Origin of the sequence: Pontibacter ramchanderi (assembly GCF_002846395.1) — a bacterium.
Lineage (GTDB): Bacteria > Bacteroidota > Bacteroidia > Cytophagales > Hymenobacteraceae > Pontibacter > Pontibacter ramchanderi.
Window position 1 is genome coordinate 922,745 of sequence record NZ_PJMU01000001.1, and the last position, 57,671, is coordinate 980,415.

Annotated in this window: 45 protein-coding genes and 1 tRNA gene (1 of these 46 cut by a window edge); 20 read left to right on the forward strand and 26 right to left on the reverse strand. The window is 47.9% G+C overall.

Features of this window, described 5'->3' with window-relative positions:
• A protein-coding gene (locus BD749_RS03940) for an endonuclease MutS2 (RefSeq protein ID WP_101443056.1) crosses the window boundary here: on the reverse strand, window positions 1-842 show its start. The gene continues 1,555 nt to the left of window position 1, outside the view; the window shows 842 of its 2,397 coding nt (coding positions 1-842); its start codon is at window positions 840-842; its stop codon lies beyond the left edge, outside the window.
• Between the two features lie 311 nt (window positions 843-1,153).
• Between BD749_RS03940 and BD749_RS03945 the strand changes: the two genes are divergently transcribed.
• Window positions 1,154-1,624: a YhcH/YjgK/YiaL family protein gene (locus tag BD749_RS03945; RefSeq protein WP_101443057.1), complete on the forward strand. Its 471-nt coding sequence runs from the start codon at window positions 1,154-1,156 to the stop codon at window positions 1,622-1,624.
• Window positions 1,621-2,334 (forward strand): hypothetical protein, encoded by a 714-nt coding sequence (locus BD749_RS03950; RefSeq protein WP_101443058.1) that lies wholly within the window; start codon window positions 1,621-1,623, stop codon window positions 2,332-2,334. Before BD749_RS03945 ends, BD749_RS03950 begins: the two co-directional genes overlap by 4 nt.
• Here BD749_RS03950 and BD749_RS03955 read toward each other — a convergent pair.
• The 4 genes from BD749_RS03955 to BD749_RS03970 all read right to left on the reverse strand — a co-directional run bounded on the left by BD749_RS03955 (window position 2,331) and on the right by BD749_RS03970 (window position 6,138).
• The gene (locus tag BD749_RS03955) at window positions 2,331-3,371 is read right to left on the reverse strand and encodes a serine hydrolase domain-containing protein (protein WP_245868687.1); all 1,041 of its coding nucleotides are present in this window, start codon (window positions 3,369-3,371) and stop codon (window positions 2,331-2,333) included. The genes BD749_RS03950 and BD749_RS03955 overlap by 4 nt on opposite strands.
• A 71-nt stretch (window positions 3,372-3,442) precedes the next feature.
• The gene (locus BD749_RS03960; RefSeq protein ID WP_101443060.1) at window positions 3,443-4,219 is read right to left on the reverse strand and encodes a TIGR02757 family protein; all 777 of its coding nucleotides are present in this window, start codon (window positions 4,217-4,219) and stop codon (window positions 3,443-3,445) included.
• Window positions 4,220-4,358: 139 nt separating this feature from the next.
• Entirely contained in the window at window positions 4,359-5,345 is a 987-nt protein-coding gene (locus tag BD749_RS03965; protein WP_245868690.1) for a LysM peptidoglycan-binding domain-containing protein, read from the reverse strand.
• A gap of 22 nt (window positions 5,346-5,367) precedes the next feature.
• Entirely contained in the window at window positions 5,368-6,138 is a 771-nt protein-coding gene (locus BD749_RS03970; RefSeq protein ID WP_101443061.1) for a DUF4905 domain-containing protein, read from the reverse strand.
• A gap of 84 nt (window positions 6,139-6,222) precedes the next feature.
• On the opposite strand from BD749_RS03970, the gene BD749_RS03975 reads away from it, so the two are divergent.
• From BD749_RS03975 to BD749_RS03995, 5 genes are all read left to right on the forward strand, one after another.
• Entirely contained in the window at window positions 6,223-7,569 is a 1,347-nt protein-coding gene (locus BD749_RS03975; protein ID WP_101443062.1) for an NfeD family protein, read from the forward strand.
• Window positions 7,570-7,702: 133 nt separating this feature from the next.
• Window positions 7,703-8,038: a hypothetical protein gene (locus BD749_RS03980; RefSeq protein WP_143741224.1), complete on the forward strand. Its 336-nt coding sequence runs from the start codon at window positions 7,703-7,705 to the stop codon at window positions 8,036-8,038.
• 31 nt (window positions 8,039-8,069) lie between these two features.
• The gene (locus BD749_RS03985) at window positions 8,070-8,414 is read left to right on the forward strand and encodes a hypothetical protein (protein WP_101443064.1); all 345 of its coding nucleotides are present in this window, start codon (window positions 8,070-8,072) and stop codon (window positions 8,412-8,414) included.
• Window positions 8,415-8,519: 105 nt separating this feature from the next.
• Window positions 8,520-9,254 carry a 3-deoxy-manno-octulosonate cytidylyltransferase gene (gene kdsB / locus BD749_RS03990; protein ID WP_101443065.1) on the forward strand — a complete coding sequence of 245 codons (735 nt, stop codon included), beginning with the start codon at window positions 8,520-8,522 and terminating at the stop codon, window positions 9,252-9,254.
• A 242-nt stretch (window positions 9,255-9,496) separates the two neighbouring features.
• Window positions 9,497-9,922, forward strand: a complete 426-nt coding sequence (locus BD749_RS03995; protein ID WP_101443066.1) for a hypothetical protein — start codon at window positions 9,497-9,499, stop codon at window positions 9,920-9,922.
• Between the two features lie 56 nt (window positions 9,923-9,978).
• Here the strand turns inward: BD749_RS03995 and BD749_RS04000 are convergent, their stop codons facing one another.
• The 4 genes from BD749_RS04000 to gap form a co-directional block, all read right to left on the reverse strand.
• A complete protein-coding gene (locus BD749_RS04000) occupies window positions 9,979-10,326 on the reverse strand; it encodes a translation initiation factor (RefSeq protein WP_101443067.1) in 348 nt (115 codons plus the stop codon).
• An 18-nt stretch (window positions 10,327-10,344) separates the two neighbouring features.
• A complete protein-coding gene (locus BD749_RS04005; protein ID WP_101443068.1) occupies window positions 10,345-11,226 on the reverse strand; it encodes a diacylglycerol/lipid kinase family protein in 882 nt (293 codons plus the stop codon).
• 125 nt (window positions 11,227-11,351) lie between these two features.
• Window positions 11,352-12,197: a universal stress protein gene (locus tag BD749_RS04010; RefSeq protein ID WP_101443069.1), complete on the reverse strand. Its 846-nt coding sequence runs from the start codon at window positions 12,195-12,197 to the stop codon at window positions 11,352-11,354.
• A gap of 186 nt (window positions 12,198-12,383) precedes the next feature.
• The gene (gene gap / locus BD749_RS04015) at window positions 12,384-13,376 is read right to left on the reverse strand and encodes a type I glyceraldehyde-3-phosphate dehydrogenase (protein ID WP_101443070.1); all 993 of its coding nucleotides are present in this window, start codon (window positions 13,374-13,376) and stop codon (window positions 12,384-12,386) included.
• Between the two features lie 182 nt (window positions 13,377-13,558).
• Here gap and BD749_RS04020 point away from each other — a divergent pair.
• Window positions 13,559-13,630: transfer RNA gene (locus BD749_RS04020), tRNA-Glu, on the forward strand.
• Here the strand turns inward: BD749_RS04020 and BD749_RS19735 are convergent.
• From BD749_RS19735 to BD749_RS04035, 3 genes are all read right to left on the reverse strand, one after another.
• Window positions 13,593-15,239 carry a recombinase family protein gene (locus BD749_RS19735; RefSeq protein ID WP_394341661.1) on the reverse strand — a complete coding sequence of 549 codons (1,647 nt, stop codon included), beginning with the start codon at window positions 15,237-15,239 and terminating at the stop codon, window positions 13,593-13,595. The two genes, BD749_RS04020 and BD749_RS19735, sit on opposite strands and share 38 nt — an antisense overlap.
• 4 nt (window positions 15,240-15,243) lie before the next feature.
• Window positions 15,244-15,600, reverse strand: coding sequence for a hypothetical protein (locus BD749_RS19215; RefSeq protein ID WP_143741225.1), 357 nt, complete (start codon window positions 15,598-15,600; stop codon window positions 15,244-15,246).
• 298 nt (window positions 15,601-15,898) lie between these two features.
• Window positions 15,899-16,855 (reverse strand): hypothetical protein, encoded by a 957-nt coding sequence (locus BD749_RS04035; RefSeq protein WP_143741226.1) that lies wholly within the window; start codon window positions 16,853-16,855, stop codon window positions 15,899-15,901.
• A 185-nt stretch (window positions 16,856-17,040) separates the two neighbouring features.
• Between BD749_RS04035 and BD749_RS04040 the strand changes: the two genes are divergently transcribed.
• The 3 genes from BD749_RS04040 (at window position 17,041) to BD749_RS04050 (ending at window position 20,584) form a co-directional block, all read left to right on the forward strand.
• Window positions 17,041-17,874 carry a hypothetical protein gene (locus tag BD749_RS04040; RefSeq protein ID WP_101443073.1) on the forward strand — a complete coding sequence of 278 codons (834 nt, stop codon included), beginning with the start codon at window positions 17,041-17,043 and terminating at the stop codon, window positions 17,872-17,874.
• 241 nt (window positions 17,875-18,115) lie between these two features.
• Window positions 18,116-19,531, forward strand: coding sequence for a DUF3987 domain-containing protein (locus BD749_RS04045; RefSeq protein WP_101443074.1), 1,416 nt, complete (start codon window positions 18,116-18,118; stop codon window positions 19,529-19,531).
• A gap of 93 nt (window positions 19,532-19,624) precedes the next feature.
• The gene (locus tag BD749_RS04050) at window positions 19,625-20,584 is read left to right on the forward strand and encodes a DUF6371 domain-containing protein (RefSeq protein ID WP_101443075.1); all 960 of its coding nucleotides are present in this window, start codon (window positions 19,625-19,627) and stop codon (window positions 20,582-20,584) included.
• Window positions 20,585-21,431: 847 nt separating this feature from the next.
• Here the strand turns inward: BD749_RS04050 and BD749_RS04055 are convergent.
• The 7 genes from BD749_RS04055 to BD749_RS04090 all read right to left on the reverse strand — a co-directional run bounded on the left by BD749_RS04055 (window position 21,432) and on the right by BD749_RS04090 (window position 33,559).
• Entirely contained in the window at window positions 21,432-21,881 is a 450-nt protein-coding gene (locus tag BD749_RS04055) for a TerB family tellurite resistance protein (RefSeq protein ID WP_101443076.1), read from the reverse strand.
• 528 nt (window positions 21,882-22,409) lie between these two features.
• Complete coding sequence (locus tag BD749_RS04065) at window positions 22,410-22,832, reverse strand: hypothetical protein (RefSeq protein WP_101443078.1); 423 nt, start codon at window positions 22,830-22,832, stop codon at window positions 22,410-22,412.
• Window positions 22,833-23,183: 351 nt separating this feature from the next.
• Window positions 23,184-24,587: a GmrSD restriction endonuclease domain-containing protein gene (locus BD749_RS04070; protein ID WP_101443079.1), complete on the reverse strand. Its 1,404-nt coding sequence runs from the start codon at window positions 24,585-24,587 to the stop codon at window positions 23,184-23,186.
• A gap of 51 nt (window positions 24,588-24,638) precedes the next feature.
• Window positions 24,639-27,611: a type III restriction-modification system endonuclease gene (locus tag BD749_RS04075; RefSeq protein WP_101443080.1), complete on the reverse strand. Its 2,973-nt coding sequence runs from the start codon at window positions 27,609-27,611 to the stop codon at window positions 24,639-24,641.
• Between the two features lie 32 nt (window positions 27,612-27,643).
• Complete coding sequence (locus tag BD749_RS04080) at window positions 27,644-29,506, reverse strand: site-specific DNA-methyltransferase (RefSeq protein WP_101443081.1); 1,863 nt, start codon at window positions 29,504-29,506, stop codon at window positions 27,644-27,646.
• A 58-nt stretch (window positions 29,507-29,564) separates the two neighbouring features.
• Window positions 29,565-30,305 (reverse strand): DUF4391 domain-containing protein, encoded by a 741-nt coding sequence (locus tag BD749_RS04085; protein ID WP_180336306.1) that lies wholly within the window; start codon window positions 30,303-30,305, stop codon window positions 29,565-29,567.
• A gap of 17 nt (window positions 30,306-30,322) precedes the next feature.
• The gene (locus BD749_RS04090) at window positions 30,323-33,559 is read right to left on the reverse strand and encodes a helicase-related protein (RefSeq protein WP_101443083.1); all 3,237 of its coding nucleotides are present in this window, start codon (window positions 33,557-33,559) and stop codon (window positions 30,323-30,325) included.
• A gap of 206 nt (window positions 33,560-33,765) precedes the next feature.
• On the opposite strand from BD749_RS04090, the gene BD749_RS04095 reads away from it, so the two are divergent.
• The 7 genes from BD749_RS04095 to BD749_RS04125 all read left to right on the forward strand — a co-directional run bounded on the left by BD749_RS04095 (window position 33,766) and on the right by BD749_RS04125 (window position 46,697).
• The gene (locus BD749_RS04095) at window positions 33,766-35,973 is read left to right on the forward strand and encodes a DUF262 domain-containing protein (protein WP_101443084.1); all 2,208 of its coding nucleotides are present in this window, start codon (window positions 33,766-33,768) and stop codon (window positions 35,971-35,973) included.
• 110 nt (window positions 35,974-36,083) lie between these two features.
• Complete coding sequence (locus BD749_RS04100; RefSeq protein WP_101443085.1) at window positions 36,084-37,316, forward strand: hypothetical protein; 1,233 nt, start codon at window positions 36,084-36,086, stop codon at window positions 37,314-37,316.
• A 73-nt stretch (window positions 37,317-37,389) separates the two neighbouring features.
• Window positions 37,390-38,505 carry a hypothetical protein gene (locus tag BD749_RS04105; RefSeq protein ID WP_101443086.1) on the forward strand — a complete coding sequence of 372 codons (1,116 nt, stop codon included), beginning with the start codon at window positions 37,390-37,392 and terminating at the stop codon, window positions 38,503-38,505.
• Between the two features lie 56 nt (window positions 38,506-38,561).
• Window positions 38,562-39,785 (forward strand): IS256 family transposase, encoded by a 1,224-nt coding sequence (locus BD749_RS04110; protein ID WP_101443087.1) that lies wholly within the window; start codon window positions 38,562-38,564, stop codon window positions 39,783-39,785.
• A 540-nt stretch (window positions 39,786-40,325) separates the two neighbouring features.
• Complete coding sequence (locus tag BD749_RS04115) at window positions 40,326-44,402, forward strand: NACHT domain-containing protein (RefSeq protein WP_101443088.1); 4,077 nt, start codon at window positions 40,326-40,328, stop codon at window positions 44,400-44,402.
• A gap of 535 nt (window positions 44,403-44,937) precedes the next feature.
• On the forward strand, window positions 44,938-46,041 hold the full coding sequence (locus BD749_RS04120; protein WP_101443089.1) for an AAA family ATPase: 1,104 nt from the start codon (window positions 44,938-44,940) through the stop codon (window positions 46,039-46,041).
• Entirely contained in the window at window positions 46,041-46,697 is a 657-nt protein-coding gene (locus BD749_RS04125; protein ID WP_101443090.1) for a DUF4276 family protein, read from the forward strand. Before BD749_RS04120 ends, BD749_RS04125 begins: the two co-directional genes overlap by 1 nt.
• A 207-nt stretch (window positions 46,698-46,904) precedes the next feature.
• On the opposite strand, the gene BD749_RS04130 is transcribed toward BD749_RS04125, so the two are convergent.
• The 5 genes from BD749_RS04130 to BD749_RS04150 all read right to left on the reverse strand — a co-directional run bounded on the left by BD749_RS04130 (window position 46,905) and on the right by BD749_RS04150 (window position 52,864).
• Window positions 46,905-47,306: a response regulator gene (locus BD749_RS04130; RefSeq protein ID WP_101443091.1), complete on the reverse strand. Its 402-nt coding sequence runs from the start codon at window positions 47,304-47,306 to the stop codon at window positions 46,905-46,907.
• 14 nt (window positions 47,307-47,320) lie between these two features.
• Complete coding sequence (locus BD749_RS04135; protein WP_101443092.1) at window positions 47,321-49,621, reverse strand: PAS domain-containing sensor histidine kinase; 2,301 nt, start codon at window positions 49,619-49,621, stop codon at window positions 47,321-47,323.
• Between the two features lie 292 nt (window positions 49,622-49,913).
• Window positions 49,914-50,516: an ankyrin repeat domain-containing protein gene (locus tag BD749_RS04140; RefSeq protein ID WP_245868693.1), complete on the reverse strand. Its 603-nt coding sequence runs from the start codon at window positions 50,514-50,516 to the stop codon at window positions 49,914-49,916.
• 59 nt (window positions 50,517-50,575) lie between these two features.
• On the reverse strand, window positions 50,576-51,934 hold the full coding sequence (locus BD749_RS04145) for an amidohydrolase (RefSeq protein ID WP_101443094.1): 1,359 nt from the start codon (window positions 51,932-51,934) through the stop codon (window positions 50,576-50,578).
• 81 nt (window positions 51,935-52,015) lie between these two features.
• Window positions 52,016-52,864 (reverse strand): AraC family transcriptional regulator, encoded by an 849-nt coding sequence (locus tag BD749_RS04150; RefSeq protein WP_101443095.1) that lies wholly within the window; start codon window positions 52,862-52,864, stop codon window positions 52,016-52,018.
• A 463-nt stretch (window positions 52,865-53,327) separates the two neighbouring features.
• On the opposite strand from BD749_RS04150, the gene BD749_RS04155 reads away from it, so the two are divergent.
• Window positions 53,328-54,188, forward strand: a complete 861-nt coding sequence (locus BD749_RS04155) for an EamA family transporter (protein WP_101443096.1) — start codon at window positions 53,328-53,330, stop codon at window positions 54,186-54,188.
• 239 nt (window positions 54,189-54,427) lie between these two features.
• Window positions 54,428-54,997 (forward strand): NADPH-dependent FMN reductase, encoded by a 570-nt coding sequence (locus tag BD749_RS04160; RefSeq protein WP_101443097.1) that lies wholly within the window; start codon window positions 54,428-54,430, stop codon window positions 54,995-54,997.
• Window positions 54,998-55,045: 48 nt separating this feature from the next.
• Here BD749_RS04160 and BD749_RS04165 read toward each other — a convergent pair whose 3' ends face one another.
• A complete protein-coding gene (locus BD749_RS04165; protein WP_143741227.1) occupies window positions 55,046-56,353 on the reverse strand; it encodes a BamA/TamA family outer membrane protein in 1,308 nt (435 codons plus the stop codon).
• 12 nt (window positions 56,354-56,365) lie between these two features.
• Entirely contained in the window at window positions 56,366-57,628 is a 1,263-nt protein-coding gene (locus BD749_RS04170) for a hypothetical protein (protein WP_101443099.1), read from the reverse strand.
• Between the last annotated feature and the right edge of the window lie 43 nt (window positions 57,629-57,671).

The window sequence follows — 57,671 nt, forward strand, 5'->3', positions numbered from 1 at the left end:
ATAAAGTCCAGCAGGCCCAGGTATTGGTATGCCTTGCGCAGCTCAGGTATAAAGTTTCGCAGGGTGTTGGTCAGCCCTATCAGAATGCGGATCAACTCACGGTGGTAAGCATTCTCCAGGTCCTTGATGTCGTTGTTAAGTTCGAAGATAGACTCCGGCTCTATGTAAACCGTCTGCCCGGTGTTGGACTCGTCGTGGATCAAACCCTTGATACGGCGCTTGTGCTCGGCTATGACAGGTATAACGAGGCGCCCACCACGGATGGTCGGTTCGGCATCGCCAGGGGTCCAACCCTCATTTTTGGCATGGCGGATGATCGAGCTGATTGTTTTGCGTAGTTGTCCCTGCTGTGCAATAAGGTCACGCTTGTAGCGCTGCAGTTCCGGAGAGGCATCGTCGCGCACGGCACCGGCATCGTCCACCACCTTATCGAGGGCAGCGATGAGCGAGCGCTCCACCATTACATTGGCGCCGAGCGCTTTCAAAGCCTCAAACTTACCCTCATCGGTACTAGAAATGAAGCGCAGCGAATCGCGGATGGTGCGCAGCGACATCTTGATCTCGAAAAAAGCCTGCACTTCCAGGAAAGTACCAGGTATAGCAGCACGATCGAGGTAAGCAGTTACGTCGAAGTAGTGTTGCAGCGGAATTTCGGCATCTGACTCAAGCAGTTGTTTAAACTCGTTTGTCTGCTCCAACAGGCGTTGCACCAGGTCGTGGCGGTTCAGGAAGGTCATGCGGCTGACGAACTGCCGGCCGAGTGGGCTCAGGCAAAGCTCCGAGAGCATCTCGCGGACCTGCGCAAAGCCAATTTTTATTTCAAAGTTATCTGGATAGATCAATTGTTATCTCTTAGATTTAGGGCAAATTTAGCATATTATAACAAGTAAAGCCGCTGCTTTCGTTCGCTGCGAATTTATAAATTGTGTGGTGGTTGAATTGTTGATTGTTAGTTGTCAATTGTTGTTCGTGCACCATTTGGATAGGATTTTGTAAACGATCACCAGTGCACGATTCGGACAGGTCGCGACCTGTCCCTACAGGGAAACGGTAATGCTACGTAGCACCACGACGTTACAGTGTAAGGTCGGTACATTCAAAATTCTACCTACTCAACTTCTTAACTTTCTAACTTCTTAACTTTCTAACTTATATGGTTCTCGACAAACTCACCAACGCCGACCGCTATACCTGCATGCACCCGCTTTTTGCGCAGGCTTTTCAGTTTTTGAAGGAAACTGATCTGACAACTATCCCCTTGGGGCAAAAAGCGATTGTGGGCAAAGACCTCTTTGCGATCATCTCCGAAGGCAGCGGTATACCTGAGAAGGATGCCAAACTAGAAGTACACCGCAGGTATATCGACATTCAGTACGTGATCTCGGGCACGGACCACATGGGCTGGCGCGATCTGGCGCTGTGCAGCGAACCCAGCGACCCGTACCAGGACGAGCGAGAGGCAGCCTTCTTCCCGGACCGCCCTGCTTTCTGGTTCGATGTGCCGGCCGGATCGTTCACCATCTTTTACCCCGACGACGCCCACGCCGCCATGATTACGGAAGAAACCGTGCGCAAAGTGGTACTGAAAATTGCAGTGCAGCCTGAAGGCAGTGTGGAAGTATGAAAAAGACAGTCGCTGCACTAGTGTGCTTTTGCAGTGCTTATGCTGCTCAAGGTCAAGTCCCGCCCGACTCGCTGAAAAACAGGGCGTATGGCAGCTACGTGTTTTTGCCTGTTGAATTTCCGATCATCGATAACAGGGGCTTTGAAAATGCAGTGACCGAAGCAGACCTGCCGGGAGGTAAGCATCCGACAGCCACGCTGGGGCTTGGCCTGCAGTTTTATGCCAACCGCTACATCAGCACTATTGCCTTTGCCATCGGGAGCCGCAAGAAAGAGGAAGAGACCTATCTGACCGAGATGGACTACAACTCGTTCTCCTTCAATTTCGGTTACGACCTGACCAAAAACCATCGCTATGCGCTCTACCCATACCTGGGTTACAAAGGCAACGGACTCAATTACCTGTACCGCGAAAAAATAGCTAAGTCAACCGACATGGAGGAATACCTGGAAACGGACCTCAGGTATAAGGAGCTTCATCATTCAAGAGCCCACCTGGACCTGGGGTTTAGCTTTGCCAGGCAAGCTTTTTACCTCATAAATGCACGGGTAGGCTACCTGGTACCTCTCGAGAAATCACGCTGGACCATCAATGAAGACCTGCACCTGAGTGCTGCGCCTGGCACTAGGTATAAATTCTACTTTTCACTCAATATCGGCCTGGGTACTATTTTCAGTGAAGACGAAATGCGGAGAAGGCATGCCCGTTAGCGGGTCAACTTAAGCAAATCTCTGATCAGCTGGGATTCTGTATGCAGAACAGGAAATTGGCCCAATACATCCAGAAAACCTGTCAGCAGGTGTGCGTTATCCGCCAGATTCGAGAAACAGGCGATCAGCACATCGTTTTCAGGTATACGGATAACCAGGTTGCTGAAGCCGCTGGTGTTGCCGGTGTGGTACAGTTCTAATCCACCTGAGTTGCGCCTGCTGAAGAACCAGCCCATTCCGTAGAAGCCATTTGGATAACCCTCCAGCGGGGTATATACCTGTTGCAGTGCTGGGGCCATACCCGCTTGCAGTGCCAGATGCCAGCGGTGATAGTCGCGCACAGAGGTATAGATACAGCCATCGCCTTTGGTGGCGGTACAGGTGCCCTGATCGGCTAATATTATTTCGCCTGCTTCGTTTCGGGCATAGCCCATCGCCCGCTTCGGTATAGCCTTGCCCGTTTGGTAGAGCATAGTATCCTCCATACCCGAAGGCTCAAAGATCCGTTGCTGCAGGAAATCTGCATAAGCTATACCTGATAACCGCTCCACAACCAGAGCCAGCAGTACGTAGCCGGTGTTGCTATACCTGTAAGCGCTGCCCGGCTTAAAATAAGTAGTTTCTTGCGTGGCCGCAATCGCCAGTACTTCTTCATCGCTGATCTGCCAGTCAGGGCGCTCCTCCACAAACTCCTCGTAATCCAATATTCCTGAGGTGTGACAGAGCAAGTGCCGTAGCGTAACCTCCGCCCCTATACCTGTAGTAAACTCCGGGAAGAACTGCTGCAGCGTATCATCATAAGCCAGGAGTCCCTCCTGCTCCAGCAACTGCACGGCCATGGCCGTGAACTGCTTGCTCACCGAGGCCAGCCGGAAGGTAGTGGCAGGTGTAATGGGTTCACCTGTGGTCAGGTTGGCTATACCTATACCTTGTTCATATTGCACCTCCCCCAATACTGCCAGCAGCAGCGCAGCTCCAGGCGCATCTGTTTGGTAAGTAACCCCGAAATGCGCATCCAGGACGTCTGCAAATGGCAATTTTAGACTAGTCTTATCGCTGTTTAACATAAATAAAGCACCAGATAAGTGATGATTCTAGCATATATCCCTCAGAACTTCTCCTCCACGCCCAGCCCGAACAAGGCATAGTCGTATTTCACCGGATCTTTCGGGTCGAAAGTGCGCAGGTGGTCGGTCAGTTCCTCAGCAGTTTGCCAATCCATGCCCTTGCGGGTGATCAGGCCGAGGCGGCGGGCCACCCGCTCCACGTGCACATCGCAGGGACAGACCAGATCGGCAGGCTGCATCGTGTGCCAGATGCCGAAGTCCACGCCGCCGTCTGCAGGGCGCACCATCCAGCGCAGGTACATGTTCAGGCGTTTGCAGGCCGATTTGCGGGCCGGTGTAGAGATGTGCTTGCGGGTGCGGTGCGGCGCCTCGTCCAGGCTGAAAACCAGGTCATGAAAATGCTCCAGCCGTGCCTTCTGCGACTTTATTTCGTTTCGCTCTCCCGTAAAAGCCGTTTCCAGGCTCTCGTGCTGCTGGTAGTACCACCTAAACCAATGGATGAGGTAGAGCAGGTCGGTATCGTTGAAGGTGCGGTGCTTGAAGCCCAGAAAACGCGGCAGGTCCTGCTCTTCGTGCTGTAGAATGAACTCATGCGGGGCATTGTCCATCAGGTCCATCAGCTTCAGGCAGTTATTGATGATGGTCTTGCGCTGTCCCCAGGCCAGAATAGCCGCAAAAAAACCGCTGATCTCGATGTCCTGCTTTTTGGTAAAGCGGTGCGGGATGGATACTGGGTCGTTCGGAATAAAATTGGGCTGGTTGTAGCGAGCTACCCGGTCGTCGAGCAGGGCTTTGATCTGGGCGATGTCCTGTTTCATGTGCAATGGTACGCGAAATGGCGCCCTGCAAGTTAAGCAATATACGGCAAGCAGCCCATGCCTATACCTGCGCGGAAGGTATAACAACAAAAAAGCCCGGACATCGCTGCCCGGGCTTTTCATTTAACGCTATACCTGCTTAGGGCATGTAAGACAATTCCACTCTGAACTTCTGGTCGATGGCACCCAGTTTCTGGCAAGCCTTTTTCGACAAACGCACTACCACGTTGTTGTTCTCGCTCGTGTTTGGCAGTTTACCGATCACGCGCACGTACACCACCTGGTCGTTCATGGAGTTTTTCACCTGCATGATCGTACCTACCGGGGCTGATTTGTGCAGGGCCAGGTATTTGTTCGTGTCAGCTTTCGGGTCGATCATTTCGGCCATACCTGTTTCGATGATCTTTTTGGCTCCGGAAACCGAGTCTACCGTTTCTTCATCATCGTCTTTTGCCACGCTGGCAGCAGGTGCCGGAGTGGCTGGCTGCGGTGTTAGCACGATGTGCGTGTTGGCAGGGTTGGTGGTAGCGGCTACTTGCTCTGTTGAGGCCACCGCAGTTTCTGTTACTTTGTCTTTCGCTATTTCATCATCTGCCTCGCTCACGTAGATCGGGTTCTTGGACGGAACTGGCTGCCCTTTGCCCACGATCAGGTTCGCACCTACGCTGATGGTATTGTCTGGCAGGTTATTCCAGCGCTTGATATCGTCCACTTTTACGCCGTGCATGCGCGAAATGGAGTAAAGCGTTTGCTGAGGCTCCACCTGGTGCAGCTTCTCGCCGCGGCTGTTCACCGTAAACGTACGGTTGCTGGCTGTGGCTGCTGCCGGCGTTTGCTTCACGACGGCTGGCGCTGCGGCATACTTACGCGGTATCAGCACAACCTGGCCAACGTTGATGGTCGTTTCCACAGAAGGGTTGGAGTCTACGATCTGGGCCACAGACACACCATACTTTCTGGATAGGGCGTAAAGCGTTTCTTTCGGCTCCACACGGTGCTGAACGTATACCTTCCCGTTCTTACGCTCCACTCCTACAGAGTCGCGCAAGGCAACCAGGTCAAAGGCTGAGGCCGAAACAGGAAGCAACGGCACTGCTAAAAGGGCGATAAGTAAAATTCGGATCATAGCTAAAAGTCGAACTATAAAATTAAAGAGAATATGCCTTTAAGGTTGTCTTGTTTTGCACGAAATACAAATTGCGCATAAAGATAAAAAAAGTATCTGAACCTACGCCATCAATTGCACCTGCAAGTAACTCATTTAAGTGCAAAAAACCATTTAAATCAAAAACAGCCAGAAAATTATCTAACTTATTTTCGCCCGCTCTCTTGTAGTAGCTCACAACCAGGCAGGTATCCGTCTCCGCATACTCCAGCGCCATGACCGGCTCACACTCAAGCGCTTGTACCAAAAAGGCGTGCACCTGCCGGTAGTAATCTTCCCCCTCGCGGTACAGGTGCGGGTATAGCACCCCCTCAAAACGCAACTTGTGGTAGTGTTGCACCTGTTCTGCGGCCTCTTTTTGACTGATATCGTTTTGTATGACTTTCCCGTATCGGCTCTCCAGCAAAAGCAGGTTGGCGGGTTCCTGCCTGCTGTTGTAGGCTAGCAGCCCCCCTTGTTCTGCACCGTAAAAGGTCAGCTCGGGTTGCTGCCATAAGGCTATACCTGAGTCAGCTGCAAAAGCGCGTATACCTTTGTGCTGGCCCAACTGGCGGTCGCCGTAGCCGTGCAGGTATACGGCCTGCTCATGCACGTCTTCCAGGCCCAGCCACCAGGTGTTATGATCGGGCAGTTTGAGCTCCAGTAACCGGCCGCCGGGCAGTTGTAAGGTATAGAACCGCGTCTGCAACAGGTCAGCATCGCGCACTTCCAGCGCGAGCCAGCCTCCGGGCGCATCCAGGCGGATACGCCACACAGGCGCCTCAAAATCGTATTTAAAAAGTAGGGAAAGAATAAGCGGTATTTTTTTAGTATCTTATTTCCGATTAAGCTCAAATGTATGAAATCTAATGCAAAAACCTGGCACTGGTCGCCTCTTCTGCTGCTAGCTTTTCTCTTTTCGTTCACGGCAGCCTTGGCACAGGAGCGCCAGAAAGTGTTCATCATGGAGATCAGCTCGGAGATCGACCCGCGCACTAACCGCTATACCCAACTGGCCCTGGAGGAGGCAACCCGTGTAGAGGCCGACCACGTGCTGCTGAAGCTCAACACCTACGGCGGTGCCGTGAACGACGCCGACGCCATCCGCCTGCGCCTGCTCGAATACCCAAAGCCAGTCTATGTGTTCATCGACAAAAACGCCGCCTCTGCCGGCGCCCTCATCTCCATCGCCTGCGACAGCATTTACATGGCGCCCGGTGCCAATATTGGGGCGGCCACGGTGGTGGGTGCCGACGGACAGGCTGCTCCCGGTAAGTATCAGAGCTACATGCGTTCCATCATGCGCTCCACCGCTGAGGCCAACGGACGCAACCCCCGACTGGCCGAAGCCATGGTTGACGCTGCCGTGGACAGCACCCTGTCCGCAGACCAGGTGCTGACCCTTACCACCTCCGAGGCCATCCAGCACGGCTTCTGCGAAGGCCAGGCCAACAACATCGACGAAGTGCTGCAGAAGCTCAACTTGCAGGATGCCGAGATCGTGCGCTACGAGCTAAGCACGACAAACAAGGTTATTTCCTTTTTCCTGAATCCCGTTATCAGCGGCATTCTCATCCTGATCATCATCGGGGGCCTTTGGTTTGAGCTTCAGACCCCGGGCGTGGGTTTTCCGCTCATCGCAGCCATTGTGGCTGGTGTGCTATACCTCACGCCCTTTTACCTAAACGGACTGGCCGAGCACTGGGAGGTACTGCTGTTTATAGTCGGGCTAGTGCTGATTGGGCTGGAGGTGTTCGTGGTGCCGGGCTTTGGCATAACAGGTATAAGCGGTATTACGCTCGTGTTCCTGTCACTGCTACTGATCATGGTCAACAACCAGGCCTTTGACTTTACGTTTGTGTCGTCTGAGCGCCTGATGGAAAGCCTCGTCTCAGTTTTGCTCGGCATGATCAGCGCCGTGATTATTGTAGCCCTGACCTGGAACCGGGTACTGGGTAGCCGCGCCCTGCAGCGGGTGACACTTGCCAACACCTTCAACAGCAAAGAAGGCTACCGCTCCAGCAACTCGGCCGAGCACCTGATCGGCAAAACAGGTATAGCCTTTACCCGCATGGCTCCCAGCGGCCGCGTGATGATCGACGACAACATGTACGACGCACAGGCCCGCGACGGCTTTATCGAGAAAGGCGATATGGTGCAGGTAATCGACCAAAGCACCTTTGCGCTGCGTGTAAAGAAAGTTTAGGAGTTAGTGAGTTGAGGAGTTTAAGAGGCTTGAGAAATGGGCAGATCAGAATGCTGGATTATCCCTCTCCCGCCATGCAACCCTTTGCGCGCTACAGGGGTCTTGCAGCTATAGACTCTTACCAATTTACTACATGAGAAAACTCTCCCTATACCTTATGGCTCCTCTGGTGCTGATGTTAACCTCCTTCTCCTGTGACAAGGACGATGACCTGGAAGTACTGGAAGCAACCGCCACCCTGATGTGGACAGGCGATTACGCCGTGGATGGCTGTGGCTTTAGCATCTATTTAAACGACCAATATTATAAGCCTGATAATGAAAGGGTAATAGGAGAAGAATTCAAGCAAAATGAATCGTATACTGTTCGCATCAAGTATACCCTGCCCCCCAAACCCATGGAGTGTACCTGCGGCTGGGGAGTGCATAAAAGAAGCGCCATACGCCTGCTTTCCGTTAAAGAAGCCTAGCCAGATACCAATTCAAGACAAACTTATACCTATGAAAAACCTGCTTTACACAACTATCCTGATCCTGATGAGCACACTGGCCTTTTCAGGCTGCCAGAACAATGCGGACAGTAATGAAGAAACCGCTGAGGCGACCCTGATTTGGTCAGGTGAGTACATGGTGGACGGCTGCGGCTTTGAAGTGGAGATAGACGGCAAGCGCTTCAAACCGGAAAACGAAAACGAGATCGACGCCGCATTCAAGGTAGAAGGCGAACTGCCCGTCATCATCACCTACGAAAAACTGGGCCGCCAACTCGACATCCGCTGCGGGCTGTCCACGCAAAGCAGAGCCATGGATGCCATCCGGATCATAACCGTTAAGAAGCGAACCTAGGCGACTACCTGGCTTTTTGCAACTGGCTGCTGCAATACTCGCCTCTCTTGCGTAACTTGCGAGGGCCTGCCACTGCACGGCCGGCCACCGTAAACCGTCTGCCCTATGCAAATTCTCGGCATTATACCTGCCCGCTACGCCTCCACCCGTTTCCCCGGAAAACCGCTTGTCGACATCAACGGCAAAAGCATGATTCAGCGGGTATACGAACAGGCCTCTTCTTCTGGTTTAACCGATGTTATTGTAGCCACTGATGATCAGCGCATTCTGGAGCATGTACACGGCTTCGGCGGCAGGGCAGTGATGACCGCTGCGCACCACCAGAGCGGCACCGACCGCTGCTTCGAGGCTTATCAGTTGCACGACCAGCCCTTCGATTATGTGATCAATATTCAGGGCGATGAGCCCTTCATCAAACCGGAGCAGATCGACCTGGTTGCCACCTGCTTCAACAACCCACAGACGCAACTGGCAACCTTGATCAAGAAGATCAGCACACCGGAGGAGCTCTTCAATGTCAATGCGCCCAAAGTAGTGGTAAATAACCACGGGGAAGCCCTGTACTTCAGCCGCCAGCCAATCCCCTACTGCCGCAACGTCCCCAACGACATCTGGCACAAGCAGCACACCTACTACAAGCACATCGGCATATACGGCTATCGCACCGACATCCTGGAACAGATCACGCAGTTGCCGCCGTCCAGCCTCGAACTGGCCGAGTCGCTGGAGCAGTTGCGTTGGCTCGAAAACGGCTACCGCATCACCACTGCCATCACCGAATACGAAACCATCGGCATCGACACACCGGAAGACCTGGAGAGAATTGGTTTTAATGTATAATGGGAAATGAGGAATGACGGATGGGCAATGATTAATGATTAATGATTAATGAATAAGCGAGACGGGCTCTACGGATTAGTTGCTAAACCGGAGCTTCTCCAGTTAATGTATTAATTCTAATATTGCATTGTAAATAACTGATTAAAATGCAGTTAAAATAGATTAAACCAGCAAACCTGATTCCACTTAGACACTAAATCCAAAAAATCACCCATTCGTCATTTCATTCTCCATTCGTCATTATGAAAAACTATACCCTGCTGCGGTTTGTGAAATTGAGCCTGTATTTCTTTGGTATGTACAGTGTGCTGACCGCAGTTTGGTTTGGTGTGAGTGGCCGTTTCAGTGAGGAGGCTGGCGGAGCGGTTAACGAGATTTTGGTGAATGCAGCCATCTTCTCCCTCCTGTTCACCATTGCGCTGTTGCTCTGGTACAGGCGAGCGGAGGTCAGGATACCGGTCAAGGACATTAGTCAGAATGGGCTGGATCAAAAACTGGCTGAGATCGGCTACGAACGTGTACCGGACAAAGCGAAAGGCGCGGTGCAGGTATACAAGCCGCGGCCTCCCAAAGCACCTGCCCTCGCCGGCCGGTTGTTCGTTCAAAAGTCCGCGAACTTTTACCACCTGCAGGGGCCAGCTAGTAAGCTGAAAAGTCTCAAAGTTTAGGCTATCCGGCAGGTATACCTCATCAACTCCTAAACTCGCAAACTTCTAAACTCGAATCAACCTCCAGCTTTTTTGGCTTTGTAACCTGCGGCCTGCAGCACCTGCAGCACCTTATCCCTGAAATCACCCTGGATCAGGATCTCGCCTTCTTTGGCTGAACCGCCCACGCCGCATTTGTTTTTCAGCATTTTGCCGAGCTCTTTCAGGTCATCTTCCGTACCAACAAAGCCTGCCACCAGCGTTACCTGCTTGCCGCCACGGGCTTTCTTATCCAGCATCACTTTAAGGTTCTGCTGCTGCGGCGGGAGCGTTTCGGCTTCGTGCTGCTGCTCGTATTCGTAGTTGTAATCGGAGTTGGTGGAGTATACCACCCCCTGCCGGCCTTTCTTATTCTTGTCGCTCATAATCTTTTGTCTATACCTTTAGGGTGCCACCACGTGCAATGACTGCGGCACCATACGCACCTCAAATGTTTTTGCCTTGCCCAAATACTCTCCGTCGGCGTGGTGCATCATCTCGTGGTCGGTCTGCACGGTTACACCTTCAGTTGTAAAATACTCGGCACTGTCGGCGCTGGCCGGCTTTTTGGCTAACATAGCATAACTCAGCTGCAGGGCTTTGAACATGTCCAGTTTGCGCACCAGGCACACATCCAGCTTACCGTCCCGGATGTCGGCCATGGGCGCAATGTAGGCGTTGTTGCCGTACTGCGCTGCGTTGGCAAAGGCCATTACGAACAGCTCCGTATCGATGGCCTTTCCGTTGATAACGGCCTTTACCGAAAGATGGCGGTAGTTGCGCACTTCTTTCAGGATCAGCTCCACATAGGTCTGCAAACCGCGCTTCTTGCTCCCCGCAAATACCGAACTGATGTAGGCGTCGAACCCTATACCTGCCGTCGTGAAGAAGGGATGCCCGTTGATGGTGCCGCTGTCGATCATAGAGCGGTGCCCGTGGTTGAGAAAACGGATGGCGGCGTCGACGGTCAGAGGCACCTGCAGGTGACGGGCCAGTCCGTTTCCAGAACCCCTTGGGATGATGCCCAGGGCCGTTTTGGTATGCAGCAGCCCTTGGGCCACCTCGTTCACTGTGCCATCGCCTCCTACAGCCACCACCACATCGCATCCCTCAGCAGCTGCCTGTCTGGCCAGTTCCGGCGCATGGCCGGCGTAGTCGGTGTACACAATATCGTGGTCGAATTTCCGATGGTCCAGGTGAAGCTTTACACGGGCGGCCACATCGACCTTGCTACGCGGACCGGAGGTAGGGTTGATGATGAACCGGAAATGGGGACTTTTACTCATACATGCTCAGCAGAGGTGTTATCCCCTGCATTCTGGGTTATTTCTACGCAAAGTAACCTATTCCACCGGACAATAAAAAAAGCCCGGCTATTCGCCGGGCTTTCTCTTGTGCAAGTATGCATTACTTATTTAAGGTGAAACGTCAGCACAGGTATATCGGAGTGGTTTACCAGGTCTTCCGCAATACTGCCGCTGAGCAGGTGCGCCAAACCCGTACGTCCGTGCGTGGCCATCATCACCATGTCTGCACCGATTTCCTCGGCAAAGTGCAGGATGCCGTCTTCTTCGATCGTGTCGTTGTAAACATTGATGGTGTAGTTCTGCAGACCATAGCGTTCGGCTGCTTTCTGCATGCGCGCGCGCAGGTTGCTGCTCGACTCAAAAGCACCCGGAGTGTTTACATATACCAGGTGCAGCTGTGCCCCAAACATGTGCTGGAAGTACTTGAACTTCTCCACAGCGGTGCCGATCTCACGCTTGAAATCAGACGGCAGCACTATATTGCGTATCTGGAAATTGGTGATCGGGCCTTTCACGGTCAGTACAGGGCACTCCGCTGTGCGTACCACTTTCTCCGTGTTGGAGCCCAGCAGGAACTCGTCCATACCGCTAGCACCCTTGGAACCCATTACCACCAGGTCCACCTGGTCATCGCTGATTACGCGGCGGATTTTGCGGATCACATTATCAGAATCTACTTCCTGCACCACTTCCACACCTGCGTGCTCCACGGAGCGCTCCAGTTCGGCCATGCGGTACTTCGTATTCTCCAGCAGCTTCATCATGTATACCTGCTCCATACCGTCTCCACCAACCAGGTCGCCGGTTGCGCTGAAAGAGGGGGAATAAGGCAGTTCGACCACGTGCAGCAGCTTAATGGCGGCGCCTGTCTGCCGGGCGATCTCAACGGCTACCTTAAAGGCGTGGCGGGCCTGGTCTGAAAAGTCGGTTGGTACAAGTATTCTTCTCATAATTTTGTGCGGTTTAAGCTTTCGGTTTGATTTCAGGTGTAAAAATACAGGTTTGTATACGCCCGTACGATGACATATGTCATTCTCACTTGAAATATAGTGATTTTCTTTTATATACACCTACAAAACACAAAAGCCCACCTATAAGGCGGGCTTTTGCAGAAAATAAGGTATAAAACCGGCTAATTAGCCAAGCTTGGCAATCAGGTCGGCAGCTCTGTTAGAGTAGCCCGCCTCGTTGTCGTACCAGCCTACCACTTTTACCAGTGTTTCGTTGGCTGAGGTCATCTCCGCATCGAAGATGCAAGAGTGCGTGTTGCCTACGATATCGATCGAAACGATCGGATCCTCGGTGTACTCCAGGATGCCTTTCATCTCGCCTTCAGCGGCTTTCTTCATGGCAGCGTTGATCTCCTCTTTTGTAGCGGGGCGCTTCAGGATACAAGTAAGGTCTGTCAAAGAACCATCTGGAATTGGAACGCGCATCGCTACGCCATCCAGCTTGCCTTTCAGGTGCGGCAATACCAGACCAACGGCCTTGGCAGCGCCAGTAGACGTAGGCACGATAGAGTAAGCAGCGGCACGGGCACGGCGCAGGTCGCTGTGCGGTGCATCCTGCAGGTTCTGGTCAGCTGTGTAAGCGTGTACCGTGGTGATATAGCCTTTCTCGATGCCGAATGTGTCGTCCAGTACCTTTGCCATTGGCGCAAGGCAGTTGGTCGTGCAAGAAGCGTTCGAAACGATCGTCTCGTCACCTGTCAGGATGTCTTCGTTCACACCCAGTACCACCGTTGGGATGTTGCCTTTGGCAGGTGCAGAGATAACTACTTTGCGGGCACCTGCTTCCAGGTGACCACCAGCACCCTGCTCGTCAACGAAGCGGCCGGTAGACTCCAGCACAACGTCTACACCAAGTTTACCCCATGGCAGGTTCTTAGGTTCGCGCTCAGCAGTGATCTGTATCTCCTTGCCATTCACGATAATACCGTTGTCAGAGGCTTCTACTGTACCATTGAAACGGCCGTGCACTGAATCATACTTCAGCAGGTGAGCCAGCGTTTTCGTGTTGGTCAGGTCGTTGATAGCCACTACCTCTACGTTGTCCTTCTCCAGAAGGGCCTTAAAAGTAAGTCTGCCGATACGGCCAAAACCGTTAATTGCAACTTTAATTTTAGACATGGTATTTGGGATTGATTTGTTTTAAAATTTGATGGTGCGAAGTTACGATTACAGATAAGGAAAACCAATATATTTTTTCCTTCCTGATCCTTAATGTTTTACGAGCATTAGGGTTAAAAAATCAAAAAAAAATTTGCCTTGTAAGCCCTTTGCCGTATATTTGCACCACAATACGACAGAATGGTCCGTTCGTCTAGGGGTTAGGACTCCAGATTTTCATTCTGGCAACAGGGGTTCGATTCCCCTACGGACTACTGAAGGGGAAAAGTGATTTTGAAAATCGCTTTTCCCTTTTTCTTTTTGCCCCATTTCCTGCGAAATCTCCGCCGCAAGGCCGAAAAAGGAGTTGACGCGCATGGTTCGATAAGCATCATTTTCCCGCTCATACGCCACCCCCTCCGGGAACACCAACGCCTGCAGCCTCCTTTTCTTCGAAGCGTCCGCCTTTCCCCATGAGGATGAGAGACTTAGCGTCAGCTTGAGCCCCTTTTCCACCAGCATCTGGTGGTTCGATAAGACTCCGGTCGTTTTCTCGATACTTCCCTCTATTTCCCGTATCTCTAATTTGAGCTCTGCGCTGAACTTGGCGTACATCTCCCGCTCGATCTCCCCGTAGGCGTAGCGGCGCTCCAGCGTTTCCAGCTTCTTTCCCAGCTCCGATAACTGCTGCTTGAGCCGTTTCCCCTCCTGCTCCGAGTCGTAGTTCAGCTTTTTGAACACCTGTGACATCATCTCCTGCACCTGCGGCAGGAGCAGCGGATCTAACTGGTAGCCTTTGAGTAGCTCCTGGTAGCGCTCGTGCATCTTGCCCGCGTTGCGGTTGAGGCAGCAGCCCCTGGTGTTGCACTTGTAGTAGTGGATGCCCTTCTTTTTCATCTCGTAGCCCGTGAGCGGCTTATGGCAGGAGCCGCACTGGATGTGGTGGCGTAGCGGCAGGTGCTCGTCCTCCTTCACCTGCACATACCCTTGAGGGTTCTGCGCCTGCAGCCCATTGACCAGCTTGAAAATGTCGCGGGAGACGAGCGGCTCGTGCCTTCCTACTACCACCTCAGCCTCTTCCAGGAGGCCATGCGTGATCAGGCCGCAGTAGAAGGGGTTGCGGAAGATTTTAGAGAGCGTCTGGTCATAGAGCGTGAGCCCCTGCTCCTTGAGGCGCTGGAGGATGGCCGTGTTCGGAAGGCCCTGCTCGGCCTTCAGGTGGAAGGCCAGGCGGATGAGCTTGCCTGTCTTGTTGGGCTTGATCACCTGCTCGCCGTTCACACGCAGCTGGTCGTAGCCCATCGGCGCCTTGCCCCCTACCCAGTAGCCTTTGCGGGCCTTGGCCACCATGCCGGCCGTGCAGCGCTCCTTGCGCTGGTGGTTCTCCATGTGGCCCATCGAGAAGTAGAGCTGCTGCATGAGCATGCCCATGGGGTTGGAAGTGTCCACGGGCTGGGTGACGGCCAAAAGGGAGACGCCCTCCTGCCGCAGCCCGTCCGCGATAAAGGCGGCACTGGGGCCGGAACGGGAGAAGCGGTCGTGGGAGTAGACGATGATGTAGCCGATCTTGAGCTTGCTATTCTTAACAAAGTCGAGCATCCGCTTGAACTCCTTCCGCTCGTCAGACTTGGCGCTCTCATAGGTGCCGCCGAAGTAGCCCACTACCTCGTAGCCGTGGCGCTCGGCGTAGTCCTTACAACTGGCCAGCTGCGTCTCGAGACTCTGGTTCGTCTCGGCCTGCTCCTTGGTCGAGACGCGGGTGTAGATGACGGCCACCTTGCCCCTGGCAGCGGGTTTGCGCTTCTTATTGGCTGTCTGCTGCGGGCGGGCGAAGATGCTCAGGTCCTGGTTGGCTTTCGCTGCGTTGTTTGCTGTCTTTTTCATCGTCTTACTTTGTTTGGGCCAAGGCCCCGGTTGAAACTGGTTTGGTACTGGTTTGCTCTTGTTGATCGTCTTCTGCCAGCACCAGCTCGTAGAGGAGCGTGGAGAGGCGCAGCATTTGATCGACCATGTCGCTGGCCACTTCATCAGACAGGTGGCTGTAGCCTGGCGTGGCAAGAAGTTTTGCAACATGCTGCAGCCTGAGCTGCTCGTCCTGCCTTACTTGCTCGTAAAGCCCTTCCCCCTGCTCTATGTCCTCTACCTCAGGCAGAGGACTAGCGGGTTGAAATGCTGTTGATTTGCCTTTACTTGACTTTCTTTTCTGTTTTTCTTGGGTTGTTTTTGGTTTGGTTATGGTTTGCACGGAACGGTTCCGTTAGCGCCGCCGTCCGGGGCTTCCGGTAGGGCGGCTCTTTTTTGGTTCGGCCTGAGGTATTCAGTGCCCCTTGGCAGGTCCTCTCCAGAGCAGGGTTTACCTTACCCGGTGGGGCCCTAGGTTAAAGTTTGTCTTGGTGTGGTATTGCCGTTGAATCTTCTGAAAGCCGGTTGAAAAGCGTTTGAAAAGCGGTTTAAAACGGGCTATCTCCTGTTTGATTCTGGTTTGACCACTGTTTGTCTTTGGTTTGATCCCGGTTTGGTACTGGTCAGCAACAACAAAAGCCTTAAAACCGCCTGCGCTTTTTTCGCTCCACATGCAGGCTCTTGCCATCGTTGGTCTTGATGCGGATGTCCTCGTACTTGCCCAGCTTGAGCAGGTCAATGGCCATCTCGCTGCTCTTCACATGCTCTACCGTCGTAGTGGTGATGTCGAGCTGCCGTCGCTCCCCCTTCTCCACGAAGGTCACAGTCACCTCCCTGGCCCGCCTGTTGCGGATGGCCCAGATCACCTGCCACTCTTCATCTGATAGCTCGTCGAGCTTTTCTGTTTTCTCTTCCCAGAGCCCACTGGAGCGGAAGATCTGCACCTGCTCGGTGATGGAGAGGTAGACGTGGGTGGTGTTGGCGCGCGGCTCGCCCGCCGAGGCCATCCACAGCTGGAAATAGCCCGAGGGCAGCAGCGTCACCCCCGCCTCGTCGCGGCTGGCCAGCAGGTGGAAGAGCACGGTGTCGAGCACCGTCGCTGGCCGGATGCCCGGCTGCGGGGCCAGGGGCACCTCCGCCTCCAGCTCGGTATGCAGCGCCTGGCGGTGTTCCTCGGTAAGGCCGGCACGGTCGTACATCTGCCCCAGCCGCGTTTTGTCCGCGGTCGAGGCCGTGGCCATCTGCTGGCCCAGCGCCTGCAGGTCCACCTCGGTGAAAAGATAGGCCTTGAGCTGCTGGATGTGCTCGAGCGGCACGCCCACCTGGCGCAGCCTGTCGATGAGCCTGACCCAGATGAACTCGGGCAGGTTCATCAGCGTCTTCTTCCCCTCCGGCATGTCGAGCGGCAGCAGACCGGCATGGAGCCAGCCGTGGAAGCGCTTGGGCGTGATGAAAGCGTCTTTGACGGAGAAGACGCGGCTGTAGTAGCGCTCGTAGGACTTGAGCTGCTCCTCGGCCGTGCCTACTAGAAAGGGCGTGGTGGAAAAACTATTCACCTGGTACTCTATTACCTCCATGGCTGCTGGACCCATACTCATACTTTTATTACCCAAAGGTAATATTATTTAATACATGTATACAAGAAGCCTAATAAATAATTTTGCCCTGCCGTGTCTCTTGCGGAAGAAGCGTATTTTCTTGGCACTCAAGCGGGGGCGTGCTTCATTATCCGACCGGCAGGCTGTACTTTTGCAGCCCCTACACCACTATACCCTTTTGCAAGATGGAGGCAGACGACAAGGTAGTGCTGAACTACTTTCACAGGAAAATCAAAGAGCGAATCCGACAGCTGGTCAAAGCAGAAACCCAATCCGCTGAACACAATGCCAAGCACCTGGTCGGCGGCCTGGGCCTGGAGGCGGAGCTGAGGTTTTTCGAGGATCTGCTCGACCGCAAAATGGAGAGGGCCAGACTGGATTCCGGTGGCTTCCATGTGCCCGTTCCCTTCACCCGAAAGGAGCTGCAGCAAAAGGAGTTCGACACCCCCGCCATTATCGCCAACAGAAGGGAGGTATACGAAAGCCTCTACCAAGAGCGGAAAGACGAGTTCATCGACCAGGTTGCCAAAGGATACTGTGACCTGGACGTCTACCAGTACCTGAAAAACAGGATTATCGGCATCAGAGCCGCTATTACCCTAGCTGGCAGCGGGCCGGGAAAAGCCAAGGAAAAAACCTCGTTGGTCTGGCTCGCCAAGCACAGGCACAGGCTGGAGCGGCTGCACGCCTCTCTGATCGAGGAGAACATCATAGAGGAAATTGACTTAGACATCTTCTGCGAGCATTTCGCCGGCATCCCCCAGAGTGTGTACATCAACTTCCTACCGCCAAAGGCTCTGGTGTTCTACCTGCTCGACAGGCTCAAGCCCTACCTCTCAGCTGAGTTATACACGGCCGCCAACAGCACCTCCTCCCCGACTGTCGTGGCCAGGCATTTTGTCTTCAAAGGAAAGCTTTTGAAGGACCCTTATTCGGTGAAAAGCAAGGGGGTCAGTGACAAATACTGGCTTCACAAAAAACGAATCAACCAGATTGCCAGCAGCTTAGCTGTTCTATAAGCAAGGGTCATGCAAGGGGTTCCGCCCCCTTGCATGCTGCCGTTTTATCATTGTGGCCACAACCAACCAATATACCACGATGACCAACGCCATTACCCCATCCCGCCGAGAAAGCGGGGCAATTTTCCGCTCGGCTTCAGCCGCCCCTGCCCGTCGCGGGCAGTCCCACTTGCCTTCCCGCCGTGCGCATGAGCAGAAGGCCCCAGTTGAAGTAAGTTCTCTACCTAATAAGTAAGCCATCATGGAGAACGAAACACTTACTCCCGACTTTTCGCAGGCAGACCGGCTACTCAGCGAGCTGCTGCAAGAGCCTTCCCCTGCCCAACCCAAGGCTCCAGCGCCTGCAGTAGAAGAGGCCAACCCCTTCCCCGTTGAGGCCTTCCCTGCCGCCGTGCAGGACATCATCCGGGCCACGCACCAGAGCCTGCGCTTCCCGGAGGACTTCACGGCCACGGCCATGCTCTCAGCCGCCGCCACGGCCATCGGCAACAGCCACACGGCCCAGGTGATGCCGGGCTGGCAGGAGGGCGCCGTGCTCTACGCGGCACTGGTGGCCCCGCCGGGCTCCAACAAAAGCCATCCGCTGGACTTCGCCTTCGCCCCCCTCTCCAAGCGCGACGACGAGGCCTACCACCGCTATGCCCAGGAGCGCCGGGAGTACGACCAATTGCAGGGCCTGGCCAAAAAGCACCGGGACCCGGCGGCAGAGGAAGTGGAGAAGCCGGTGCTCAAAAAGCTGCTCCTTTCCGACTTCACCCAGGAGGCCCTCACCGAGGCCCACAGCCACAACGGCCGGGGGGTTTGCGTGGTGGCAGACGAGCTGGCCGGCTTCATCAAGAACCTCAACCGCTACTCGAGCGGCGGGGAGGTGGAGTTCTGGCTCAGCGCCTGGAGCGGCAAGAGCGTGAGCGTGGACCGCCTCTCGCGCATGTCGCTGCGCATCCGGCGCCCCTTCATCCCCATCATCGGCACCATCCAGAACGGGGTGCTCCTGCAGCTCTCCAAGGACGGCAAGGCCGACAACGGCTTTCTCGACCGCTTTCTCTTTGCCATGCCCCAGCATATCCAAAAAGAGCGCTGGAGCCAGGTGACGCTCGACCCGGTGCACGCCTACAACTGGGGCAAGTGCCTGTCCTTCCTGCTCGAGCTCAAGCTGGAGGTGGACGAGTGGGAAACGCCCCTGCCACGTGCCCTCCCCTTCTCCCCCAGCGCTTGGGTGAGGCTGCAGGAGTGGCAGGGGGAGAACACGGACCTGTGCAACGCGGCCGAGAGCGAGGCGCTCAAGGGCGTCTACACCAAGCTGGAGGCCTACGCCATCCGCCTGGCCCTGGTGCTGCAGCTGCTGGCCTGGTCCTGCAACGAGGCCAGAAAGGAAGCGATTGAGCTAAAGGCGGTGGAGGGGGCCATTCAGCTGGCCCAGTACTTCCGCCGGACGGCGCGGGTGGTGCAGCGCATCGTGCAGCGGGAGGACCCGCTCGACCGCTACACCCAGTGGCAGCGGAGCATCTACGGGCAGCTGCCGCAGCACTTCACCACATCCAATGGCCTGCTTCTGGCACACCAGCAGGGTATTGCTGAACGCACCTTCAAAAAATTCCTGACGGAAAAACAGCTCTTCACCAGAATAGCGCACGGCCAGTATGAAAAACTATTGTAAACCTGCTGCACTTTCGGCACTTTTGGCACAAGCTGTGGCCAAAATGCTGAAAGTGCCGAAAGTGCAGCCTCCTTTTCCTATCTTACATCCAGCATGAGCACCTACCGCTATACACTCCAGCCCTACGGCAACGGCCAGAACACGCGCTTTACCTGCCCTGCCTGCGGGAAGACGAGGCAGCTGACACGCTACATCGACACCGAGACGGGGGAGCACCTGCACGAGGCGGTGGGCAGCTGCAACCGGGTGAGTAAGTGCGGCTATCACTACACGCCCAAGCTGTATTTTGCCGATCATCCCGACACATTTCAATCCTTTTTCAACCATAAATCAACCAAGTATCAACCGGGGAAACAACCCGTTTCCAACACCTTCTTAGGAAACAAACCGCAGCCCATCTCCTACATGCCCCTGGAGCGTCTCCAGGAAAGCCGTAGGCACTACAACGCCAACAATTTTGCTGTGTTTCTGAGAGAAAGGTTTGGAAAGGAAACGGCTGAAAAGCTCATTGCCCGCTACCACATCGGCACTTCTAGGAAATGGCTCGGAGCCACTGTTTTCTGGCTCGTAGACCAGCAGGGCAGGATACGCTCCGGCAAGATCATGCTCTATGACAAAGCGACCGGGAAAAGGATAAAGCACCCCTTCCCCCATTTCACCTGGGTGCACACGGTGCTCAAACTGGAAGGTTATCACCTCAAGCAGTGCCTGTTCGGCGAGCACCTGCTGGGGCTCTTCCCCGGCAAGCCGGTGGCCGTGGTGGAGAGTGAGAAAACAGCCGTCATTTGCTCGGTGTCCCTGCCTCGCTACATCTGGTTGGCAGTTGGCGGGATTTCCCAGCTGACAGCGGAAAAGTGTGCCGTGCTCACAGGCAGGCAGGTGACCCTCTTTCCAGACTTGGGGGGCTATGGGGCGTGGAAGCAAAAAGCACAGGAGCTGCAGGGCATTGCTTCCTTTATTGTATCGGATATTTTAGAGCGCATTGCCTCCAAAGAGCAGCAAGAAGAAGGGCTCGATATTGCTGATTTTCTTCTAAAAAGGAAAGTAGTTTAGTCTAACCTTAATTTATCTACTTATTGAAGAATGTATTGATTACATACGAATCAATCATATAGTGAATTCTAGTATAGTTTCATTGAAAGGTGCTAGAAGTCAAAAATACACCTACCTTCGGTAAGTTTCAATTCTAGTAGAGTAAGATAATAAGACGATTGTATCTGAGCACAAAAGCAGTGATGCATTCAATAATTCATTCCATGATACTCACCTACATTCTTTATATCTATGTAGATAGAATTTGATAATTTTATCGTTTAAATTTCTTTGAAAAAAGCCGCTCATTTCGAATTTGTTTAACTTTTGTTCAAGACTGCCTCTTCAAATTTTAATTAAGCAGGTTTTTAAGGCTAGTGGTGCATAATTTTTACTTTCTATTCACACTGACTTATTACTTGTTCGCACTACATAATAGAGTTTACTAGATAGGCATTTTGCTTAAAAGGAAGGGATGCATTTTGAAGTGGCTTGGGTGGGGTGAGGATTCGCGTTCGCGAATTGCGAATTAATTGAGAAAGGGCAGATATTTCCTGCCCTTTCTCAATTAGGTGAGCGTGTGTTTTAAAGTAGCTTAGGTATCTGCTTTAAAGGATAGAGCTTACAATAAACTTAGGCTTGCACTTGTTCATAGACTTTTCGTAGAACCATCGCAGTTCGCCATCGTGGAGTTCAACAGCATAGTACCAGCCGCGCTTCATAGAGAAACGCATGTCACATACAGTGCCCAGAGCGCCAAAAATAAATTTAATTCTGCTCTCTGTGTAAGTACCTTTTCAGTGACTTCTTCGCCGTTCGAGTAATTGGGTGGTATAGGAGTTGACATTAGCAAATATTAATCTCTTGTTTATCTACCCATAAACTTCTCCATCAAAAGATGTGCTTTCTCTACGATCTCAATATACTTATCCTCTGAGATTCCGATATCTTCACATATACCGAGAGCAAAACTCAACTCAACTTCTTCTACTTTACCATCAGCACCTACCATACCTTGTAGCGTAATTACATACCATTCCTTTTGACTTTGAGTTAAAGTATTCAATGTTTTGATCATCAATTCTTTTCCTCCTTGAGCTGATCTAGCAAAAATGGGGTCGTCAAAATCTATCCTTAAAAGCTTAGCCACTTGCTCGATTTGCTGCATTTCTTTGGGGTGAACTTGACCATCAGATTTAGCTATTATGACCAAACTACCAATAATTGCTGCTTTCTGCTCCTTAGTGAACTCCGATTGAAAACCAGCAAGCGGATTAGATGTGGAGCTACTCTCCTTTTTTTTGAATATACCAAACATTCTATTGGGGTTAAACGGGTGAAATTCTACGGGTATTTGTTGATAAAACTTATCGAAATGATAATGCTACCTGGTGTAATGTGAGGACTTCCAACTCAATACACCTGATGTTACAAGCAGTACCTGAAGTATGTAAATTAGTCGAAATATCTAACAGCTTATTGGAAAGCTAGACCGATTATTAAAGCTACTATACCTGCTACGAAAGCGTAAACCATATCTTTTCCCAAACTATGCCCGCTTGAAAATCTTACAAGAAAGGCCCTGGTTATAATTGGTCCCAATACATATGCCACAGCGATATTAATGATAAAGATTGCGAACCAATTAAGTTTGAATGCTATTGAAAAAGCAATCACAGGAAATATAAATCCGCTTATCCAAGGGATTGAATTAAGTAATGGGCTATAGGTATACATGGGCCTATCAAACTTGTCTCCACTGATAACCATCATGTGTATACCAAATGTTGAAATAAAAAGTAGGCCAGATACTACAAGTAAAAACGCAGACATAAAACTTCAAGAATTAGTAAATACCAGACATTGTATTCATTTGGTGGCTTTCTACCACCCTCGCCATCTCGGCTATCATTTGGTTAGCAATTTTCTGTTGTTCAAAAATGCTTAGGTTTCTGACATCATTAAATTGCTTTTCGTGTACTACTTCTTTTTGAAAAAATTTATACTTCCATGTTATGGTCAAGTGGCCAGTTCCATAATTAAAGTGTATGATCTGGTTTTTACCTACTTCATACAGATTGAAAGCTCTTTTATCGAGATTAGTAACTGTGCCTCGACCATTAAAAGCTGCTTCGTTGATTGCATCTACAATAACACTGAACTTGTCATCCAGAGTACGGTTTTGTAGATCATAATTGTCCTTATTTAGAGCTGAGAAGAATCGGTACATAATGTAGCCGAGGATTGCGATAACGAAAAACCAAATCATAGCTAGGAATTGTTTTTTGGAAGAATTAATTGTTAGAGATTAATGAAAAGTGATGTACTGCTTTATACTCAAAGGCCAGGCCATGTAAGAATAAAGGACGTTTATTATATATTACATAGCTAATATATACACAAATTAGATTAAGTCAATAAAATATTAATCTTTTATTAATGTGATCTCATATGGCGTGCCAAGCACTATACTTTAGAACTAAGGTAGGTAGTTAACTCTAATTTGTGATCCTAGAATAGACGCACGCTCAAAGAAATGCTAATCACTCAATAATTAGAAAAGCCCCATTGGTAACAGTATCAGTTAACAATGGGGCTTCCTCACCTAATGCTTTCCTACTCAGTTATCCATCACCTTATTATTCTTTGCTCGGTTAAAGTACCTTAACACCAATTGAGCATTATCGATAGTAGTGGCACCACCCTTCGAATAAGGCAATTTATGATCCACTTCAGCGTCTTCAATTGCTAAAATCTGCTGCCCAGAAATAGCGCATACAGGATTCTGTTTGAATAAAGCTTGCTTCACACTAAAAGGAAAAGTGCGTTGCTGGTAACTGTTGCTGCCAATCACTTCATCAAGTTTATCCATCCAGATTCTGAAACGCTTCTTCACATTATCTGTATCAGAAGTTTTGTAGCCAATAAAATACTGAAATTCTGAATTGTTGATCATCAGGTCCAGCATAGCTTCTCTAATATAATCTGCTTTAGATAGAACTTCGTTTTTAGAGTAGTTTACAAAGCCCACCATTTGCAAATCGAATAAGGCCATGTTGATTTGGCTATCAGACCAGCGCCCTTGAGAAGACTGGCTATCAGCTGGTATGTAACGTCTAAAAGCATGTTCGCCAAACACTACTTTCACTAAGTCCAGACTGTGTAGGAAGCGGTTGCGGTATTCATTTGCTTTCTCGGAGGAGAAGTTTCTGTTTTCACGCAGTTCCTTATTGCAAAACTGCACCATCGATGACTTATAGTTTACATAAGACTTTTCTGAAAGAGCAAAAAAGCGCAGAATCATCCCTCTGTAAATCATCCTGTTTTTAAAGTTGTCTTTCTGCACAATTTGGTGGAAGGTATCATTCTCACTCAACTCTGCTAACAGCTTTATATAAGGACCTCTATAAACGGTGTTTCGAATTTCATCTTCATTCAGCTTGGTAGAGCCTGTGTTCAGCCTTTCGAAGATCTCAAACTTTATATCTTCGTTTGACTCCTTCTTAATGATGATAGAATGGATGGTAGTAGTCTTAATCTTGGTCTGTAGCTCTTTGTCTAATTGCTGAAAGCTTTTGCGGTTCCATTCCTTTAGCACTTTCAGCCCCGTGAGATTAAAATTGGTCCCATTAGGAAATTTGCCCTCGACAAAACTGATGAAAGATGTTAGTCGCTGCTGCCCATCAATAACACTCAAGGTGCCGTCCTTATCTTCAGCCAAGTATACAACAGGTATAGGAACGTCCATCAAAATTGATTCAATTAAGCGACTTGCAATGATAGGAGAAGCCACAAAGTTACGCTGATACTCTGGCTGCAGCTCCAGTTCACCATCCTGCTTCATGCTTAGGAATTCTCTGATAGAGAAGTCTTTGGCCTGCCAAATAATCTTCCTTTGATTGACTGCAACGTCTAAACCATCATCGCCATCGTCTCCTGAGGAATCATAAGAATCATCATCAAGAGAGGCGGCGACAGGCTCTTTGATAGTTTCACTTTCTTGAATTTCTAGGGCTGTTTCCATAGGTTAAAGGTTATCTTAGTTTAAGATTTATCAATTAATTAAAAGCACTAGCTATGACATCGCCACATCACTAAACGACTCAAAGCTTTCGGCTACAGTAAAGCCAATATCATCACTAAGAGCTTTATAGTGCTTGCGGCCGCACTCAATCTTAGCTTTTTCAGTTGGTCTTAAAAATTCCCACGACAGAGCGCCTTTTGTTTCTACCACAAAGTATAGCTTCTCTTCGCCATCATTGTCCCATAGCACGGCCCAGTCGGGGTTATAGGTGCCTAGTGGTGTATCGATCTTGAACCAGGCTGGGAGCTTGGCATATACCTTCACGTTGGCACTGTTCTCAAAATGCTGGGCCATGTTGGCTTCTATCGCTGAGTCGTATACCACGTAGTCGTAAGGTGACTTGGTGCTCTCCAGCATGTCGTGCTTCAGGTGACCGAACAATTCTTGGTTTTGAAACAGCTCTTGGGTATAGACTTCCTGCTCTCCTAGTTTTTCGTATTTGATACCGTCCACAATGAAGTGACGCATTTGCGTGCGGATGATGTCGATTACCTCGTCGATAAAGCGTTGCGGGTTGTTCTTAAAGGCGTCTAGCTTGCCACTGTTCACCAGAATCTCCACAATAGACTTTCGGGTCAGGTTTGTTTCGTTTTGCAAGTAGCTCACAATATCAGGTAGCGTCTGCACCTGCTGGTCAATCAGCGAAGTAGACTCGTGCGTTTCTGACGCATGTGCGCCGCCTTTAGAAATCTCTGTGAGTGCTTTCTTGTAAATGAATTTGCCCTTCCCTACAATCAGCTGATTCTGCATGGCTTCGATACATTTCTGCACGAGCTTTTCAGGGTCAAACTCTACCGAAAAGGTTGTTTTATACTTTATGCGATCCCACAGTTGCTCAAAATCTGGGCTAAGTAACACACCTTTGTTGACGCTGATTTTCTTCTTGTCGTTCGCGTTCTTGATGTTCAGGTTACCAGCTATCTTTTTGAGCTGCTTGATTATCTGTGGCTTTACATGCTCATAGGCTTCTGGCACTTCTACTTTGTTCTCGCGCAAATCGTGGCGCAGATCGTCCAGCACTTTACCCTTAATGTCGATGTAGGCTTGTTGCTGTAGATAGCCATAAAGTTTTTCAGACGCCTCCAGTCCAAGGTATACAGGCTGATCCAGTTCGTCCAATCCAGTAATGATATTGGCAAAGGTATGGTCTTCTACTACGCCAAAGTTTATACCTTCTTCTTCGGCCATTTCTCTCTGCAAAGCCTTTACAAAGTCTTCGTACGACTCGTTGGCCATTACCGTAAGCGTGTTTACATCAAAGCCTTGCACCCGTTCGCCATTCTGGTTAACAGCCAAACGCAGACCACGACCAATTTCCTGCCGCTTCTTTACTACCGAGCCAGTTTCGTTCAAGGTACAGATCTGGAACACGTTGGGGTTATCCCAGCCTTCGCGCAAAGTAGAGTGCGAGAAGATAAAACGCAGCTTGGAGCTGAAGCTCAACAGGCGCTCTTTGTCGCGCATGATCAGGCCATAGGTATCTTCGTCGGCCTGTGTGTCGCCTTTGGTATCTTTGGCTATGTTCTTCTTGTCTACCGAGAAGTAACCATCGTGCACGTAGGCGGCAGCTTCGTCTTTGTCTTTTATTTCGCCGAACAGCGAGTGGTACTTTGGCTTAGAAATAAGCTTCTTGTACTCCTCCTCAAACATGATGGCATACTTCCCTTTCTGTGGGTTGCCCTGCTCGTCGTAAATGCGGTAGTTGGCTACCTTATCGATAAAGAAAAGGCTAAGCACTTTCAGGCCGAGCGGGTTTAGACGTAGCTCTTTGTCCAGATGTTCCTCAATAGTCTTCCGAATCTGCTCGCGCTTGTAGGTGTCTTCGTCTATCGTACCGATGGCTTTGTTCAGCCTCACAATGTCTGGTTGGCTGGTGAAGTCGATGTACTCGTTGCCAGGGGCACAGTAGATGTCGCGGATAATGTAGCCTTCATACACCGAGCGTCTGGTTAATTCCATCAGGTCGGTGTTCTGCTTCACGGCTTTGGTGACACGCTTGGTTTTACCGCCTTGGTTGATGTCTATTTCTACAGTGGCTGTGATGGGCGACTTCTTGTTATCTACTTTAAGCAACTTGATGTAAGGCAGGTTGTGGTAATCTTTCACCTCCAAACTAGCTACTTCAATCTGCTTTACCAGCTTGCGCTCGTAGGCGTCCACGGAGTCCAGACGGTACATCAGGTGGTGCTTGTCTTTGTGGGTAGCCGAATAGCGGAGCGTGCACAAAGGATGAAGCGAACGTATAGCTTCTTTCGACTTTGGTGTGGCATCAACACTTTGCGGCTCATCTATAATCACGACAGGGCAGGTCTGCTTAATAAAGTCGATGGGCTTATACCCGTTCAGCTTGTCGTTGGTGCGGTGAATGATGTTGGCTTTGGTTTCCTTTTCGGGGTCGGTAAAGCTTTTGCGGAACGCGTCGATGTTGATGACCATGATCTGTACATAGTCGTTCGTGGCGAAGCTGCGTACCTGCTCCAGCTTTTGCGAGTCGTAAGTAAAGAAGTCGTAGTTGATGTTGTCGTAGAGTCCTTTGAAGTGCTCTTTGGTTATCTGCAACGACTTGTTCGTACCTTCTTTAATGGCAATAGACGGCACCACGATGATGAACTTCGTGAAGCCATAGGTTTTGTTCAGCTCAAAAATAGTGCGCAGGTATACGTAAGTCTTACCCGTACCCGTCTCCATCTCTACAGAGAAGTGCAGGTCCTTTTTGTCCAGCTTTTTGCTTTGCTTCAGGCCGTTGCGGATCTGTATTTTCTGCACGTTGGCCAGTAGCTCATCTTCGAGCAACGAAAGCTTGTTGCCTATACCTAGTTCGCTCTGGTATAGGTTGGCCTGCCCTGTAGTTTGCGGCGTTATACTGAAGTTGGTACGGCAGATTTCCTGCCCTTCAAAAATATGGGTGATGGCGGCTATCGCCTCCTGTTGGTAGTCGAGTTTATCTTCGAATTTAATCTTCATAAGACACGTAGGCTAAGATGGTGAAACGTTACTTATATGCTTTTCACATCTTCAATGCCATAGCGCTTGAGCACCTGCATAGCATTGGTTTTAGCCACATCGTCTTTAAAGCCATTGTCGCGCAGTACCACACGGCATACCTCTGGCGCCAGATCTTCTTTCAGTTCACCTATGCCACCAATGGTATCCATCGTGATGTTTTCAGAAAGGCAAACCAACAGCGCACCATGCCCAATGCTATACACATTGTTACCAGCAATATGGTATTCTTTGATTGGTAAGGTAAGGTCAAGGCCGTACTTTAAAAGAATTTCACTGACTATGTCGGCTTCAGTACGGCCTGCTTTTATGTTGTTAATGCTATCGTAAAGTGTCTTTTGGATATCATTACTAGATGGATCCCACTCTTTGATGTTAGAACTATCTAACTTATATACCTTAAAGCCAAGATCTATTTGCTCACTTTTTGTGGGCTCCTTTAAAGTAATCTCTTTGATTACACGACGTATACGCTCTTTTCCAATTTCTGCAATCGTCTTGAAACCAGCTTTAAAAGCTTCAGAGCCCTTATCAGTTACTTCTGGCAGCTGAACTAAAATGAATTTTAGATTATTACTTTCACTAATGTTGAGATCAAAAACTGCGTGGGCGGTAGTAGCTGAACCAGAGAAAAAATCTAAAATTAAACCGTCCTTTGTTGAGCCTAATTTAAGAAGTTCTTTCACTAGACCAGATGGTTTTGGATTATCGAAAATAGACATATTACCCAGTATTCTAGCCATTTCGCTTGAACCTTCGGTATTTAAAGGCACAAAATCCCAGAGTGTTGTATATGTTATTCCATCCTTAACATCACAAAGGAAACGCTTAAGTTTCGGTCTACCTTTTCCATCTTCTCCAAAGTAAATTTCATCTTTCTCTAAAAGCTGATCAATCTTTTCCTTATTGAACCTCCAATTACCGTTTGATGATGGATAATGTTCCTCGCCTGTTTTAGGATTAACAATGGGATAATACAAAGAGGCTACATATCTACCACCTTTCACATTTGCCATTAAATCTCCAGACGTCCAAGGGCCTTTGGAATGATTATCTGGGTTTTTATACCTTCCTATTTGCTCTACCGATCTTTGTCTTAGATTCAATTTTAAAAGCGCGACATTCTTAGCAAAAATTAAGATATACTCGTGGGCAGCGCCAATTATTTTATCATTTGGGGGCGTACTTCTTTTCTTCCAAATGATTTGCTCGATATAATTATCCTCTCCAAATATTTCATTACAGAGCTTTTTCAAATTTTCAATTTCATTCCCGTCTATAGAAATGAAAATCGCACCCTCATCACTTAGTAGATTTCTAGCTAGCTTAAGACGTGGGTACATCATATTTAGCCAATTTGAATGGTAGCGGCCACTTGATTCTGAATTCGTACCAAATCCTTTTCCTTGCTCTGTTATCTCTAGATAGTTTTTAAGATTATCCTTATAATTATCCTTGTAAACAAAGTCTTTACCTGTGTTGTAAGGAGGGTCGATATATATCATTTTCACGCACCCGTGATAGCTCTTTTGCAGCAACTTCAGCACCTCCAGGTTATCTCCCTCAATGTATAAATTCTGGGTGCTGTCCCAGTTCACACTTTCTTCTGGGCAAGGCCGCAAGGTGCCAGTAGATGTTTTGTGCGCTTCACGCAGGGCTTGGGCTTTCCCTTTCCAAGTAAATTGGTAGCGTTCGTTTTCATTTTCCACATAGTCACCAAGCACCGAGCGCAGCACATCAAAATCAACTTTCCCTTCGGTAAACACAGTCGGGAACAGTTGCTTCAGCTTCTCAATGTTGTCAGTTACTATATTCTGGCTCTGGGCTAGTTCGTGTTCTTTGGTAATGGTATCCATAAAAATATATGGTATAATGTTAGAAAATATCTTTCAGTGTCAGTATTTCAGGCTCTTCTTACTGCATGGCCTGTTGCAGTTGCTCTTGTTGTTCTTGCAGCTTCTTTAGTTGTATATGTAGTGTTACCTGCTCCCCAAAAGCGGTGCTGCTTTTAATTTCTTTCTTTAGGCGGCTTATCTCGTCGGCCAGTCTACGCAGTTCTGCCAACACCTCCACGTCTTGTCGGGTGCTATCCGCATTTTTGATTGTATAAGTACCTGATAGCTGTGCCGCTTGCAGGTTGAAAATACGGGTGGTTATACCTTGGTAAAATGCCTTCAGGCTGTATTGCGGCAGCATTTCAGTAGCCAGACTTTCTACAAATGGCAGGTTAATATCACCACTTAGCGGCAGCTGTAACCAGGGTGCAAAGGTAAGGCTTTCTATGGTCCGTTTGGCAGTATCGTTCTGGTTTATCCGCTTGTCGGCTGTACAAACACACAGCTTGTCTTGCGCCACGATCCACAGCACCAAAGGGTACGGCATTACCTTTTGCAAGAGCTCGGCCACTTTCTTATACTTCGCTTCTCCCTTTAGCTCAAGCAAGATGTAATGCACCTCATTGTACAGGTATAGCGCATCGGCAAAGGCAGGTATGGCTGCGTTGTTCGGCTTAAAAGCGGCCAGCCATCTCACTTCCTGCACTTCGTCCTGCAACAGCTTTTTATCAGCCGTACCCAACTCCGCTCCCGCCACAATGCTGCTTTTAGGTATGCGCTGGTCTATCAGGCAAGCTTCAGGTATGTTTAGTTTACTCAAAAACTCCATCGCCATACCTAAGCTTGTGGGTTCATGACCACCAGGAACGACACCACTTCAAAGTCCGCTACCGACTGCACCTGCTCTTTAAAAGTAGCTGTCCCCTCGGGGCTAAACAGGCTCATAACACCCTTCTCCAGACTCTTGCCTTTGATGTGTTGCACCGCATCTTCCAGTAGCTTTTGGTACAGGCTCATGTCGTGGCCTTGCTTTGTTTCTTTCTTGAACTGTTGTATCAGTTCAGGCAGCACCTCATTTTGGCCGCTGCACAGTTTCTGGTAAATGTCGAGTATCTTTTTGCTTTGCATAAAGCCATTCACCATTTCACCAGCTTCATTTACATAGGCCAGATAGTAAGGTGCCAGCGCATTTTGTGTATGCTTGGAAGTAGCGGCTTCCTTTAGGTGTTTTAAGCAAAAGATAACACCTGGCTTTATATCTGACTCACTGGCTGTTACGACAGCATGCACACCCGTAGGCGTGCGCTCCAAATCTCCTCTGTGTGTTTTCAGGTACTCCATCAGTTCCATCTTGAAGTCGTTAAGCGTCAGGTCGGTGATGGAAATACCGCCGTGCATTTCTTCCAGGTCCACTACGCTATCCTGCAACTGTTCCAGCTGCTTGCGGCGGTAATCCAGATCGTTCATCTGGTCTTTCTCGGTCTGCTCAATCACGTTCTCCTCCCCTGTAGCTGAAATGTCCAGTAACACCATACGCCCACTTACCCGCGCCTCCAGATTAATGTATTCATCCAGATCCATGTTAGGCCAGAAGTTCACCAACTGTATCACGCTGTTCTTAGAGCCAAGGCGGTCAATACGGCCAAAGCGCTGGATAATTCGTACTGGGTTCCAGTGTATGTCATAGTTCACCAGATAGTCACAATCCTGTAGGTTCTGCCCTTCAGAGATACAGTCCGTGGCTATCAGCAAGTCAATTTCCCCTTTGGCATGTGGGTACTGGTGAGTACGCTCTTTCGAAACAGGAGAGAAATTGGTCAGTATCTCGTTCAGGTCGCTTCGCACCCCAGGATGGTTGGTCTTGTTTTGTCCAGCACCTGTTACAAGCGCACTCGATATACCAAGCTCTGTCTTTGCCCAAGTTGCTATCTCGTCATACAGATAATTAGCCGTATCAGCAAAAGCCGTGAAAACGATTAGCTTTTTGTTATCAGGATTAAGCGGATTCTCCACTTTCTTCTTGATCAGCGCCTTGAGGTCCAGTAGCTTTTTATCCCGTCCCGCATCGATCTGCAATGTAGCTTCCAACAGTTGCTGCAAGCGGTTTCGGTCTTCCAGCAAATCATCTTTCCAGCGCACATCGTCAATGTCCTGCAAAAGCACCTTGGTTTTGTTGCCGATTAAGAAATCCTCCAGCTGTGGGTCATCTATCTCAATTTCTTCAATAGAAAGGCTCTCGTCGTAGTAGTCTGACTTATTCTGTATCTTTTCTAGTAGCTTGTCAATTTTGTACAGTAAGTTACCCAGCGTAATACCAAAAGAGTGAATAGAGCTTTCCATACGTTTCAGCATGTTCACACGCATCAAGTGGATAAGGCTTTCCTCACGGTCTTTCTGCCTGAACTGCCTGCCCGATGAAACAAACATATCGTAGCGGGCGCTATACTCTTCTTCTTTGTCAGGACGTATATACTTGAGCGGCGCATAAGCACTCAAGCTCAGTCGCCTGATCTCCATGTTCACATGGTGCAGCGATGGATATAAGTTATCTCGGTCAATATCAGATTTGATATTTTCTGGTTTATTCCTTTTTGGAAATTCGCCAATGTCGCTGATGTTATAATACTTCTCTATGTGCTTTCTGGAACGGGCAATGGTCACCAGGTCCAGCAACTTGAAGTAGCGCGAATCCAGCGTTTCCAGCAAACTTTCAACTGTCTTATCAGCCTCCTCGTCTGTAAGCCACTTGTTAAATTGCAGCTGCGCCCGCTTCATTACTTCGTGTATGCTGTCTATACCTTGGTTCTCAAAAGCCATATCATCACCCTCCGTAATGAATGCCACTTGGTTCTTCAGGTCATTCATTCGGTTATTCACTGGCGTAGCCGACAGCATAAGCACCTTGGTCCGCACCCCTGCTTTGATGATCTGATTCATCAAGCGGGTATACCTGGTCTGATGATCACGGTGGGCATTGTTATTTCGGAAGTTGTGCGACTCGTCAATCACCACCAGATCGTAATTTCCCCAGTTGATGGTCTTAAGGTTAATTTCCCCTGACAAGCCCTCTTCTCTGGATAGATCTGTATGGTTGAGCACGTCATAGTTAAAGCGGTCATCGGCCAGACTGTTTCGTCGGTCATTCAAGGTATAGACCGTCCAGTTATCGCGCAGCTTCTTAGGGCAAAGCACCAGCACACGGTCATTCCGAAGCTCATAGTATTTAATTACAGCTAGCGCCTCAAAGGTCTTTCCAAGACCAACACTATCCGCTATGATACAGCCGTTATACCGCTCAATTTTGTCGATAGCACCTAATACACCGTCTTTCTGAAACTTATATAACTTATTCCAAACCAACGTGTCTTTAAAGCCAGTCTTCGACTTCACTATTTTCTCCTCGTCCAGCTCCTCCAGGTAATCTTTGAAAAGGTTGTACAGCGTGAAGAAATATAAAAACTGTGGTGTATGGTCTTTGTATGCGTATTCCAGCTGTTTCAGAACATCCTGCTTTATATCGTCCACAAAGGCTGGGTTATCCCATTGCTCATCAAAGAACTGCAGCATGTCTATGGTTTCGCTTACGCCAGTTACCACATTGTAGAAGTAGCGCGTGTTACTTGGCGCAAAGCCTAGTCCAGTGGCAGTGAAGTCAGCTCTGGAAGTGTTAATGGCAATAGGTCCGGGAACTACATTATGCACATGCAAGAACTTGGTACCTATATGGTTAGCATGCTTGGTGCTCCTGATCTTCGCTTTCTTGCCAACCCACTCCGCACATTCCTTTGCTACTTTCTGCAGGTTAAGTTTACTCTTGAGAAGACTCTCGGTATGGTCACCAAGTATATGGACCGGGCGGATAGATAGTGGATTACTGGTGGCAGCGCCAAAAACTGGGTTATCAAAAAGAAACCGAACCTCTTCGATACCCTCCAGCTCTTTCTGAAGTTGCTGGAATGCATATATGGTGAAGTAAGAAGAAATTACAGAAAGCTTAGATCCTTCTGTAATGCTTTCCTTTAAGGTGACTCCTATTCTGTTATGCTGCTTGTTTTCTGTAGAGGTACTTTCCATGCGTAGATTAGGGTGTTACAACTCTAGTCATGAAAGTACAGAAAAAAATCTGAAATATTATAATAGAATTTGAAAGATATTAATCCTTAAAAAGCTAAAGATTATATCTATATTGTCAAATTGCTATACAAAAATCACTAATATCCTCTTTGTATATCAGTCAGCCTATCTTTTTCAATTAAACTTTCACTTAGCCAAACAAATTCATGAGACAACTTTTTGCTGATAGAGATTCAGACCATTGTACCCTGATAGAATACGTGAGTTCTTTTATAAACAAGCATGATGAAAGTTATGATTTGATACAACTTCCACCAATTCAGAGAAACTCGGTTTGGAGAGTAGATCAAATAGAGTTTCTATGGGACTCGATATTGAGAGGTTTCCCAATAGGCAGCTTCTTACTAGCTCCAAGGGAAAAAGGCCAGGCCGCTAGAAAAATGTATGACTTGGATCAGAAAGAATCTAGTGAAAATGGGTACTTTTTATTGGATGGCCAACAGCGCACACGAGCTATACTACTAGGTTTTAGACCAAACGAAAACTCCAGGCTATGGATTGACCTAAATCCTAATATGCCTTTCGGTAACCCAGCACACAATAATAGAAAGTTCCTGCTTCGACTAGTAACTTCTTACCAGCCTTGGGGCATGCGGGATAATAATCCATCTGACAAATTGAACGAGTGGCAGAAACTGGAAGCTCGCTCTGAACTCAATATGGGTACAGTTCGATATGATTATCAAGTAAAAATCGACACAGGTAATGCAACAGTAGATAGTGAAAATTACTCATGGCCAATATTGTCTAGACTACCTGTGCCCTTAGATGAATTAATTAAGTTATGCGGTTTTACAAGTGGACACTTTAGCATACCTGCTTGGGAAGAAGTAAAAAACTTGATTCCAAAGCGTTACAATATACCTGATGAACCTACAGAACACTTTTATACTATCATAAATGCGCTACAAAGATTGCTAGATACTACCTCAAAAGATATAAAAACAAGGTCTGTAGTACTTCTGTATCAAAATGAAGATAATCTTGAGCGTTCAGAAGTTGAATTAGACCCTATGGAGGTTTTGTTTACCCGCATCAATGCAGGTGGAACAGTACTCAATGGGGAAGAAATGGCCTACTCGCTGTTAAAATCCAGCTGGGATGGTGCCTATACGATGGTTTCTAAAATAGTCAATAGCGCAGAGATTGGGTACTTGTTACCGCCTACTGGTATTGTTATGGCTGCGTCCAGACTAGCCCGTTTTGAGATGGGCAAAGGTGATGACGCAAAACCTGGTATATCAACTTTTAGGCGCTGGATAAGCGAGCAAAACGACGAGGTAAGTTTTTTACAAACAATGCAAAACTTACTCAACGAAATAGATGGCAAATCAATATTCTATAGAGTTGTAGAGAAGTTTTGCAAGTTAGTTTTATACAGAGAGAACCAAGATTCTGATTTCGGCCTTCCAAGAAAGCTTTTGCTATTTATCAAACCAACATTCTACCATCCGGTTTTAATCTGGATAAATAAAAACCTAGATAACGTTGAGCTCCTTGAGCAAAACAGGAAGCGTATTATTCGTTACTTACTTCTATCCTATATTACAGTTGACAAAGATGATAAGGCCAGCAAACTTGCAATAACCATTTTAAAGGAATCGAAGACACTAAATTTTCCGGATGAGGAAATATTTTCTGAATTAATCAAACAGGAACTCTCCTCTCCTATACCTACTCCAAGCGAATTTGCATATCCATTTAAGTCTGACTGTGATGGCTTCTTCAGGCATTGGGGTGATATATTTAAAATTGAAGGAGATGACTTCGGCAGTTTTAGACATAGCTTTTGGAACAAGAAAGAATTAATGCTATGGTATCAGAGAGAGTTTGCTACCAAGTGGTTTGTTGGCTATAATCCAATGAGTAATGATGCTTACGATACCCCTTATGATTATGATCACATCGTACCACGTTCTCATATAATCAACTCTGGTCAAACAAATAATCTGTTTTCCGATGACAAACCACTGATAAATAAGTTCGACTGGAATAGAAACTTGTATGTAAACTCTATTGGCAACTTTAGGATATGGCCTGGTTGGGCGAACAGATCAGATGGCAACAATTGCCAGAGAATAAAACTAAGGTTAGAGCAGGACGACTTCAGCGTAGACAATGTCGCAAAGGAGCTGGATCTACCATCAAACATTGACTTTTTAAAAGCGTCTGCCATTAACCCAGAAGATAAAGAGCTATGGATGCAGGCAGGAGGAAGCCCTCGTAACTGGCCTCAAGATAGAAGGGAAGCTTTCCAGAAGGCAGTTGAAAGTCGAATAGTGAATCTATACGATGTTCTTTACAGACAAGTATTAGAAGAAGAGATTGCTGTACTTGAACTTGACATTGTTTAAAATGGAATTGATTGATATCGATAGTTCTATAAATCAATTAAATTAGAGGTATAGAATTATATATACTTCTATAGTTCAAGTTCTTCCATAATTACATACAGAAGGTTATTTTGAAAGGTAAAGAATTAAACGTAAGGTTTATCGCGGAAAAAGTATACGTCACTGACAGAAAACCTTTGGCACTGAAGCATACCAATTTGCAGGTCTCAGGTAAATCATTTAAGTCCCCAGCATATTGGGCTGTTAGGGTCCTAGCTCATATCCCTGAAGAGAAAAGGCTACACGTGGAGGTATTATCATACAATGTTGGCCCCTGTGACTTTAGCAGTCAACAGTTAAGCTACTCGAGTGTATTAGAAGAAATTGAGAGGCTCACCTTCAGGTCAATAGACACTAACGGGTTGCTCAACACGCTAAATGGCACACGATCCGTGAGCATAAGTTCAAAATCTATGTTAGGAAGCAGTTACCGCCGTGGAGACCTTGACTATAGAACTGAGTCAAATACTACTTTTAAGCGAATTATCAAAGAGAACTTTTTCGTGCCGATCAAGAATCTCCGGTTCAAGCAAGGAGGTGTGCTGTTCGAAGGGAAGCTAAAGGGAATCAAGAAAAAGCATGAGTTCGAAATCCGAAACAATGAAATAATAGAGGAGTTTGACGCCATCAAGAACTACTTTGCGAACGTCCTGAAGACTAAAAAAGTGGAGGTATTTGTGACAGCCGAAGTCCTCTATGATGCAGTTACTCCAATTGAGGTAACATCACCTGAAATAGGCAAGATTGACAGAAATGTAATCGAGGACGTCAAATTGGAAACAGTAAAGGCGACAATTAAATGGAATCCTTCAGCCAGCGATAATAGTACCCTTTTCACTATGGACGAGTTTTTTGAAGCTTTTGGTGAAGAGAACTTTCAACCATCCGTCTTTTACAAGAAAGATAAAGATTTATTAGAAGACCTGGTTAAAGTCACGGAATCAAAACACTATAAGCACCTATCCTACCTCTCCAGGAAGCACGACTCTGGATCAATGAGGCTTAGATTCTCTCATAAACCCTTGTCTTTCATATTCCTTATCAGAGGAATGAAGCACGACCATTTTGTTTGGGAAACGCTAGATACCGAAGAGGCGACATATATTTGGCACTTCCCCAAAAGCAAATTGCTTAGGTCTGCTTTCGATGAAGTTGAAGGTGCTATAAAAATTATCAAAGCAAGTGGAAAAACGTCTTTTCTCGGTCTTAACAACGAGCTTTTCACACGTATTAATCACAACTACAAAGAAGGGGTAGATGGTTTTGTTGAGTGGAAAAACAAGTTAGAAGATATATTAATTTAGCAAATTACATCGATTAAGCTGTAGAAGTCTGTCTATCCTAACCAAAGTAAATCATCATTTTATTTCTGCTAGAATGGAAAAGACAACAATCACGCGTCAAGAGCTTTATGACATGGTGTGGAAAGAGCCCATGACTACGCTCGCCAAGCGATATGGTATCTCCGACAATGGCCTGAGGAAGATCTGCATAAAGTTAGAGATACCGCTTCCTAAGGCCGGCCATTGGATGATGCTAAAGGCTGGTAAGAAAGTCAAGGTGGCTCCCCTGCCTTCTTCATTCAAAGGGGAGCAGGAGGTGAAACTGACCGTTAGACAAGACGGTGAGGCCTACGACCCCACAGGCCTGTCGGCTTTGGCAAGGCTAATAAGGGATCTGGAGGACAATCATTTGGATCTAATCACCATCCCCGAAAAGTTGAAAAGCCCAGATCCACTTATTCTAGCCGCCAAGGAGGCCTTTGAACGAAATAGAAAGGATATATCCTACAACGGCCTCTACTCCTGCGATAATAAGCTGAGTATTAATGTTTCCCCGGCAACCGCCGCTAGAGCGTTCCGGTTCATGGACACGCTTTTTAAAGCACTAAAGGCTTTGGGTCACGATGTGATTGCAGAATATCAAAGTACCTACGCTGTTGTCCATGGAGAGCGATTTGAAATCGGACTTCGAGAGAAGCTTTCTGAATACACTGTTAAGCATGGCTCATGGGACAGTAAGAAATACAAACCCTCTGGCCTGCTCGCGTTTTGGTACAAGAACTTTGGGTCAAGAGAATGGGCGGATGACAAAAAGCCACTCGAAGAAAGGCTATCAAGAATCCTAGCAACTCTATTGGTAAAAGGTCAAACCAAGCATACTGAGAGATTAGAGCGGGAAAGAAAGCAAGCAGAGCGCGATGAAAGAGAAAGAGTGTATCGCGAAATGGAGGCTAGGCAGGAAAAAGAGTTGGAGAGCCTTAAGCATATACTTGTAGAAGCCGAGCGTTGGCGTCAGGCAAAGGTTATGCGCGACTACGCCGCTGAGGTGGAGAGAACTGCTCGCGGCAACGGCACATATAATAATCAGTTGGGCGAGTGGGCTGCGTGGGTACGTAAAAAGGCAGATTGGCACGACCCGCAGGTGAAGCGCCACGATGATCTGCTAACTGAGGTAGACTGGGACACCCTTACCCTGAATAGGAAGTCTTGAGGCTGTAAAATAAACTGTGTCAAAGGATTAGCAGTATTACCTTTAACACAGTCACCATGGAAGAGAAAAACGAGCTGGATCTGGAAAAGATCAAGCGCCAGTTCCTGGAAGAGTTCCGGAGCGGCAAACCCACCTTTGGCAAAGACGGCGCGCTTGGCCCCCTGCTGAAACACTTCTTGGAAGCGGCCCTAGACGCCGAAATGGATCTCCATCTGGATGCTGAACAGCGGGCCAAAGGCAACCGGCGCAACGGCAAAGTCTCCAAGCAGGTGCGCACCTCGGACGGCGTGATCGAAGTGGAATCATCCCGCGACCGCTCGGCAAGCTTTGAGCCGCAGATCATCCGAAAGCGGGAGACGGTGCTGGCCGAGAACCTGGAGCCCCGCATCCTGAGCATGTACGGCCTGGGCATGAGCCTGCGGGACATCTCCTCGCACCTGAAGGAGCTCTACGACATGGACATCTCCCACGACACCCTGGCGGCTCTCACAGAGAAGATCGTCCCTCAGGTGAAGGAATGGCAGGCCCGGCCGCTGGACCCGCTCTACTGCATCGTCCGGCTGGATGCCATGCACTACAAGGTCAGGCAGGAAGGGCGCACGGTCTCTAAAGCTGTCTACAACATTTTAGGCATTGACCGCCACGGCCACAAAGAACTGCTGGGCGTGTATGTCTCCGAAAGCGAGGGAGCCACTTTCTGGCTCTCCGTGCTCACCGACCTGCAGCAGCGGGGCCTTGCCGACATGCTCATCGCCTGTATCGATAACCTCAGGGGCTTTGCCGAGGCCATCGCCAGCGTCTTTCCACAAACTGAGGTGCAGAGCTGCATCGTGCATCAGATACGAAACAGCATCAAATACGTGGCCTCCAAGGACCAGAAGGAGTTCATGCGGGACCTCAAACCCGTGTACCGAGCAGAGTCAAAAGAGCTGGCTGAGCTCAGGCTGCTGGAGCTGGAGGAGAGGTGGGGCAAAAAGTACCCCAAGGTGCTCGAGAGCTGGCAGCGGAACTGGGAGAAGCTGAGCACGTACTTTAAGTACACCGAGCCGATTCGCCACCTGATCTACACCACCAACACGATTGAGGGCTTTCACCGCCAGGTGCGGAAAGTGACCAAGACCAAGGGGGCTTTCCCCTCGGATATGGCCCTGTTGAAGCTGATCTACTTATCGCACCAGAACATCAGCAAAAAATGGGTGATGCCGCTCTCGAATTGGAGCCAGACGGCCCAGCAGCTATCGATCTGGTTTGGCGATAGGATGCAGCTGGACTTGAGGTGAGGCGCACTTCAAAAGTTTGGCCCTTTTGCCGTAAGGACTCAGCCAGAACAGCAAAAGGGCCAGTAAATGGAAACGAGGAAATGACACAGTTTAAATTACACTCCCGAAGTCTTCCTACTTTTTTTGGTAGATTAGCAGACACCTTGTAAATAGATTCCACTACTCCAATACCTCAGGCGAATCGTCTGTAAGCGAACTCACATATAAAAGTAGCTGCAAGCCCATTGGGTGTCTCTACATTAGTTAATATCGTTACCGATTTACATATAACAAAGTCTTATGCCCGCTTCATATTCCATAAGTAATTAAAGCCGGCGCAGGGAAAAGTAGAAAAACAGAGCAGCTGTTTATTTATACCTAAACAGTATTGCTGCACTTCCCACATAAGGTCTTAAGTACTTTTGATTCAATTAATATCTTACCTTCATCACTTCAATCTCTAGACCACGTTCTACCTTTGCTGTCAAGTATGTTGCACTACATTCATAAACTATTTAAAAACGCAAACTCACAAAGCTAACTCACAAGGTAACATATCGCATGAGCTCAAACTTTATACAACCTTCTCTTGTACATAACCTGACAATTGACGAAGCTCTTAAGCCAAAAGAAGATAAACTAGACATTGATTGGTATTTATCAAAAAAAGAAGCGCAGAAACCTAATTTCACGTGGGATGACTTATTTGGCAACGACTCCTCTTCTATAAGAGCTATGGTATTGGGAGAACCGGGAAGCGGGAAATCAACACTTTTAAAGCAAATATTCAAGCAGGCAGGCATCAGACAAAAAGAAGCAGCGTTTATTCCATTGACTTCAGTGGAGAAGGACATGCGTGCTGCAATCGAAGATGCCCTACAAGTTGACGCAACACACTCAGAAGAAACTGATGAAGGTACCCGCTATAGAACAAAGAACTTCAAATTGGAAAATGAGAGCTCCTGCATTGTTTGTTTCGATGCATTGGATGAGGTAAGTGAGCATGCTTTCAATAGGGTGATAGATCAGATTAAATCATTTTGCAATGACTACCCAGACATCACCATACTGGTCAGCTGTAGGAAACACTACCTAAGCCACTCCCATGCTAAGCTCAGGCAATTAGAAAACTTCTCTTTTATAAGCGTACTCCCCTTCAACACCACTCAAATTAGAGAATTCCTAAAAGGGGAGCTCGGTGCGAAAGCTACCCCTGATACAATAGAGGCTATCCTGCAAAAGTCAACAACCAATGCAGGCAACTCTATTTTAACTACTCCCAGGTACCTGAAAGTATTCTCTGATTTACTTTCATCAACTTCTTTAGAAAAGGTACTAGATTTAAAGCGAGCAGATCTATTCGAGAAAGCGATCTACCACAAGTTGGAGACAGAAATTCTAAAAGAGAACCAGAAAGGTGACAAGTCCATCAAACCCAATGAAGGGATCATTACAAAGCGCGTTTTAGAAAAGCTCGCGCTGGTTATGGAAATCTATCAAAGGAACAAGATTACGAAAGAGGAGTTGGTTACTTTTATGGATGAAACTTCCTCAAACACGAACCTGATTTTCTTAAACCACCTCGATATTGACATATTCATCACCCGGGTACTTAAAAATATAGAAGATAACTTGGAATTTGACAACACAGAGTTTCAGGAGTATCTGGCTGCAAAAGAACTACTACGACTCGGTCGGAAAAGCCAGATACTCTATGACCTGATCATTGAGCCAAACTTCCAGCACATCCACCGAAATTGGTACGACGTGTTACGCTATGTAGTAGAGATCGAGCCGGCACAGGTTGTTCCTTTAATTGAGCACCTCAACCTGAAAGGAAAAAACCCTATAGCAGATGATTTCTTCAGACTTTTTTCCACAATAGAAGCTAGCCAGTTGAATGAAGAACAAAAGCGAATTGTCTTTAATGGCATCTTCTCTTACTTTCAAAAGAGCACCTTCTACCTTGGCTATGAACAAGCTGCAAAGTTGAGCCAGTTTTTCATCCCCGCTAATCATGAAATGCTCCACTCTGAACATGCCCAAGCCAAGTCCGATCAGAATAACAGGAGGTTGCTAAACATCACGATAGCTGTTTACTATCTTTTGGAAGGAGGCTGCTTAACTAGAGAAGAAACTCTACTCTGGAGAAAAATTCTTCTGGATCAGTCTAATATATCCTCACAAAAACTTCTGCAGACAAATAGTCTACGAGCCCTGAGAAAGTTCAAAGATATTGCATTGTTCGAACAGCTAAACGATACGATCGCTTCGAGTGAACAGGAGGTACAGGAGGTTTTCCTCTTCAGCTGCTGCGAAGTTGCACCCGACAGCTCCTACACACTTGAAAAAGTGGTGACATATCTGAAGCAAAACAGAGAACATGCCGAAAGACTACTAACTAGCATCACCGGTTCAAGCTCTCTGACGTTCATTTTTAATGAAATGCTTAAGGATGAGGTCATGCTGAGAAATGTGACAGAAAATTTCAGTGGGTACAGCTATCATAGCTTTGAAAACATCATGAAGGCCTGGAATGAGGAACTCGAAGCTGCTATCAAAGACTTACTTACCCACTTGCTGACGAAGGACAGAAACTACCTCTATAATGCAGAAAGTTTCATAAAACAGATGGTAACTCTACTGTGCCAGAAGCAGGAAACTTATTTTTTTGAGTTTCTACGCCTGTTGCCGAGTGAGGCTTTCTATTCTAGTTATGAAGAACTATTAGCTAGGCTCTTAAAACCGCATCAGGTAGATAACTTTGTGCAGTTACTAAAGAGCAGCAGGCACAGAGAATTCCTTGCCAAAAGCGTACTGCGTCGTGTTCGCTACGTGGATAATCCTCTGGGTGAGGATGTATACACAGCAGGAAGGGAACATTTTCCTGAAATGTATGAAGCCTGGGACGCTGCTCCTTCCGAAGATAATTTCTTACAGCAACGCGTGCAGTCTGATTACAAGAGATTTCAAGATGAGTTGGGGACAGAAGACGGTGCTTTTAACCCGGAAGTTTTTTCCACTTTTTACAACAACATGCAATCCCTCCAACCTTTAGTACAGGAGGCTGAATTGCAGCGGCTGAAAAAAAACCTGCTTTTCATCTTCAGTAGCCTGAAAGTAGCGAATTACCGCATCATGGTTACACAGGTAACTGATACCAGCAAAAACATCCATGCCAGCAACCGGTATTTCTTTTCTTTTGGTTTATATATCCGGCTTGCCTTGGACTTAGGACTTGCACAGGAATTAGCTCCTTACCGGTCCAAGATTATTAGCTACCTGGCCGTCGCCTCCGCCAAGGAGATTGAACTTATTGTGGAACACCTGGGAGAATTTACTGATGAGGATATCCAGCAACTACTTGACTTCTGCTCAGGCAGGACTGACGATTTACTGATTAGCTCTCCGAGAGGCTTCTTGAAAATGGTAGAGATCGTGCAGCGACAGGAGCTGATACCTATACTCCGTGCTTTTGTAGAAGAGCCGAAATTGCATCCTTATGAGAAAGAAGAGGCCTTGGAGTGCCTTGGAAGAGTTTTTCCAGACAAACAATACCTTCAGCACATATTCGACACCAATGTAAATGGTCAAAATCTGAGTTTTGCACGTATTGCCAACGCATATCTAATCAGTAAATTTAAGGACAAGTCAGCTACCGAATGGCGCTTTGATCAGGCAAAAAACTGGAGAGATAACCCCGGTGAAAACGGCATTTATATAAGAGATTGGGAACTAGAAGCTTTCGGGCCCTCTTATTTTGCCTGTGCATATAATGCTATTGACCCGTACCTAATCCCCTTCTTCCAGGATTTACTTGTCTACACTATTACTATTAGGAAGGAGGCAAAGCACCTAGCTTATAGCAACTATCTCCAAAATGCCATTTACCTATACTATGACAATTTAAAGGCTTTAGGCAGCTACGTTTATCTGAAAGATCTTAAAAAGTTCATAGATTCCCTGCCCCCTAGCAGCCAAGAAACGGGTTTTGAGCAACTGCTGCGAAACCTTGAACTACAGTACATTGAGCACATTGGAGCACCGGATAACATGGCTGATTGCGTAAAGCGTTACAACGAACTGAAGGCAAAGACTTACCTTCCGATAACATCTGTCCTAGAGTTAAGACACGTTATCGAGGAAGTGCTGAACGGAGATGTTACTACATTCATACATCAAGAAGGCTTTTACCGCTCTATTGCCACAATAACTGGTAATGCCGCATCTAGTAAGGGTAAAGCATCGCATGTGAGCGAAGATACCATCCAGAAGACCTTGAAAGTGCAGATTGAGAACGGCCTATTAAAAAGGGGCTTTCGGCATGCCGATATAATAAGGGAAGCCCAGCTTTACGATGATAAACGGCTTGACCTGCTTGTGAGCTATGGCTTCATAGGTCCTGTTATGCTGGAATTAAAGCTGCTCCACAATAGAGAAGTAACTGATGCTAAGGTAAGAATAGATTATAAGGAAAAGCTAAAACAGTACCTAGCCGGTTCCCATTCATCCTACGGTTTTTACGTGTTGTTTAAAGTAAAGAAGAGTTTATCGGCAGATAATGCATATCAGAAATTAAAAGAGGAATATAAGGATTTGGAAGCTGTTACTGTTAAAAAAATCGATTGCCTTAATTAATCTACACTGTGGTTTTTTGAATACTTAAAATAGTTGCTTAAGTGAGGTAAAACCTTATGAATATGGTTTGATAAATTCATCCATTGGTTTATTTGAAAGCCTCTCAGTTTATACTGAGAGGCTTTTTTAGTTTCGAGTACTAAATTGCTACACTTCTGCTACCTCCTCATAAATTTACCTGAAAAGTACCAGTCAGATAGGGCATAAGCTTCTATTGTTTACTCTAACCTTTAATGTTACTTGCTTAGCTTACCACATTTAGCCTAGGTTCATTTTACTTATTAGTTTTCTTAGATGCAAAATCCGATATTACATGAAATCCATTTATTCCAAGTTTGTTTTCTCTCTTCTAATTGTGAATTCTTTCTCGCTTATCAATTCACTCTTAACTTTCAATACTTAGCACACTACTTGGTTAAGGAGCAATAAAAAATCATGTATTTTTATCTAAATTGCGTTTATATCATATATTAGGTTGCATGTAATTAATATCTTAAATTTTTCTAAATAATATCAATATGGTCTCACCATTGTTATGCTCATAGACAGAATATATATTAAAAACTTTAAGTCTATTAGAGATTCAGGGGATGTTTTCATAAAGCCGTTGAATATACTTATTGGACCTAATGGAGTTGGGAAGTCAAACTTTATCTCTTTTTTCAAACTCCTTAATAGCATCTCAGAATCCAAACTACCATCTTATGTGGCAGAAAATGGCTATGCAGATAAGATTTTATATTTCGGGAAAAAGAAGTCAAAAGAGTTAGCTGGCGGCATCATATTTAGAACTATTAAGAATACTAATAATCGTTATGATTTTGTGTTAAAACCAGACCAAGCTAATGGATTTTATTTCGAAATCGAGACTGGAGGGTATAATAGATATTCATCAGGGTATAATGAAAGCTGGGACTATATAACCTTAGAATCCCAGGGTGAAAAGAATAGCGGTATTAAGGATCATACCGCAGACCGCTTTTTCTATTTAGGAGAGTATTTTAGGCAATTCAAGATATTTCATTTTCATGATACTAGTAGTAGTGCTCCACTAAAGCAGCCATCAAAAGTTAGAGATAACTCCTACCTAAAAGAAGATGGTAGTAATCTTCCATCCTTCCTTTATAGAATTCAGCAACAACAACCATCACAATTTCGGTTGATTGAATATGCAATTCGTTCCATAGCTCCATTTTTTGAACAATTTGATCTTAAGCCAGACAATTTAAATCAAGATACAATTTTCCTTACTTGGAAAGAGAAAGGGTCTGATGATTATTTTAATGCTAATGATTTATCTGATGGTACTTTAAGATTTATAGCTTTAACAACACTATTACTACAAGCAGAACCTCCTAAAACAATTATTATAGATGAACCTGAATTAGGTCTTCATCCTTCTGCAATAAACAAATTAGCTGCACTAATAAAAGCAGCCTCATTTAAATCTCAGATTATTGCTTCTACACAATCAGTTAATTTGCTGGATCAGTTTGAGGCCAATGATATAATTGTTGTAGATAGAGAAGATAATCAATCAACCTTTAAGAGGTTGAATAGTGAGCAATTACAAGATTGGCTTAGTAATTATACCATTGGTGAACTCTGGGAGAAAAACGTAATAGGAGGCACACCATAATGAGAGTACTGAATATTATTGTTGAAGGCCCAACAGAAAGAGAATTTGTAAATGGATGTATTGCTCCTTTTTTCCATGAACACGGATTATACAACATAAGAACTATCGGCATTGAAACAAGCCCTGGGCACAAAGGTGGTGATGTTAGATATGCTAGATTTGAACCTAATGTTAGAACTCTTTTACGAGGCAAAGAAGATATGATTGTAACTTCTTTGATCGACTTTTATGAACTTAGATCAGATTTTCCAAAATATCAAAATTCGCTAGCATTTAAGGACGTACAACAAAGAGTAGAATTTCTCGAAAACGCTTGCTATGAAGATATAGGGGATGAAAGATTTGTACCTTATATACAGCTGCATGAATTTGAAGGCCTACTATTTACTAAGATGGATGGGTTCAAATTTTTAGACATACCTAGCACTAATAGAAAGCTGCTACAAAATATAATTAATGATCATCCTAATCCAGAAACAATAAATAATGGTCCACAGACCGCACCTTCTAAAAGACTACTACATTTAATTCCTAACTACCAAAAAACTTTTCATGGCCCTTTCATAGCTCTCGAGAATGGTTTTGACTCTATTATGGAAAAATGTCCACGATTTTACAGCTGGATTAACAAGCTATTGGAGAGAATGAAAGCTTAAATGTATTTTTTTCTGCTTTGCATTTTTATAAGCATCGAACTTACAAACCTCCCGCCAACTGCAGGTAAACAATCAATGCAGCCAAATCGCTGTGGATAAAGTTCGATAATTCAATCCTTCGGTCTACAAAAGCCGCTTCAGCTAAACCTGGAGCGGCTTTTTTGTTTCCACCGGCCTATACCTGAGGTATAGCGAATGCTAATCTATTTATGCCGGGAAGTGCTCGTCCAGCAAACCTGATATTTTCCCTGATGTCAGAGGCTTGTTCAAAAAACCGGCAATAGGCAAATCGGTAAAGCAGGCGAGGTCCCGGGGGTGATTGGAAGTGGTCAGGATAATGACCTTGATCGTTTCTTTCCCCTCTATAGCCAGCTCTTTATATGCTTGCATAAACTCTATCCCGTTCATAACAGGCATGTTGATGTCCAGCAGAATCAGATCCGGAGTATTGTTAGGAGAGGTCTGTTGCTCCAGCAATTGCAGGGCGACTTTGCCGTTAGGGGCTGTCGTTACCTGCTCCACACCATCGATCTTTTCCAAAAGCGTTTTGTTTACATAATTCGCAATGGGATCGTCATCTACAAGCAAAATGTTGGTGAGTTTGTTCACGTTGTATTAACTGGTTAATCTTTAACTGGCGTTTTTTTAATAAAGACCCTGAACTCAGTCCCCGCTCCTTCTTCGCTGGATACAGCGATGTAGCCGCCTGAGCCTTCAACCATTTTCTTGACCATGTACAGCCCTATACCTGTTCCTTCTACGTGATCGTGGAAACGCTTGAACATCGTAAACAATTGCTTCTGGCTTTGGAGTGATAAGCCCAGGCCATTGTCCTTTACAGTGAGAACATGATAGTTCGGTTGCTCCTCACAGCCAATGCGTATAACAGGCACTCGATCGGCAGCAGCATATTTCAGGGCATTGGAGAGCAGGTTTAGAACGACACTCCGCAGATTTTTCTCTGAGAAGTAAATATAGGTACACGCATCAACAGCTACCTCAATAGCGGCGGCAGATGCCTTGATGTGAGGTTCCAGATCCAACAGCACTTCCCCAATGAGTTCCCCCAGGTCTAACCTCGTAACCGGGCTGGCACTTTCCTGCTGAAGTTTCACCAGGTCGGTCAGGCTGGCAATCGTGCGCTTAAACCGATCCATGGACTTTTCCATCAGGCTTATGATGTGTCCTATATCGGCATGCTGCGAGTCCAGACCGGCCAACTCCTCCGACAGCAACCCGATAAGCCCCTCAATGTTGGAAATAGGTGCCTTCAGGTCGTGTGATGCTGTATAGATAAAGTTGTCCAGATCATTGTTGATGCGAACCAACTCCATATTTTTTGCCTCCAGCGAAGCCTCGGCCTTCTTTTGTTCGTTGATATTGGTATTGGTGCCAATCCAGCGCAACACGTTGCCCTGCTCGTCCTTTACAGGATATGCCCTTGTCAGAAACCACTGATACTCCCCTTTTGCGTTCCGCAAAGGAAAAGTCAGCTCCCAGTTGTCGCCGGACTTCCAGGCTTGCGATACAAAAGCCACGACACTAGCCACGTGGTCCGGGTGATGTACTTTCTCCCAACCCCACCCGATCATCTCCTCCAGCGAAGTACCCGTGTAGTTGAACCAACGCTCGTTATACCAGTAGATTGACCCTTGAGGGTCCGCCATCCAGGCCAGGTTTTCGATATTGTTGGCAAAGGTACGGAATTGCTCCTCGCTCTCCCTCAGAGCCAGCTCAGCCTCCTTGCGCTTTGTGATGTCGTGCGTAACGGCCAATTGTGACCGCCCGTTTTCTCCTGGGAGCGGCACTGCATGGGTTTCCATCCTGCGCCTTTTGCCTTTTAGCCCGATGATGTCGAACTCCCAGCTCAGGTTGTTTCCTTCGCAAACTCTTAAATGGTTCTTCTTCCAGGTGGTGCGGTGTTCCGGCGCTATCACATCCAGCACATTGACTTTACCCAGCAATTCTTCATCACCTTCAATCATGTGCAGGCCGGACTTGTTCATGTAGTTGAGCAGGCCATCCGGCGATACGATCTTGATGCATTCGGGCGTGGCTTCAATGATCGCCTGCAATCGGGCCTCACTTTCCTCTACACGCTTTTTAGCCAAAACCAGCTCTGTCACGTTATGAGCAATGCTAAATACGCCGCTTGGCTCTTTATCAAAAGGGTTTTCGTAGTAAGGCTGACAAACAATGTTATAATAATAGATAGCTTCATTGCCATCAATAACCCGCTTGGTAGGATATTCTGAATACGCGAAGGTCTGACCAGTCTTACGCACCTGATCCAGTATTTCGGCAAAACCCTGGTGCTTTGCTTCAGGTATAGCTTCAAACAGCGGCTGCCCGATAATGTCTTTTGATTTATTGTAGAAACGGAGCATGTCATCATTGCTCAGCTCGATGATGTTCTCGGGACCAGTCAGGATACAAACTGCCAATGGCGCTTTTAGAAACAGGCTATACTTTTTCTCAATGCTTCTGAGGTCACTTACTCTTGTCTCGGCAACTATCTTATCAGTAATGTCCTGGGTAGTGTGCAGGATATAAAGCAACTTGCCCGAACTATCAGTTACGGGCCTGCTGTTGGCAGACCAGTAGCGTACTTCAAACCCACCGGAACCATCGGGCACATCGTAGCGCACTACAGGTATTTGGTCCAACACCCTGTTTTCGACAGCATTTTTCAGAGAGGTTCTCAGACTTGTAGGACCAGTTGCTGTGATCGCATCCGGGTTTTCGGGGTATACCTCAAACACACCCTTCCCCACTACCTCTACGCGCTCCATGCGGGTATTGTGCAAGAGTTCATCGCTGATGGCAAGAATCGTATACTGGGGTGCATTTGGCTTCAGAACCAGAAAACTGCCCGGCATCGTGTTAAAGATCGACTCAAAGTCTAGGTTTTGTTCCTGATGCATGCGGTTAATACGTATGAAGAAACCAAAGTTAGGGTAATATATTGGTTGGGACAGTAAACAAACCAACTTTGATTAAGTTTTGTCAAGCCCTAAAAAAAATCTTTTTCTAAAAGCTTCCCTGATTAACGTATAATTTCACATCAACGAAATCCTAATCATTATAAAGCCTCCTATTGCTTGGGGTTTTGTTTCTAAACGAAAACGATGCTACCGCAAGCGGCCGATATCTTTAAAAAGAGTGGCCTCTTGCGGTAGCATGATCAAAATTATTAAAACCAAATGGTCAGGATTCTCAACCTGCTTTTTCCAGCACCCTGGCAATTTCGGTGAATCCCATTTTGCGGGCGTGCTGCAGCGCGGTTACGCCATCCTTATCCGGAATATTGATGTCACAGCCAGCGTCTACCAGTGCCCGGACTACCGCTACATAGGTTCGGGAACCATCTCCCAGCACAACGGCCTCCATCAGCGCTGTCCAGCCCAGTCTGTTGACGTGGTTTATCGGAAAGCCCTTGGTATTAGCCAGCAGCTTTACCACCTTCAGGTGCCCTCGCTCACATGCCGGAATCAGGGCGCTGCCGTTGTAGCGATTAAACACATCAAAGCGGGCTCCGTTTTCCAGGTATAGTTTCACCAGGTCCGTATACCCTGCTGCGCCGGCATACAAAAAAGGACTGTCTTTTATCGCGTCCTGCTGGTTGGCATCGGCGCCGTGCTTCACCAGCAGCTGTGCCATCCCCAGGTTGTTTTGCCGCGTAGCAAGGAGCAGCAGCGACCTCTTCTCGGTATCGGTCGTGTTCACATCCGCTCCATTCCGAAGGGTAGTTGCCACCGCATCTAATTGGTTATTTTTAACGGCCTCTACCAGGAATTCTTGTGTGGCAGGTATATGCATAGCAGTTTCTATTTGGCAGGAAGTGAGCAATAAAAATGAAAATATTAAAAGCAGTGTGTTCATACGGCACTTGTTTGATACACGATTTTTCCCTTGTGAATCAATGATCTCACTTGAGACACACGCGAAACAGCTTCTGCGGAGCAACTGGCGTCCACCAGTACCAGGTCGGCTTTGTCGCCTGCCTGCGGCCACTGCCTGTGTCCCTCATCATCCAGTGGCAAAACGTTGTGGGTCGCCAGTTTCAGGCACCGGGAGAGTTCGAACTCGGAGGAGTAGCCATATAGCTGCGCCATTAAATTGGCTTTCTGCAGAATGCTACCCGTACCAAAAGTGTTCCAGTGGTCAACGATGGAGTCGTTGCCCGTGCGCACATCTACACCATACTTATACAGCGTTGGGATCGGCATAACCCGTTGCCCGATGGGAATGGTAGATATAATGCCTATTTTGGCGGCGGCCAGTTTCTCAGCCACTCCCTCCAGCTTCTTCTTTTCAAGCTCGGCCAGTACAAAACAGTGACTGAGAAAAGTTTTGCCTTTCAGGGCAGGGTACTCGTTTACACGGTCGATGAGGTATTCCACCGTTTTCAGACCGGAGGTACCGCCTTCGTGCAGGTGTATGTCGATGCCCTTTTGGGTATCCAGCGCCAGCTGCACCACAAAATCCATGCTCTTTTGCATATTACCGTCGACAGCGCCGGGGTCCAGACCACCTATATAATCAATGCCCATGGTAGCGGCTTCTTTCATCAGCTGCTCTGATTGGGAGCGCAGGATGCCATGCTGTGGGAAGGCAACCAGTTCTGCCCCGAAACTATCCCGTTTATGCTCCAAGGCCTTTTGCAGCTGCTTCAGGGAGTTGAGCTGTGAGGTAGGTTCGATGTTGACGTGGCTTCGGGCAAAGTTAGCCCCATGTGACTGCAGCAGCTCGATAAGTTTTTCTGCCCGCTCGGTAGCTGTTGGCAGCAGCTTCGGGAGTATCGCTTGCTCGTAGGCAATCATATCCTGCACCGTTCTGTTCTTTTTGCGCCGTGCCTGCCACGTGCCCCCATAAAAGGTTTTGTCCAGGTGAATGTGCATGTCTTTAAAGGCGGGCAGCAACAGCAGGCCCTGCGCATCCAGGGCCTGCGCACCTGGGTTGTTGGGCAGTATCGTCTTTATCTGACAATCGCTGATCCCGATGGTGAACAAGTCTGTCTTTGTGCCGATCACTTCCTCACCTTCATACTCAAATCCCGTTTCCAGTCGCACGTTCTTAAGCGTCAAGGCATTGCCCACAGTCAGATACTTGTCTTGCTCAGTAACCTTTGGTTGTGCCGTAGCCAGCACACCTGTACAGGAGGCCAGGCTACTACTGGCAAGCAACAAAGCAGAACTTTTAATAAAATCTTTTCGAGTGATCGGTTGTAGTGCCATAAAGCGGTCTTTTTATTCAATGCAAAGTTAGTCCCCCTATCCTCAGAACAGATGCGCGGTTTCTGCCAAAACTTGCAAATTTTATAACTGCTCCCGGAAAGACCTTGGTGAAACACCTGTTTTGCTCTTGAAAAAATTCGAGAAATGGGCCAGGTCACTGAAACCCAGATCGAAGGTAATTTCCTTTACTGGCAGTTCGGATGCGTGCAGCAGGCGCTTGGCCTCCAATACAATGCGGCTATGAATCAGAAACAGGGCTGGCACTTGCAGATGCCTTTTGCAAAGTATGTTCAGGTAGTTGGCCGATATGTGCAACTGGTCGGCATAGAAGGCGACGGTCTTTTGCGCTTTATAATTTACATCTACCATCTGGTAAAAGCGCATCAGCATTGGCACCGTTCGGAATACTTCCAGGTAATCGTGCCTATTTTCAGCTTCGCGACTAACTAACTGGGCAATTAAGCGGTTCCTAAGATTAACGATATCCCAGTGCACAGGCATTATACCTAGTTCTGCCTGAATAGCCTTGAACTCATATTGTAATTTGGTAAAAGTACTGGTGGAAAGCTGGAGGACCGGTTGCAGTTGGTATAACACAAAGGTAAGCTCCAGCGAAGACGTGAATTTATCGAAAACCGGGCGGTCGATCATCAGCTGACAGGCAATCGTGTCCTCACCCAAAACCCAACTGTGTACCTGGCCCGGGAAAAGCAGATGCAACTGATTGTCTCCTACATCATATTGCTTAAAATCGATGGTATGTGTACCGCTGCCTTTCTCAAACAGAAGCAGCATAAAAAAGTCGTGCTTGTGCGGCTTTTCAATAAGCTGCTTCCCTTCTATCATGTGGAACTGAAGCCCATGCTGCTGCTGAAGGTCAGGCTGAAACTCCTGAATGCCAAGTACCGGAAAATTATCTTCTGGCTTCAAAGCTTTGAGGTTAGACGAATGAACATAATTACATCACCTGGATGAGAGGTATACAGCGATCAGTTTTAGCGACAACTCATGGTGCATGATTGTCTACGCAATTTTAATCCTAAAATACCTTTGTATTTCGAACAGTGGCATGCTCACCCTTCGAAAATTTCTTCCCATACCTTATGCAGGCCGAAACTTCGGCGAAGGATACGAAGCCCCCGATTTGATTTTAAGGGAATCATCCGCATCTTTGAGGCGTAATGAATTAACATGATACTTTTTCTCCGCAACATTTTCACCCTACACTGTATCGCACCCAGCATTCCCCTAGCTTTTTCGCCTGCGTGATCACACTACACCTGCTGATTACCCCCTTATCAGGCAGTTAATCTAAAACATCAGTTTGTTTTACAAGCCTCTATCCTTTCAGGGATTGCCCTAATCTTTCATAGCGTTTACCCGCACCCGAATCATGCTCAATTTACCGCATAAGAAACTTGTTATACCGGCCATACCTGCCGTGCTGCTTGCCATGATCAGTGTGCAGGGTGGCGCTTCGATTGCCAAATACCTTTTCCCTGTTTTAGGGGCCAGCGGCACAGCCTCACTGCGTATTGGCTTTTCGACCCTGATTCTGCTGGCGTTCTTCAGAACCAACCTGTTGAAGGTCACCAAAAAACAGTGGCTTTACTGCATGGCGTACGGCACCTGTCTCGGCGCCATGAACCTGGTCTTCTATTTTGCCATCAAACGCATCCCGCTGGGGCTGGGTGTTACCTTGGAGTTCACGGGTCCGCTTGTATTGGCCTTAATGGGTTCCAGAAAAAAACTGGATCTTCTTTGGGTGCTGCTGGCCGGCACAGGTATAGCCCTGATCGCCCCCTGGCAAAACAACAACGTGGACCTGCTGGGTGCTGGTCTGGCAGTGTGTGCCGGAGCCCTGTGGGCGGGCTATATTGTGCTGGGTGGAAAGGTCTCGAAGGTGATGAAAGGCAGTGATGCGGTGGGCGTAGGCATGCTGTTTGCCTCGCTGTTCGTCATTCCTTTCGGCGTCTTCAGCGGCGACCTGGCGGCCATAACGGCACCCCTGCTACTGCTTGGTGTGGCCGTTGCGCTCTTGACCAGTGCTATACCCTATACCCTGGAAATCGGTGCCCTGCGTCAGCTTCCGCCCAAAACGTTTGGCATCCTGATGAGCCTGCACCCGGCCTTTGCCGCCCTCTCGGGTTTGCTCTTTCTCCGTGAGTACCTCAGCTTAACGCAGTGGGCCTCTATTGCCTGCGTAGTCGCAGCCAGCGTGGGGGCAACGTACTTTTCCAGGAAGGTGCGGTAGTAGTGGACTTGGAAAGGTGGGTAGCAGCGCACATGGTTTTACCTCGTCGCGGTTTCAATATTTCGGTACATTACCGATCAGTAAGCTGGAAATCAGGTCTTAACTTTAGAGAAGACAGCAGCACCAATCAAAAAACACCAGCTGTAGAATTTTTGCTATACCTGCTCCCGCAATCGGACTCAAAGTTGGTTCGCGCGTATACTACACGAAACCGAACAACCACCATACACACCTTCGCCATGATAAGAATAGCCACTATTATTGGAAGCACGCGCCCGGGCCGTAACGGAGAAGCAGTTGGAAAATGGGTGCATGAAATAGCGTCGAAAAGAACTGACGCCACCTATGAACTAATTGACCTCAAGGAGGTAAACCTGCCCCTGCTGGATGAACCTAACTCACCTGCCATGCAGCAGTACACCAAGCAACACACCAAAGACTGGTCTGCCCGAATTGATGGCTTTGATGCCTTTGTATTTGTGACGCCAGAGTATAACCACGGCGTGCCGGCAGCGCTTAAAAACGCACTCGACTTCCTCTACAAAGAGTGGAATAACAAAGCGGCAGGCTTCGTAGCCTATGGCAACACAGGGGGAGCACGGTCTGTCGAGCACTTGAGGGCTACGATGGCTGAGCTCCAGATAGCCGATGTGCGGGAACAGGTTGCCTTGTCGCTGTTTACCGACTTCGAGAATTACAGCGTTTTCAAACCTGCCGCTTTTCACGAGAAGAAGCTGAACTCCCTGCTGGATCAGTTGGTCAGCTGGGGAACGGCTTTAAAACAGGTGCGTGCCGAAAGTAAAAAGTAATGGCTTCAGGCGCCGTAGCGGACTTGAACATTGTTGGGCTCAGGCTTATCAGAACCTGAAGCCCAGCGAGACATAAGGGAGCACATCCTCTTCAGAGAAGCCAACCACAGCCTGAAGCAGCACAAGTTTAGCAGGAATCAGGTATAGCCCGCCACCATAACCCTGGTGCCAGGTATCTGATTTCTCGCCCTCTGCCCATACACGACCCACATCATGGAAACCTATCACTCCCACAGAGCCTGGGAATAAATACGAGCTGAAGTCAAACAGCTTTAAGCGCAACTCCAGGTTGTTGTAGAGCAGATGCTCGCCGGCAAATCGGAAATTACGAAAGCCCCGCAGGTTGCCGTTTCCGCCCAGGTATAGCAGTTGGTAAAAATAAGGATCCCCCACCGTCAAACCGCCTCCCACACGATTTGCCAGCGACACATTGCTGTTGTTTGTCGGATTGAGGTAAAAACTGAACTCAGAGCTTAGCTGCCCAAACCTAGAGCCTTTGTCCAGATGCTCTACACCCAGGAGCGATGTTTTCCAATATACGCCCTTGGTTGGCATGAAGGCATCGTTGCGTGTGTCAAGTTCAACTCCTGCCACAATACCGGTTGATAGTCGTCTGGTGAAGATGTCTTCACTGGTGTTCTGCTCATCGTAGAACATCAGAAAACGCCCTGCATTATCGCGGGCATTGCTGTTGTAATACTGCGCCAACAAGCCGACGCTTCCCTTCAGGTTGTTGCCAAGTTTGCGATGTAATTTCACCTGTGAGGTAATGAAGTCGTAGCGGCTGCGGTAGAAGCGGATCGGTTTACTTCCCACCTCAACAAATTCGGTCTCGTTGCCAACACCAAAAAAGTTGCTGGTGTTATTAGGTGCCCTGCCGTCTACATTTATGCTTAAGTCGTTTTTACCAACTGCCCCGGTAAAGTATCCTTCATAATTGAAGAACGTCGCGTTGGTGGTGAGGGCGTGCCCCAGCATCAATTTATGGGTCGCAGCAAATGGCTTTTTCCGGAATCCATGTTTCGTGTACTCGAATCCCGCACCAACCAGCACGCCATCGTCCAGGTTATAGCCAACGGTAAGCAGCGGCCGGAGAAGGTTATACTCAAATGCCCTGGGATCATATTCGTTTATCGTGCTGTCAGCAGCGGTGTGGAGCTTTGCCTGTGAGGAACCCGGAAAGGTGTTCTTTTCATCGGACCGGTCGTAGATGTGCAGTCTGCTTTTGTTTGAAAAACTTTCCGCCACCACAAACCGATCCGCACCGCTGCCCCCTACCAACCTGACTTTGATAGGCGATTTCGCTTCACCGGATACAGTAAACACATCCTCTCCTCCCCTGCCATACAGCCGCACCTCATTTGTCAGCTACGGATCGAAGGTACGCTGGAAGAGCAGCCTGTCTTTGCTGTCATCCTTCTTGAGTTTAAAAAGCGAAACGGTAACCGTTCCGTTCTCTTTGTACTCTACCTCAAAGATTTCCCGCTTGTCAGAACCAGGTATGTCTACTTCTTTAGAGAGGAAGCGAAAGTACTTCATGGCCTCTTCTTTCAGCAGGTTGCGCCGGGCAATCATTTTGCGCGCCATCTCCTCCCCCGAAAGGGCGTGTATGTTAGGCGGCATGCGCCTGACAGCTTCTTCTATCAGCTCATCTGTCAGCGTCTGCTGCAACGTATTGATTTCTGCGTGCCAGTCGCTTTCGCTCAAGCCTGAGAGGAACATGCGATCAAAGTAACGGGCATTGAAGTTGAAGCCTTCGATATCCCGGATCTCTTCATCAAAACCCTGGAACTTGGGCATGATCCATTTGCGTGACCCTATTTTGGGAATTACCCCCTCATTCGTGAAAAACACCTGGTCCCGGTCGCGCGGGAAAGGCAAATACAGGTCTCCGATTGAATCCTCCAGCTCTACCCAGCGCCATTGGTCTTCATGGCGGTCCCAGTCACCTATGATGAAATCCAGCATGCGGGCGCGCAGTACCAACTGTTGGTCCACGCGGTTATCGTTATCCTCCTGTAGTTTTTCCAGCACCTTCTCGGTGTTGTCAGTATCCTCGGCTTTGGTTGGCTCCCGCTCCTCAAAAAGGTATACCTGGTTGGCAAAATCGGTCCGGTACTCTCCCAGCGCGCGACTATCAGGCAGGTATACGATCTCAGGCTTGGCGTGCGGTATACCCAAAGCAGCAGCCAGAGGGGGCACCACCAAAGCGCCGAAGGGGTGGGAAGCTGATATCTGGTCCTGCACAATGGTTCTCGCTACGGTCTCCCGCAGGTTCTCAGGCAGGGCAAGTCCGGGATCTTTCTGAACCGTTCGGAGCACCCACTCCTGCCCCGTAGCATCCTGCAGCCTAAGCGACTTGGTTTGCATCCCTCCCCCTTTTTTCAGGATTTTCAAACCTCCTTTTTCCTGTTCCAGGTCAAACACCTTCATCTTGACGGGTGTTGCCCATAGTTGCCGGTAATTTTCCCCTAACCAGAAGGTATGCGATTTGCTCACCTTGTTGTATTCCGGCGCAATGGCAACCGTCACGCTGTCAGCACCGACCTTTTCCTGTGCATGACTTTCCATGCGGTTCAGCAGGAAAATAGAGAGCAATAAGATGCTTACTTTATTGAAGCTTGCCTGCATAGTGGCTTATATTTTCGTATGGTCATTGCTCCCTGTTTTTTGA

What these genes read in the sequence shown, in the direction of transcription:
- BD749_RS03945 (WP_101443057.1), top strand. Translation starts at nt 1,154, where the DNA reads ATGGTTCTCGACAAACTCACCAACGCCGACCGCTATACCTGCATGCAC.
- BD749_RS03950 (WP_101443058.1), top strand. Translation starts at nt 1,621, where the DNA reads ATGAAAAAGACAGTCGCTGCACTAGTGTGCTTTTGCAGTGCTTATGCT.
- BD749_RS03960 (WP_101443060.1), bottom strand. Translation starts at nt 4,219, where the DNA reads ATGAAACAGGACATCGCCCAGATCAAAGCCCTGCTCGACGACCGGGTA.
- BD749_RS03965 (WP_245868690.1), bottom strand. Translation starts at nt 5,345, where the DNA reads ATGATCCGAATTTTACTTATCGCCCTTTTAGCAGTGCCGTTGCTTCCT.
- BD749_RS03975 (WP_101443062.1), top strand. Translation starts at nt 6,223, where the DNA reads ATGAAATCTAATGCAAAAACCTGGCACTGGTCGCCTCTTCTGCTGCTA.
- BD749_RS03980 (WP_143741224.1), top strand. Translation starts at nt 7,703, where the DNA reads ATGAGAAAACTCTCCCTATACCTTATGGCTCCTCTGGTGCTGATGTTA.
- BD749_RS03985 (WP_101443064.1), top strand. Translation starts at nt 8,070, where the DNA reads ATGAAAAACCTGCTTTACACAACTATCCTGATCCTGATGAGCACACTG.
- kdsB (WP_101443065.1), top strand. Translation starts at nt 8,520, where the DNA reads ATGCAAATTCTCGGCATTATACCTGCCCGCTACGCCTCCACCCGTTTC.
- BD749_RS03995 (WP_101443066.1), top strand. Translation starts at nt 9,497, where the DNA reads ATGAAAAACTATACCCTGCTGCGGTTTGTGAAATTGAGCCTGTATTTC.
- BD749_RS04000 (WP_101443067.1), bottom strand. Translation starts at nt 10,326, where the DNA reads ATGAGCGACAAGAATAAGAAAGGCCGGCAGGGGGTGGTATACTCCACC.
- BD749_RS04005 (WP_101443068.1), bottom strand. Translation starts at nt 11,226, where the DNA reads ATGAGTAAAAGTCCCCATTTCCGGTTCATCATCAACCCTACCTCCGGT.
- BD749_RS04010 (WP_101443069.1), bottom strand. Translation starts at nt 12,197, where the DNA reads ATGAGAAGAATACTTGTACCAACCGACTTTTCAGACCAGGCCCGCCAC.
- gap (WP_101443070.1), bottom strand. Translation starts at nt 13,376, where the DNA reads ATGTCTAAAATTAAAGTTGCAATTAACGGTTTTGGCCGTATCGGCAGA.
- BD749_RS19735 (WP_394341661.1), bottom strand. Translation starts at nt 15,239, where the DNA reads ATGAAAAAGACAGCAAACAACGCAGCGAAAGCCAACCAGGACCTGAGC.
- BD749_RS04035 (WP_143741226.1), bottom strand. Translation starts at nt 16,855, where the DNA reads ATGAGTATGGGTCCAGCAGCCATGGAGGTAATAGAGTACCAGGTGAAT.
- BD749_RS04040 (WP_101443073.1), top strand. Translation starts at nt 17,041, where the DNA reads ATGGAGGCAGACGACAAGGTAGTGCTGAACTACTTTCACAGGAAAATC.
- BD749_RS04045 (WP_101443074.1), top strand. Translation starts at nt 18,116, where the DNA reads ATGGAGAACGAAACACTTACTCCCGACTTTTCGCAGGCAGACCGGCTA.
- BD749_RS04050 (WP_101443075.1), top strand. Translation starts at nt 19,625, where the DNA reads ATGAGCACCTACCGCTATACACTCCAGCCCTACGGCAACGGCCAGAAC.
- BD749_RS04055 (WP_101443076.1), bottom strand. Translation starts at nt 21,881, where the DNA reads ATGTTTGGTATATTCAAAAAAAAGGAGAGTAGCTCCACATCTAATCCG.
- BD749_RS04065 (WP_101443078.1), bottom strand. Translation starts at nt 22,832, where the DNA reads ATGATTTGGTTTTTCGTTATCGCAATCCTCGGCTACATTATGTACCGA.
- BD749_RS04070 (WP_101443079.1), bottom strand. Translation starts at nt 24,587, where the DNA reads ATGGAAACAGCCCTAGAAATTCAAGAAAGTGAAACTATCAAAGAGCCT.
- BD749_RS04075 (WP_101443080.1), bottom strand. Translation starts at nt 27,611, where the DNA reads ATGAAGATTAAATTCGAAGATAAACTCGACTACCAACAGGAGGCGATA.
- BD749_RS04080 (WP_101443081.1), bottom strand. Translation starts at nt 29,506, where the DNA reads ATGGATACCATTACCAAAGAACACGAACTAGCCCAGAGCCAGAATATA.
- BD749_RS04090 (WP_101443083.1), bottom strand. Translation starts at nt 33,559, where the DNA reads ATGGAAAGTACCTCTACAGAAAACAAGCAGCATAACAGAATAGGAGTC.
- BD749_RS04095 (WP_101443084.1), top strand. Translation starts at nt 33,766, where the DNA reads ATGAGACAACTTTTTGCTGATAGAGATTCAGACCATTGTACCCTGATA.
- BD749_RS04105 (WP_101443086.1), top strand. Translation starts at nt 37,390, where the DNA reads ATGGAAAAGACAACAATCACGCGTCAAGAGCTTTATGACATGGTGTGG.
- BD749_RS04110 (WP_101443087.1), top strand. Translation starts at nt 38,562, where the DNA reads ATGGAAGAGAAAAACGAGCTGGATCTGGAAAAGATCAAGCGCCAGTTC.
- BD749_RS04115 (WP_101443088.1), top strand. Translation starts at nt 40,326, where the DNA reads ATGAGCTCAAACTTTATACAACCTTCTCTTGTACATAACCTGACAATT.
- BD749_RS04120 (WP_101443089.1), top strand. Translation starts at nt 44,938, where the DNA reads ATGCTCATAGACAGAATATATATTAAAAACTTTAAGTCTATTAGAGAT.
- BD749_RS04125 (WP_101443090.1), top strand. Translation starts at nt 46,041, where the DNA reads ATGAGAGTACTGAATATTATTGTTGAAGGCCCAACAGAAAGAGAATTT.
- BD749_RS04135 (WP_101443092.1), bottom strand. Translation starts at nt 49,621, where the DNA reads ATGCATCAGGAACAAAACCTAGACTTTGAGTCGATCTTTAACACGATG.
- BD749_RS04140 (WP_245868693.1), bottom strand. Translation starts at nt 50,516, where the DNA reads ATGCATATACCTGCCACACAAGAATTCCTGGTAGAGGCCGTTAAAAAT.
- BD749_RS04145 (WP_101443094.1), bottom strand. Translation starts at nt 51,934, where the DNA reads ATGGCACTACAACCGATCACTCGAAAAGATTTTATTAAAAGTTCTGCT.
- BD749_RS04155 (WP_101443096.1), top strand. Translation starts at nt 53,328, where the DNA reads ATGCTCAATTTACCGCATAAGAAACTTGTTATACCGGCCATACCTGCC.
- BD749_RS04160 (WP_101443097.1), top strand. Translation starts at nt 54,428, where the DNA reads ATGATAAGAATAGCCACTATTATTGGAAGCACGCGCCCGGGCCGTAAC.
- BD749_RS04170 (WP_101443099.1), bottom strand. Translation starts at nt 57,628, where the DNA reads ATGCAGGCAAGCTTCAATAAAGTAAGCATCTTATTGCTCTCTATTTTC.